Raw genomic sequence first — 56,730 nt, 5'->3', positions numbered from 1 at the left:
TTACAACACTGTGTTGATTCAATTGGTCTAGATGCAGATGACCTAGGTCAAATGAATGCGACTATTCGTTTCAGAGTTGAAACAAGCCAGTTTGACTTCTATGAAGAAACAGGTGAAGACACGTTAACTGTTACAGGTTATAACTTTGCTCCAACAACTGTATTAGCTCGTCTAAGTGATACTGAAGGTAACGCTGTTACAACTATCCCAGCAGGCGGTTCAGCTAATGTAACATTGTCAGGTGCTGACTTCGCTGTATTGTCTGGTTCAGGTGCTCCAGTAACTTCGGCTAAGCCAAGTGCAGATAGCAACGTTGCTCCTGTTGTTACTGCTGATCAAAAGTTTTCTGTTGATGAAAACACTGCCAATGGCACTGTAGTTGGCAAGATTGAAGCGACTGATGCTGACGTTTTCTCTAGTGTGCTTAGTGAAATCGTTGTCGTATCTTCAAATTTAGCTGCACTGTCTGTTGATAGAGATGGAACAATTAAAGTTGCAGATGCAACATTATTGAACTTCGAAGGTGGTACCACGGAGATTGTACTAGAAGTAGTTGCTGCTGATAGTAGCCTTAACTTATCGCAACCAACGACAGTTACCGTTTCAATAAACAACCTTCCAGATACCGCTGCTGAACAGCCTGCTCCTCCAGCTCCTGCTAGTAGTGGTTCATCAGGTGGCTCTTTCGGTTGGTTATTAGGTGCCTTCCTACCATTAGCATGGTTACGTCGTAGAATGAAGTAATAGCTAATAGAAATAAAAAACCAGCATCGATTTAATCGTCGATGCTGATTTTTTTATACATAATTTTTATCGTTTTTAAGGTATCGAATAACCTCAATTCTTCGATGTTAAGTAGCAGTAACTGTTAGTGTTTAGTTGGATTTACAAACGCATTAATCTGCTGCTGATCAAACCGATAAGTAGTATTGCAGTAATCACAATTCATACTGATTTGACCTTGCTCTTCAATAATTTCATCAATCGCTTGTTGACCAATTTGCGCAATTGCAGTTAAACACTTATCCGCAGAACACGAGCATTGATAAGTTACCGCTTGCGGCTCAAACAAGCGCACTTGTTCTTGATGATACAAACGATATAACAACTCTTCTGCTGGTAGGTTAAAAATTTCTTCTGCTTTAATGGTTTGCGTTAACTGGCAAAGGTGTTCATAGTCTTGCTGCTGTTTCTCTTTGTTTTCGCCATCGGGTAACAGCTGAACCAAACTACCAGCAATCTTGTCGTTTTCGCGATCGACAAACAACCACATAGTGGTAGGAATTTGCTCCGAGACTTCAAAATAGTGTGCTAAACACTCTGCTAAGGTATCGGCCTCTAATGCAACAACGCCTTGATAAGGTTCACCCTTAGACGGTCTAATCGTAATCACCATGGTGCCTTTGCCAATTAGGGCCGCTAAGCCTTCGGCTTCGGTCACTTGATTAAGCTTGGCAATACCGCGCATCACTTGCTTATCATCACCGTTAATCGCCATATAACTCACTGGACCATCACCTTGAATTTGCACAGTGATCTCACCTTCAAACTTCAAGGTTGCAGTCAATAAACAAGTCGCCGCCATCAATTCACCCAATAAGGTTTTGACCCCCTGTGGATAATCGTGGTTGGCTATAATTTGTTGATAACTTTGCTCGAGTTGAACAAGTTCTCCCCTTACGTGGAGATCATCGAATAAATATCGATTCAATTGGTCAAAATTTGACATTAATCTTACACTCTTTCTTTAAATTGTCGGATTTGACGACGCTGCTTTTTATCCGGTTTAGTCTCAGATGCTGGACTCAATAAAATACCTTGTTTGCGCGCGAGAGCATTGTCTTCTCTGACCTTAATACTCGCTTCAGTTTCCTGATACAAGGTTTGTGCAAACGTCGCATCACGGCGCTTATCTGCCAAAGCAACAATCAGCACCTCTTTTTCTTCATAGCCCTGACGAACGCGGATTTTATCGCCGATGCTAACAAGCTTGCCCGATTTAGAGCGCTGCCCGTTGTAAAACACTTTACCGCCATCAATCATTTGCTTGGCCAACGCCCGTGTTTTATAAAATCTTGCTGCCCACAGCCATTTATCTAACCTGACGCCAGAGTTTTTATCATTCTCAGACGAAGATTTTACGACTGGCGATTTTTTATTTGCCATAATGTTATTCTTTGCTGTCTTCTCAATTATTTCTGCGCATTTTGCCTTTACGCAAAAGCCTTTAACTCAAGCATATAGACTAAGGGAAATCACACTTTGCTAATGTATGGCTATCTCCAGCGTTATCAAGAGACTCGTTCAACTTTTTACCAAGGCGCTGCGATGCGTACAATTTAGCAGCAGCCAGCTAAATGATAATGAGTTTAATTACAGATTGTTGACAAAATGTAACAAAAATATGTTAGCGTTATCTTGTTGAACGAGCTTCGCTCAAGTATTATCGACAAGTCATATTTTACGCGAAAACAAACTTATTATTAACCATGCAAGTGCCAAATAACTTGGCTTCTTTACAAGAAGCCCTCGACAAGCTGCCACAGAAAAAAATTACTCAGGTCATTATTGTCTTGCTAATTGGCTATATAGCGTATGTGTTAGCGCAAATTACTTGGCTGTTAGCGCCACAACCACAAATAAAATCATCACTGCCGGTCACTGTTCATTCAACGGCATCTTCATCGAAAACGATTAACCTCAGTGGCATCAAAGCGCTTAATCTATTCGGTCAATATCAAGCAGTTGCAGATAACAAACCGAAAACAGTACAAGTGCAAGACGCGCCAGAAACGAGACTAAATTTAAAACTATCTGGCGTTGTTGCCACGCAAAATGAAAACACTGCCGCAGCAATTATCGAAAATTCTGGCCGCCAAGAAACGTATGGTATTGGCGATCAAATTACCGGTACTCGCGCTAGCATTGACCAAATTTTACCTGATCGCGTACTTATCAAGCAATCCGGTCGTCTTGAAACCTTAATGCTAGACGGCTTTGAGTTTAGTAAAACCGTTACTCAGCCCCAACCAATTGCGGTAAAAACTCAAGATAACGCTCAGCTACAAACTAATACCAGTGCCACACCAACGGCAAAAGCAGTTGTCGATCAACGCAAAAATCGTGAACTTAGCCAGCAGATTTCCGGTCTGAGAAAAGACATTGCACAAAATCCTAAAAAAGTACTCGATTATTTTACGCCAACGCAAGCGGTTAAAAATGGCAAGTTAATCGGCTACAGACTTTCGCCCAGTGGCAATAATTCGCTTTTTAAAGCGGCGGGTTTGAAACGAGGCGATATCGCTATTGAAATAAACGGCTTTGATTTAACGCAGTTGTCAGAAGCCAGCCAAGCGTTAAAAGCTTTGCGTCAGGAACAAGAAGTGTCTCTGCTCATACAACGTGGCGACGAATTAAAAGAAATACTATTCAGCATTGATAACGGTTAACGATCAAGCATGACAATGGGGAATTTATCCATGCGCCAACTATTCAGCGCAACTCGCATTAAACCACTATTGGTATCAAGTGCCATTGCACTCTCATTAGCAGCCGGTTTAACAGCGCCGACAACTGTGCAAGCAACACAGATTTCAGCGAACTTTAAAAACACGGAAATAACCGAGTTTATCAATACTGTTGGTAAAAACTTACAAAAAACCATGATTGTTGATCCTAACGTCCGCGGTAAGGTCAATGTTCGCAGCTACGACTTGTTAACAGAAGAACAATACTATCAGTTCTTTCTAAACGTACTTGAAGTTTACGGTTTTGCCGCGGTTCAAATGGATAATAACGTGATTAAAATTATCCGTGAGAAAAATGCCAAAACCTCAGCAATTCCAGTCGTTGGCGATAACGATACTCACAGCGGTGACGAAATGGTCACCCGCATTGTCGAAGTAAAAAACGTCACCGTTCGCGAACTTGTCCCTTTGCTTCGTCAATTGTCTGACCAAGCTGGCAGCGGCAATGTAACTAACTACGACCCAGCCAACGTCATTATGTTAACAGGCTCGGCTGCCGTGGTTAATCGCTTGGTTAAAATCATTGAACGAGTTGACCGCGCTGGGGACCAAGACGTTCAAATCATTCGTTTGCAGTATGCTTCTGCTGGTGAAATGGTGCGCATTATTGAAGCGATGAACAAATCAACCGGTAAAGCCGGTACGCCAACTTTCTTAATTCCTAAAATCGTCGCTGATGACCGCACTAACAGTGTTATCGTCAGCGGTGAGTTACAAGCACGTGAGCGCATTGCCAAATTAGTTAAACGACTTGATAGCGAGCTAGAAAGTAATGGCAATACCCGTGTTTACTACCTCAAGTACGCGAAAGCTGAAGATCTTGTCGATGTTTTAAAAGGCGTTAGTGAATCAATTGAAGCGGAAGAAAAAGCTGGTCAAGCCAATAACCGCCGCAGTCAACAACGCAATATCAGCATCGACGCCCACGAAGATACCAACTCAATTGTGATTACTGCTCAGCCAGATATGCTGCGCTCATTAGAAGCGGTTATTCGCCAGCTTGACGTACGCCGCGCACAGGTGTTAGTTGAAGCGATTATCGTTGAAGTATTTGAAGGTGATGGCGCGAGTCTTGGTGTCCAGTGGTATCACGAAGAAGCAGGCTTAACGCAATTCACCAATGGTTCGGCAACCATTAGCCAAGTTGGCGCCGCAGCGCTCGCTGCGCGTAGTACTCCGGGCCAACGCGGAAGCACCGTGGTTTCTGAAAATGGCCAAACCACGGTAAACCCAGATCAACCAGATGTAGACGGCGATTTCACCCTACTAGCACAGGTATTAGGCCAAGTGAGTGGTATGACAATTGGTGTTGCTCGCGACAACTGGGGCGCAATCATTCAAGCGGTCAGCAATGATACTAACTCTAATATTCTTGCGACACCGAGTATCACCACATTAGACAACGAAGAAGCTTCATTCCTCGTCGGTCAAGAAATCCCAATTTTAACTGGTTCAACTGCTGGTGCGAATAATACTAACCCGTTCCAAACCGTTGATCGTCAGGAAGTAGGTATCAAGCTAAAAGTCACACCACAGGTTAACGAAGGCACCGGTGTTCAATTAACCATTGAGCAAGAAGTGTCATCGGTCAGTGGCGCAACCGGTGTCGATATTTCAATTAACAAGCGCGAAATCACCACAACCGTATTAGCAGATGACGGCGCAACCGTTATTCTTGGTGGTTTAATCGATGAAGACGTTCAAGAAAGTAAGCAGAAAGTACCGCTATTGGGTGATATTCCAGTGCTTGGTCACTTGTTTAGCTCAACCAGTAATACTGTTCGCAAGCGCAACCTAATGGTGTTCTTACGTCCGACCATTATCCGTGACGGCGAAACAATGAACCGTGAAACAGAAAAGAAATACAACTATATTCGCGCCAAAGAGATTTTACGTAAAGAACAAGGTTTATCACTGGTGAGTGATGAGCACTTACCGATCTTGCCTGAATGGAACGATCAACTAGCGTTGCCGCCATCATTTGAAGAATATCAAAAGCAGCAAGCAGAAAAATCAGAGCAAGACAAGTCGAGCCAACACAAGTCACACAAAGAATAGGCCGACTTTAGGAAGTAATTATGAGTGATCAAGACGTTGCTGAAATGCTCGATAGTTTGAACAGCCGTGAACAGGGAAACAGCCTTGAGCATGAAAACAGCCCTGAGCATAGAGACGACTCTGAACAAATTTCAGCACAAGCACTTAACCAAGAGCAGGCCGACAATACTTTGTTTCGCTTGCCATTTGGTTTCGCCAAACGCCATAACATCCTGGTTCAAGACCAAGGTGATAGCCAAAAAGTCTATTGTACCTCTGCCCTTAACTTAGATGCCCTACTCGAAGTCAGACGAGTGTTAAAAACCAGCTTCGAACTAGAGTCTGTGCCAAGCGATAAGTTTGAACTGTTACTGACAGAAACCTATCAGCGCGACTCTTCTGAAGCGAAACAAGTGATGGAAGACATTGGTAATGAAGTCGACCTTTATTCACTCGCTGACGAAATGGTCGAAACTGAAGATCTGTTAGAAAACGAAGATGATGCGCCGATTATTAAGCTGATCAACGCCATGCTTAGTGAAGCGATCAAAGAAAACGCGTCAGATATTCACATCGAAACCTTTGAGCAAAGCCTCAAAATTCGCTTCCGTATTGACGGCGTATTGCGCGAGGTATTAACACCTAATCGCAAGCTAGCCTCGCTGTTGGTATCCCGTATCAAGGTTATGGCCAAGCTCGACATCGCTGAAAAACGCATTCCACAAGATGGTCGAATTTCATTGCGCATCGCTGGTCGAGCGGTCGACGTTCGGGTATCAACCATGCCGACTGGCCACGGTGAACGAGTCGTACTGCGTCTACTCGACAAAAACTCTGCTCGCTTAGACTTACAAGATCTAGGCATGACAGATGCTAACCGCGAACGCTTTGCTCAGTTAATTGACAAGCCTCATGGCATTATTCTCGTCACGGGCCCGACAGGTTCCGGTAAAAGTACCACGCTTTACGCAGGTTTAAGTCAAATCGACCACAAACAGCGAAACGTTTTAACCGTAGAAGATCCGATTGAATACGCCATTGAAGGTATTGGTCAAACACAAGTAAATACCAAAGTTGATATGACCTTTGCCCGTGGGTTAAAAGCAATCTTGCGTCAAGATCCAGACGTTGTCATGGTTGGTGAGATTCGCGACTTAGAAACCGCACAAATAGGTGTACAAGCCAGTTTAACTGGTCACTTAGTATTATCTACCCTGCATACCAATACCGCCTCAGGTGCCATTACACGTATGGAAGATATGGGTGTTGAGCCTTTCTTGTTATCGTCGAGCTTGCTCGGCGTACTTGCTCAGCGACTGGTCAGAACTCTTTGCCCGAACTGTCGCGAAAGCCACTTACCAGACGAAGAAGAGCGCCATCTACTCGACCTGCCAGACGACAATCAGCAAGTAATTTATCGCGCGGTCGGCTGTAGCGAGTGTAATTTCAAGGGTTACAAGGGCCGTACCGGTATTCACGAGTTATTATTTGTTGATGACAAAGTTCGCGAGCTAATTCACAACGGCAAAGGCGAACAAGCGATTGAAAAACACATTCGCAAGTCAACGCCGAGTATTCGACGAGACGGTTTTGACAAAGTACTTGCTGGCGCTACTACGCTAGAAGAAGTGTTGCGCGTCACCCGCGAGGATTAACCGTGGCAGCATTTGATTATCAAGCGGTCAATAGCCGTGGTAAAACAGTAAAAGGCGTTATTGAAGGTGACACTGCGCGCCATGTTAGAGGCTTACTGCGCGAGCAGGGCTTAACACCGCTAGAAGTCAGCGAAAGTTTAAAAAAGGCGAAAACTACCAACCCTAAAAGCCGTTTCAGCCGCAGTAAAATTTCTGCAGCTGAACTGGCGTTAATCACCCGTCAACTGGCAACTTTGGTCGAATCTGGTTTACCACTCGAAGAATCATTGATGGCAGTAGCACAGCAATGTGAAAAAAACCGCCTCAAAAGTATTATCATGGCGGTGCGCTCAAAGGTTACTGAAGGTTACGGCCTCGCTGAAAGTATGGCGGAATTTCCACAAGTCTTTAATAACTTGTTCCGCGCTATGGTTGCCGCCGGTGAAAAGTCAGGCCATCTAGAAAAGGTGCTCAACCGACTCGCCGATTACACTGAGCAGCGTCAGCAAATGCGCTCGCAGCTGATTCAAGCCTTGGTTTACCCCATTATCATGACCATTGTTGCGATTAGCGTTATTGGTATTTTATTGGCGTTTGTCGTGCCAGAAATCGTCGGCCAATTCGAGCACATGGGTGCCAACTTACCCGGTACGACACAATTTTTAATTGCGACTAGTGATTTTGTTAACAACTACGGTCTATTCATTGTATTGGCAATATTAATTGCCATGGTGGCATTTAACCGCTTATTACAAAAACCGAGTTTTAAATTAAAACATCATCAACGCATGATTGGTTTGCCAGCGATTGGCAAAGTCAGCCGCGGTTTAAATACGGCTCGTTTTGCCCGCACCTTGAGCATTTTAACCGCGAGTGCAGTACCATTGTTAGAGAGCATGCGCATTGCCGGTGAAGTACTAGACAATCTTTACATCAAGCAAAAGGTTCAGGAGTCGGCCGACAAAGTTCGTGAAGGTACCAGTTTAAAGGTCGCACTTGAGCAAACGAAATTATTTCCACCTATGATGTTACATATGATCGCCAGTGGTGAAAAGTCAGGTGAACTTGAACAAATGCTCGGCCGCGCCGCCGACAACCAAGACCGCGAGTTCGAAGCATTAGTCAGTATTTCTTTAAAAGCATTCGAACCAGCGTTAATGGTGACTATGGCGGGCGTGGTTTTATTTATTGTAATGGCTATCTTACAGCCAATTCTCCAGCTTAATAACTTAATAGGAAGTTAACTTTATGAACAAGCGTATCAACTCTGCCAAGCAACAAGGTTTTACCTTGTTAGAAGTGATGGTGGTTATTGTTATTCTAGGTATTTTGGCTGCTATGGTCGTACCTAACTTAATTGGCAACCAAGAACAAGCGCAAATCAAGCGTGCGGTAATCGATATTACGTCACTAGAAAACTCTCTTGACCGCTACAAAATTGATAACTTTCGCTACCCGTCAACCGAACAAGGTTTAGAGGCCTTGGTCAGCCAAACGGATATTGAACCACTACCGCGTCGTTTTCCAAATGGCGGTTATTTAAAGCGTTTACAAAAAGACCCTTGGGGTAACGATTACCAATTGCTCAATCCTGGCGAGCAAAGCGATATGGATATTTTCTCGATGGGTCCTGACGGTGAAGCCGGTACTGATGACGATATTGGCAACTGGAACCTAACCGACTATCAGTAGCGATAGCTTTGATTAGCTATAACAGAGTGATTTATGATTCGCAAGTTTACCTCTAATCGCAAAATAACTAGCAAGGGCTTTACCTTAATTGAAGTCATGCTAGTAATTGTAGTTATTGGTATTATGGTTTCGGTTATCGGTGTTAACTTCACCAATGACAGTCCTGACAAAAAACTTACAAGCGAAAGTGCCCGCTTTGCGGGCATTTTTGATATTGCCACTGAATACGGCATGCTCAACAATGTTGAACTCGGTGTTGTTATTGAAAAGTCCGGCTACCAAATCGTCGGCTACGATGGCACTCGCTGGGCGGAAATCCCAAACCAACCGGCGTTTACCTACCACCAATTTCCCGAAGGTATCGAAGCCGAATTAGTATTCGACGACCTACCACTAGAGGCTTCATTATTTGATAGCCAAGCCTTCATTGAACAGCAACAAGAACTGCAAGAGCAAAGAGAAGAAGAAAACGAGCGCACCAGCAATAACCGTAAAGAAAAAGTGACTGAGCCACTGCCACAAATATATCTATTGTCAGGGGGAGATATCACCCCTTTCAGTTTAATTTTGAGTTTCAGTGACGAGTTTGCCTACGACCTCGATATCAGTGTCACTATTACTGGTTTATATTCACCGCCTTTAACAGTTGGGGAGCCTACTTTTGAACCCTAACATCATAAAAAGCACCAGAAAAAGTACAAGCTCAAGTCAGCTTCAACAACGAGCTAAGCGGGCAAAGTCACGCTCTTTTGGCTTTACCCTTATTGAAGTCATGCTCGCAATGGCTGTACTGGCGATTGCCGGTGTCGCATTAGTCAGCGCAACCAGTAGCAATGTTAGGCACATTGGTCAACTAGAAGAGCGTATGGTTGCCAATTGGGTGGCCAGTAATCAACTGGTCGAAGTCAACCTAGATGAAACTTGGCCACCGAGAAACAATAAAAAAGGCAAAATGGAACTCGCCAGCAAAGAGTGGTTTTGGCAACAAAAAGTGGTTAGAACAACTGACAGCAACATGAGAGCCGTTACCATTGAAGTTCGCCTTAACGAAGATGACGAGTTGCCAATAACCAGCCTGCAAACCTATATTGCACGAGATAAAGGTTAACCAGCAATGACTCGTCGCAAGCTGACAACAGCACCAATTCATCAGCCGCAACAGCTCGGTTTTACCTTGTTAGAGGTGTTACTCGCCGTTTCTATATTCGCGTTAGTGAGTATTGCTGGCGTCACCGTTTTACAAACCGCGATAAAAAGCGACGAAGGCACCCAAAGCAAGACTGAGCGCATTCATCAATTGCAACGAGCATTTATTATGATTGAGCGCGACTTTAATCAAGTTGCCCGCCGCCACGTTAGACTCGACGGCGATCAATCCAGTCAAAATTTTGTTCACAGCGACGACAGCAATAATTTTCGCTCACAGAGCCAAGCTTTAGCTTTTGTTCGCCAAGGCTGGACTAATCCCGGCTTGCTAATACCGCGCAGTGACTTGCAATCGGTCGCTTACCGATTAAACGACCAATACTTAGAGCGCTTGCATTTTAACTTTGTCGATCCTGTGCTCGGTGAAGAACCAAAGGTTAGAAAGCTGATTGGGAAAGTCAATGATATTCGCTTTGAATATCACGATGGCAAAAAGTGGCAGCAACAAGCGCCGAAAGGTCGCTTGCCATATGCTATAGCCATTGAGCTAGATACCGAAGATATGGGTAAAATTCGCCGCCAGTTTTTAACACCAGGCGATGATGGTGTCACGCTAAATAACCTCGCCACTAGCAGTGGAACTTCTGGTTCTGGTTCTGGTTCTGGTTCTGGTTCTGGTTCTGGTTCTGGTTCTGGTTCTGGTAGTCAGCCTAACCCGAGGGGCAACTAATGTTCAAAGTCAGCCGACAACACGGTGTTGCCCTTATCAGCGTCATGCTCATTGTTGCCTTAGCGGCGATTATCGCGACTCAAATGACGACTCGCCTACAGGTAGAATTGCAGCGCAACGCCAATATCGAGTTTAATCAACAAGCTTATTGGTATGCGATTGGTGCAGAGGCATTCACCAAACGCTTGCTCACAGAAAGCGTTAAGCGGGATCCCAATATCACCCATTTAGAGCAGATTTGGGCTCAAGGCGAAACGACATACCCAGTTGAATTTGGTCAAATCACTGGCGAAATAACAGACTTACAGGCGTGTTTTAATCTCAATTCACTGCGCCCTGACCAATCGACGACACCCGGTGTAGCGCCACCAACATCTGGTGGTTCCAACAAGCCACAAGCGCAACACACACTTGAGCGATTAATTATTAGCTTAGGAGTAGAAGGCGTCAGTAATTTTGAGGCGGAATATATGGTTGATGCCTTAACCGATTGGCTCGACCAAGACACTTCGATTGCAAGTGCTGGCGGCGCTGAAGATAACGATTATGCCGGTCGAGAATTCCCTTACTTAGCGGCTAACCACTTTCTCGCTAGTGTTAATGAACTGCGCGTGATTGAGCATTTTACGGTGCCGGTGATCAACGCGCTACGACCTTACGTTTGCACTTTGCCATATAACCAAAATAGCATTAACATCAATACACTGACGTCCGAACAGAGCAAGCTGCTCGCTGCTGCTTTTGATGGTATGAGTGAAAGTGATGCCCAAGAGCTGATCAATGATAGACCCGATCAAGGCTACTCAGATGGCGCAACCTTTTTTACTGCTCCGGTTTTTGCAAAAAAAGCACCAACGAATACTGAGCGCGGCCAAATAGCTTTCGACAGTAACTTTTTTAACTTAAAAACAACGACTCGTTTTAACACGAGTTTCTTTACAATGAATTCAATGATGATGGTGACGGATAATAAACGCGTAGACGTAATTAGCCGACGCATAGGACGAGAGTAATGGCAGAAACTTTATTTATTCGTTTAGCCAGTAAACAAGAACAAGCTATCTCCTGGTTAGTTTGGTCAACTAGTGAACTAGAAATTATCGCCAGTGGCGAACTCGCTAATGCTAGTGCGCTAACTGAATTAACTGAAAAGGCGAACCAGCGCAAAGTAGTGGTGTTAGTTCCCGCTAATGACGTCAGTTTAAAGCAACTGCAAGTACCGGGTAAGTCACAACGGGCTCGCCAAATGGCAGCGCCGTACATGCTTGAAGATGACCTAGCGCAAGACGTTGAACAACTGTTTTTTGCCTATGCAACTAGTCAAAACGACACTCAAGACGCCAATTGCCTATTGGCGGCAGTGGAGCGAGAGCAACTAGAACAATGGCTAGCTTGGTTGGCAGCAGCCGATATTAGCGCGAAAAAAATGCTACCTGATGCGCTGGCACTTCCTTACGAGACTGAGAGCTGGACCAGTGTTAAATTAGGCCAGCAATATTTGTTCAGACAAGGCTTTTGGCAAGTGATGACGGTCGACCAAACTCTTTGGCCTGTGGTTGCAGAGTTAGCACTGGCGAGCGAACGCGAAAAGCTAGCAAGTAAAGACCAAGACAACAGTGCTGATAACCATACTATAAAGATCAATAGCTACGCAGAACTAGAGGCGATTGATGGTTTTGAAATTGTTCAACAACCAGAAGAGTTGCCGTTGGCGCTGCTTGCTCAGCATGCAGAACAAACCAGCTTTAACTTACTACAAGGGCCTTATCAAGTTAAAACCAAGCGCTCACCTATGGTCAAATCTTGGCTACTAGCCGCAGGTGTTGCAGGCTTAGCGCTATTGCTAAACCTTGGTTATAAAGGCGCTAAATTGTATCAGCTCAACCAAGAACAAGCTGCGATCGAACAGCAAATTATTGATCGTTACAAACAAGTATTCCCTCAAACCAAAAAAGTGCGCCTTGGCACTATTCGTTCGCAATTAAAACAGAAACTGGCGGGTGTTAGCAGTGCCAACAACGATGCACATTTTCTAACGCTATTAGCGCGTTTAGAGCCTGCTTTTGCTCGTGTGCCTCAGTTAAAGCCAGAGTCGCTGAAATACGACAACAAGCGCCAAGAGTTGCGTATTCAAGCCATTGCCAGTAATTATCAGCAATTTGAGCAATTTAAAAATCAGTTAGAACGATTGCAATTTAAGGTCAGTCAAGGTTCTCAAAACAATCAAGGTGACCAAGTCACTGGTTCGTTCAGTATTAAGGCGGGATAATGCAGATGTTAGAAAAATGGCAGCAATTGAACGAGCGCGAGCAAAAATTAGTATTGGCGATGTCAGTAGTTATTGGTATTTTCTTGTTTTACAGCCTAGTGTGGCAGCCGCTCAACAACAATATCGCTAAAACGAGCGATAAAATTGAACGTCAGCAGCAATTACTGAGCTGGGTTGAGTCAGAAACAACCCGTTATCAACAAGCGCGTCAAAGCGGTCAACTCACTAACAAGGGTGGCAGTTTATCAAGCGTGGTCAATCGCAGTGCCAACCAACAAGGTATTATTATCGATCGCATGCAACCACAGGGTAGCGACCTACAAGTTTGGATTGAGCAAGTACCATTTGACCAACTCATGGCTTGGCTTGATCAACTGATGAATAACAACGGCGTAAAGGTTAAAGCGATCGACGTCACCAACACAGATACTGCCGGCGTCGTTAATGTTCGTCGTTTACAATTGGGAAGAGGTTAATGAAAAAGTGGTTTGCCGGTGCGGCAATTTTTCTGGTCGTATATTTGATTTTTGCTATCGCTTCAATGCCCGCGAGCTTTGTTTTAAATTTCGTAAAGCTGCCCAACAACATTGCTTTGCAGGGTGTCTCGGGTAGTGTCTGGCAAGCACGTGTTAAACAATTACAACACCAGTATGGCGTAGTCAACGACATCAACGCCAGCTTGAGTTTTACCTCTTTGCTAAGCGCCAACCCTCGCATTGAATTATCTTTTGGTGGCGCTTTGGTCGATGGCCCTGAAGGCTATGCAACCATCGATGGCTTCCTCGACAACGCAACCCTGACAAATACTCAAGTAATTATCAGTGCGGCTGAAATTGCACCACATCTCGACTTAATTGTGCCAGTTGATGCACGCGGTTACCTAGAAGTGAACATCAACCAATACACAGTCGGTCAGCCTTTTTGCCAAACGCTCAACGGTTCATTAACTTGGCCAAATGCAGAAGTGTACGCGGTTGACCAGCAAATCAAATTTGGCGATTTATCGGCGAAACTTGCATGTAGCCAAGGTGCCATAGAAATGAAAATTGATGAAGGCAACAACCTCGGCCTAAGCTATTCAGCTTACCTACAACAAGGGGGACGAATTTCGGGCAATGGTTATATCAAACCCGGCGCTAATTTCCCTGCGCCGTTAAACGATGCCTTGCCGTTTTTAGGTCAACCAGACAATCAGGGCCGTTACCGCCTCCGTTTTTAAGCACGTCTTCTTTCAAACAAACCGTGTTGAGCAGTTATCAAATTAAAACTAAACAACTGCTCAATACTGCACCACATTTACACACTAAACCAAAGAGCTACACCGGGTTGGCTAATATCTCTTTAAGTAAGACACTGTAATCGGTAATCGCTGGATAGTCGTCAATCACTTGTACCGGCTTTTTACTGTCCGGATTTGCCACTGCTAACAAGTGTTCGAAGCCATATTTTTTCGCTGAAGCCAACACTGGCATACTATCATCAACAAACAGTGTATTGGCCAGTTCAAAACCGTGGTGTGCTTGCAACTTTTGCCATAAAGCTTGTGATTCTTTGGTCACGCCAAACTGATGAGTTGAGTACAAGGTATCGAAATATTTATCGAGTTCAGTACGTTCTATCTTTAGCGACAAACTATCGGGGTGAGCATTAGTCACCAAAACCACTTCTCGACCAGACGATTTCAGAGCAACTAAAAAATCATGGGCATCAGCGCGCAGTTTAATCAAGTGTTGTACTTCGCGCTTTAACTCGGTAATTGGCAACTGGGTCTGCTCAGCCCAATAATCCAAGCAATACCAAGAGATGGTTCCGGCGACTTGATGGTAATGCTCGGTAAATTTTTGTTTCGCTTGTTCAACAGATATTCCAGACGCTTCACTGTAGCGCTTGGGCAAATGCTCAAGCCAAAAGTGATTGTCAAAGTGTAAATCCAAAATGGTACCGTCCATATCTAATAGCACCGTTGAAATATTTGCCCAATTAAGCATAGATTTATTCTCTAAAAACAATTTATTATAGGCATTATACCAGACGACTGTCTCACTCAGTCACTAACTGGCAACTTTCTCAAAGCAACAGGATAATCATGGCCGAAAGTAAGACGACATTGCCAACCATTAACGCGCGCCAGCAAGTGGCAAAAAGTCGACTGCTGAGTATCGAACAGCTTGACTTAACATTTAGCAACGGCGAACAACGTCAGTACGAACGCATGCAAGGTTCAGGACGTGGTGCGGTAATGATTATTCCAATGTTAGACAATGATACTATGTGCCTAGTTCGCGAGTACTGCGCTGGTACCCACAGTTACGAACTGGGTTTTCCCAAAGGCCTAGTTGACCCGGGAGAAAATCCTGAACAAGCAGCGAATCGAGAACTCAAAGAAGAAATCGGTTTTGGCGCTAACCAATTGCGACATTTACATCAGGTAATGATGGCACCAACCTTCTTTTCAGCCAAAATGGATATCTACATTGCCAAGGATCTCTTTCCAGAAAAACTCGAAGGTGACGAACCGGAGCCACTCGAAGTAGTGCATTGGTCATTGAAAGATTACCAGAGTTTATTGGCACAACCAGACTTTAACGAAGCGCGCAGTATCGCCGCACTCATGTTGTTAATTGACCAAATGCGGAGTGCCAATGAATAGCGATAAACTATTAGACATTGCCATTAACACGGCACAACAGGCCGGTAAAGAAGTGATGAGTTACTACCGCGGTGGTAACTTTACCGCAGAGATGAAAGCGGATGACAGCCCGGTAACCAGTGCTGATTTGGCTTCGAATGATATCATCATGGACAGGCTAAAGAGCCTAACGCCAGATATCCCGATTATTTCTGAAGAAGTTGGTGTTTTACCTCTGAGCCAGCGCAATAATTGGCAACGATACTGGTTACTCGATCCCATTGACGGTACCGGCGAGTTTATCATTGGCAGCGGCGATTTTGCCGTTAATATCGCGCTCGTTGAAAATGGTTGGCCGACTATTGGCGTCATTCACGCGCCAGATCACCGCTTAACTTATTACGCACAAACCGGACTAGGCGCTTTTAAAGATAACCAACAAGCAAGCCGCAAAATCAGTGTTGCCCCCTATCGTGAAGAACGCGCGGTTAAAGTTGCTGTCAGCCGACGTCAAGAGCTCGAATTGATGGGGCAGTATTTAAACAAAGATTTTGACTTCGAATACATAGCTTTAGGTAGCTGCTCGTTAAAAAATTGTTTGATTGCCGAAGGTGGCGCTGATTGCTATTTGCGTATAGGCCCAACCGGCGAATGGGACACCGGTGCGAGCCACTGCATTATCGAACAAGCCGGTGGCCGTATCTTTGACGCCGAGTTTAATCCGCTTAGTTACAACAACCGAGCGACACTAATGAACCCTGATTTTATTACCTTAGGTGACCAAGCTTTTCCGTGGCGAAAAATAATTCGACCGCACAAGGCAACTCGAACGCTCTAATAAACGTATATACCCAAGCTACCTCAAGATGCTTGTTCAGTTGGAATTAAAAGCGATTTAGACAAGGCATTGATTGTAAAGAATGGTTGTTCCCTTGTTAAAATCAATAACGCTGCATAAATCGTCTTTTAAACCAACCCCCTTTTTTCTGTAGAGAGGGCGCTTCACAGGAACTTACTCTCTGCGTTGCAGCTAATTGAAAGGTTCCTGCATGGATGCAGGACATTAGAGCAACGCAGGAGCAGTTGCCGAGAGTAACCATTCCTGCTAGCTACGCCTTGATATTAAGTCCCTGTGACAGCGCTGAACCTCGTATCTTGAGGTAGTATGGGTATAATGCTATTTAACCTCAAATAACGACTCTCAAAATTTACAGGCGGGAACCATGAGTAATAAATTGAAATTAATTTCCTTGTGTACAGCATTATTTGCCTTACCGACAATGGCGAACTGGCAACTTGATAATCAAGCATCTAATCTCAGTTTTATCACCACTAAGGCCGAGCACATTGCAGAAGTACACAAGTTTAACAAGTTATCAGGACAGCTCGACAAGAACGGCACCGTTAGCTTTGAGATTGACTTAGCCAGTGTCGATACCTTAATCGGAATACGTGACGAGCGCATGCAAAAGTACTTGTTTGACACAGTAACTTTTCCAAAGCTAATGTTTTCTGCACAGGTTGATTATGCGCAGCTCAAAGCGATGAAAGTAGGCGAAAGTCAGCAGATGACAGTTGCAGGTAAGCTAAGCTTGCACGGCCAAGAGCAAGCTGTTAGTAGCGAGCTGATGGTAACAAAGCTCAATGGCGATAATTTGTTAGTCAACAGTGTTAAGCCAATCATTGTCCAAGCCAACCAGTACGACTTAGTCAAAGGTGTTGATAAGCTTAGAGAACTAGCAGGACTTGCCAGTATTAGCTATGCTGTGCCGGTAACGTTTAACTTGCAATTCAATGCCCACTAAAACTGACGAATTAGGTATCATATACCCAAGTGACCTCAAGATGCTTGGGTATCAGTAATTACTAATACCCTGCGTCGTGCTGGTATTGGTCGGCAGGAATAATATTGACACTCTCGTGCAGCTCAGAATATACCAAGATCGCACTACCCTGCTTTAATTGCTGTTTTACTTGAGCTATTTTTGTTGCCAACGGCACGTCTTCACTACCGTATTCAGTACCTTCTTGTAGAACAAAACTTTCTATAATTGCCGACAAGGTGTCCGGCTCTAGCGATTGGTATGGAATAATCATCTTGGCTTTTACTAGCTCTGACTGAAATTAAAATATTGACGCAAATAGCCAGTTACTCTTGGCTCTAACCAGTAGTTAGGCTTAAACGGATTACTGCCGGCAATAAAGCCAACATGACCACCGCGCTTGCTTACTTCAAATTCGACATGCTCTGGTACATCAGCGAACTTTACAATATCGCTGTGACTTAAAAACGGGTCATCTTGCGCGTGAATGACCAAACAAGGTTGTTTGATCTCTGAAAGTACAGGACCACCACTGGCTTTTTGATAATAATCAGCAGCACCATTAAAATCGTGCAGAGGAGCTGTCACTAAGTCGTCGAATTGCCACATGTGGTCAATTTCTGCAACTTGGTTAGGAGTCAAGTGATCAATTAAGCCCTGCTCAATTTTAATGGTTGTGCTCGCTTTTAGCATATTCAACAAGTAACTCTGATAAATTTTAGAACTACCTGAATTAATGAACCTACTGCAACTTGCTAGGTCCAGTGGTGCACAGACAACCGCAGCTGCTCGGTAAGGGTTATTGGGATACTGAGCCAAATAGCGAACTGCAACATTACCACCGAGAGAAAAACCAACCAGTGCCATAGGTTTATTGGGGAATTGGCTTTGCAGGTATTCAGTGAAAAAGTGAATGTCGCCTGTTTCGCCAGAGTGATAAGCTCTAGCCAAGCGATTAGGGCGGCCACTACAGCCGCGAAAATGCATCAACACAGCAACGAAACCCGCTTTTTTAAGCGCCAGCAACATGCCTTTAGCATAATGGCTGTCCTTAGAACCCTCTAAGCCATGTAAAACAACGGCTAGTGGTCTAGGATCATCATTGTTGATTTGCTCGGTCCAGCTTATGTCGACAAAATCGCCATCGGGTAATTCAAGTACTTCAGTAAAAGTTTCAACCACTAAGCGTTTGCGTAAAAACTTAGCCGCCATTGTTTGTAAGTGATGATTGCGTAGCCACCAAGCCGGTTGAAAATCGCTCTCTCTAACCATAAAAAAACCAACAATAAAAATTGCTGGTTATTTTACGGATAACGCCTGTGAAATCAAACGAGCTAATGCTCTTCAATGTACTTAAACCAATTGATCAACTAGCAAGCCTCGGCGCTGGTCTTCTTCTCGTCTGGTAATAACTGCAGCTTGCAGTAACACTTCATTTTGCCTTTGTTGACTGGTAGCTGCGGCAAAGTCAGTATCTTGAATACGAGAACGACTACTGGCGATATCAACCGCACTGTTTTGTGCGACACTAGCCTGCGCAGCTAAAGCATTTGACTCAGCCCCTAAGCTAGTAGCAGCTTGATTAACTTGTTCAAAAGCTTGTTCAAGGTTCGCTTGAGTAGCAGCAGGATCAGACGCAGACAAGCCGCTAACAAAGCCACTTTGTCCGAAAGCTTGTTCGGCTAAAGCGTTAACTTGCTCAGTAATTTGATCAAGTTCACCTTGAATAGCACTGTTATCTGACAACGGGTTTGACGCTTGAATAGCGAGTTCATTTGCGCGCTGCAGGCTTTCGCTAATTGACCCAAGCTGGCCGGACTGAACATTATTAATATTGCGCTGATCGAGCGCGTTAACAGCTTCTTGATTAAATTGATTTTGCTGGGCAGTTAAGCGATTACTGATTTGTAAGCCAGCTGGATCGTCGGCGGCACGATTAATTCGTGAGCCTGAGGCTAGTTGTTCTTGACGCTGATCCCGCTCCTGACTTAAGCGCGATATCAAGCTACTTGAGAGACTACTTGTATTTGAAATATTCATGCTTATCCTGCTAACAATCACCAGTAAGGCAAATTATAGCAAAATAAGCATGACACTGTGTATATTTTACACAATTATTTAGTTCGGTATTACTTTTCTTGTTGATCAGCTTCTTGGATGTGCTTCATAAAGTAGTAGACATAAAAGCTACAAATAGCCAATACAATTGCTAAGCCACCAAAAGAAAATAAGACAACAGGATCTTTGATAAATAAATTGAACAGTTCCATGATGGGCTCCTTAATGAGTATATATTCAACAGGAACTATGATAAATAAGGAGCCCGAATTGATTTGTGATTTAGATCAATTAATCGCCCGTTCAGCCGCTTTTTTCGCTTTTAAGTCGCGCTGCTGCATGATCCTACGGTACTTCTCATCAGCTTTTTCTCTAACTTCTTGAATTTGTTTGGCTGACAAATTGCGCTCGTCTAAGTCTCGACTGGTAATGGCATCTTTAAAGCCACTCTTAGCGGCAATCCAGTTCCAGAAATACGATTTTTCACTGCTTTTTTCAACGCCCTTACCTTCGTAATACATTAGCGCCAAATTGAACTGAGCAAGCGCATAATTCTGCTCTGCGGCTTTTTCATACCACTTAGCAGCTTTAACGTAATCGCGAGTAATACCTTCGCCGTTGGCATACATAACAGCTAAATTAAATTGAGCACTGGCCAAGCCTTCATCCGCTGCAGCTGCAGTTAATTGATAAGCCTTGCGCAAATCTTTTTTGGCAATTTTACCTTCGGCGTACATCAACGCGAGCTCAAATTGGGCATCGGGATAGTTTTGCTTAGCCGCTTTGGTCAATAACTCATAGCCAGCTTTAGCGTCTTTTCTAACACCCCAACCATTGATGTGTACTAGCGCCATTTGATATTGTGCTGGCGCGTAGCCTTCTTCAACCAAAGGAGTAAACTCTGCAATCGCTTCTTTAAAAGCACCGCGATTGAGCTGATAAATCCCCGTATCAAGGTCAGCGGCTTGCAATGCGCCAGTTGAGCTTGCCGCCAGTAAGGCGAACGCAAATAATGATTTTTTCATAATGCATCCTATTGTCTGATCTTTGTTGTTATCAATAACTAGCCTATTTTTAAGTGTAGCAAGTTATTTTTATTAATAAATACTGGCTTAATAATGTACTTAGGCAGCACCAGTGATTTGTTCAATCTGCTCAAGTAAATCCAACCACTGCATTTCACTGTCTTCGATATCAGCTTTTAATTTGGCTTGCTGCTTGAGGTAATCGGTCAACCTTGCCTTATTTTCTGCCTGATAAAGGTCGCTATCACTGAGCGCTTGTTCAATGTCAGCAAGTTGTTGTTGCCATTTATCAAGTGTCGCTTCCAGCTTGTCCGCTTGTTTTTTTAATGGTGCTGCCTTTTTGCGAAGCTCAGCCTGCTCTCTGCGCTGTTGCTTTCGATCAACTACGGGTTCAGCGCTCTTGCTGACATTATCAACCTGCTGAGCTTCTTGCTTGGCAGATTTTTGCTCAGTTAGTAGCCACTGTTGGTAGTCGTCAATATCACCGCTAAATTCGTCAGCTTTACCTTCAGCAACTAGGTAAAATTCATCGACACAAGATTCTAATAAATACCTATCATGGGCAATCAAAATAATCGCACCAGCAAAGTCTTGTAGCGCCAGTACTAATGCCTGACGCATTTCTAAATCTAAGTGGTTAGTCGGTTCATCGAGCAATAACAACTGTGGTTTGGTCAAGACAATTAGCGCCAATACCAAGCGTGCTTTTTCACCACCAGACATATTCTTAGCCGGAGATAACGCTTGGTCGCCACTAAAGCCAAAACTACCTAAGTGACTACGTGCCTGTAACTCGGTCATCTCTTTGTGCGTCGCCAGAATATGGTCAACGCCGCTGCTCTCTGGATGCAACTGTTCTAATTGATGTTGAGAGAAATAACCAATATTAAGCTCTTGAGCACAATAACGCTGGCCATGCTTAAGTGCGAGTTCGCCCGCCAGTGATTTGATCAAAGTCGATTTACCAGCACCATTACGGCCAAGTAAGCCAATTCGACTACCCGGTACCAGCGTAATGCCAACTTGCTCTAAAATCGTTACGCTCGGATAGCCACAATTAGCTTCTGTTAACGACAACAACGGGTATGGCAAGTGATCCGGTTTTGGAAAACTAAAGCTAAACTGGCTGTCGACATGTGCTGGCGCTAGCTCAGGTAATTTTTGCAGGCGTTTTAAGCGACTTTGCGCTTGCTTAGCCTTAGTCGCCTTGGCGCGAAAGCGGTCGACAAACGCGGTTAAGTGAGCAATTTCTTTTTGTTGTTTTTGATATTGCGCATCTTGCTGCGCCAACTGCTCCGCTCGCTGACGTTCAAAGCTCGAGTAATTACCGGAATAAAGTTTAGCCCGTTGGTGCTCGATATGTAGAATTTGACCAACGACATCGTCGAGAAAGTCACGATCGTGTGAAATTAAGACCAAGGTCCCAGTAAAGCGTTTTAACCAGCGTTGGAGCCATATAACAGCATCGAGATCTAAATGGTTAGTGGGTTCATCGAGCAACAATAAATCAGCTCGACTGATCAATGCTTGCGCCAAGTTCAAACGCATGCGCCAACCGCCGGAAAACGATTTTACTGGCTCTGACAACTGGTTTTGTAAAAAGCCTAAGCCATGCAACAATTCGCCAGCGCGAGCGGGCAAGCTATAGCCTTGAATCGCATCAATTTGATTAAGAATTAACGCTTCACTGTTGCCGTCTTGTTTTGCTCTGGCAACTTCAAGCTGTGCTTCTAATGCTCGGTACTCACTGTCACCATCGATAACGTAATCGAGCGCAGTTTTATCTAAAGCTGGTGTTTCCTGTTTTACCGTTGCAATTTGCCAGTTGCTTGGCACACTAATATCACCGGCATCAGGGCTCAACTGACCGAGTAATGCAGCAAAAAGTGATGATTTACCACAGCCATTCGCACCTACCAAACCAACTTTGTGACCAGCGTGAACGGTAAAGTTAGCCGATTTAATCAGGTTTTTTGCGCCTCGGTCGAGGCTTAACCCAGTTACTGCTATCAAGAGGGTGTCCTAGTAAAGATTATCTATTAACGGGTATTGTCGCTTTTATCTACCCTGTGATTCAAGGTAAAATAGCGCGATATTGACGTTGCTTTCGTATTAATAGCAACTAGCGTAAATGAAAGAGAGATCAAGCGTGAAAAAAAGATTTATTGCCGGTGCCGTTTGCCCAAAGTGTAAAGCACAAGACACCATGGCACTAACCAAAGAGCACAATGTGGAAAAAGTCACTTGCGTTAGCTGTGGTGAACAAATGACTCAACCTGAAGAACAAGTCGCGAAAAACACTCGTGCTAACGAACAAGTCATTGGTGTTTTCACGCCAGAATAAGCGCTATAGTCTTACGACAAACTATCGTGGCTTGGTTAATGCAACAGATTAATGCGACAATTCAATGTGAATCGCTTAATAATGTGGTGGCGGCGGCTCGTCTTGAGGTCTAAGGCCAGTCTCCGGATTTACCGATTTAATGCGAGTGGCCAATAGGCGAATTTGCTGTTTAAATTCGCTGATCTCTTGCTGATGAATTGCTAACTCACTATTGAGCTGTTCAATAACATCATCTTGAAATGCATTGCGCGACTCTAGTGCTTCGATACGATCGAGCAACTGCTGATAATCGACCGTTAATTGATTTGCCATAATTCTGCGTACCCAGAAGAACTTTCAGTAATAATCTGGCTATTATCCCGAAAAGCCGCACTGTAAACAACCGCACCAGCAGGTCGAGTATCTTGCCTTGGTGTTACTCGCCAACTTTTTATCCGCTCGCCAGTACCAATTTGCCACAGACTGACTTTACGGCTCGGCGCACCAGTTAACAATAAACTGCCGTCGGGTGAAAATTGCACTGTGCTGAACACTTCTTGGCGATTGGTATATTTCAACGCAGTAATTTGCTTGCCTGTTTTTAAATCCCAAACATAAGCCGCTTTTTTACTGTCGGCAGAAAAGGCATAACGGCCACTAGCGTCTAATGCCACCATAGTCACTCGGCTTGGATGGTTAAAACGGTAGATCACTTGACCTGTTTCAGTATCCCAAACATAAGCGACAAAATCATTTGATCCAGAAATAGCAATGCGACCATTGGGCAACATATCAACCGCATTAATCCGTTCTTGATGACCTAAGAATTCTAGGCGGCGGCCGGTATTTAAATTAACGTGGACAACGGTGCCATTGCCCTTGCCAATTAGCACAGAGCGAGCTTCGTTAGCCAAGGCAATATCGCGAATACTCGACTCTCGCACTTGCCAGTAGCCAAGTGCTTGACCGGTTTCAACACTCCATACTGAAAAGTTCTCGCGGCTGGCAGTAACAACATGGCTGTTGTCATCTGAAATATCTGCCGCCAACACTAAATTATCACTGCTGTCTTGTTGTTGAAACCAGTTGTACTTTAACGCGTTATTTTCCAAATCCCACAGTGAAATACCGTGGTGAATTGACGAAACCACACTTAACGTAGCGTCGTTGCTAATGTTAGCGGCGTAAGCACCTTCAACCGCGTGTTGCCAGCGCTGAACGGGTTTGTCGGCGTTTGGACTACAAGCGGCTAGCAAAGATAAAAAGACAAAATAACTCGCTAGTTGAAAGCAAATGTTACGATTGCGCACGATAATAAGGCTTTTTTCTGTCAACAATACCCGTTAGTATAAGGCTCTTTTTAGTGCTGTGAATACAAGTTTTTACATTTCAGCCAATTAGGCTGTTGCTATGGAGTTAACCATGAAATTATTTAAACCAACCCTAGTCGCTGTTGCTTTAGTGTCAGTATTGGGCTGTCAACAAGAGACTAAGCAGGCTGAGGTTGTTGAAGTTAAATTAGAAACAGAACAACAAAAACAAGCTTATAGCTTAGGTGCGTCTATCGGTATGTATATGGAACGCAATCTAGCCGAGCAAGAAAAACTGGGCTTAAACCTGGACCGCGAATTAATTGTCACCGGTTTTCTTGAGAGCTTAGAAGGCAAATCAAAAATTGAACAAGAAGAAATTCAAACCCTATTGATGGCATTAGATCAAGAAACTAAAGTTAAGCAACAAGAACTTGCTGAAAAAGCCGCACAAGACAGCTTAGCTGAAGGTCAAAAATTTCTTGAAGAAAATGCCAAAAAAGAAGGCGTAATGGTCACTGACTCAGGTATTCAGTACCAAATTTTAACGCCAGCAGAAGGTGAAAAACCAGCCGCGACTGATACTGTTAAAGTACACTACAAAGGTACTTTCTTAAATGGCGAAACCTTTGACAGCTCATACGACCGCGGTCAGCCAGCAGTATTCCCATTAAATCGCGTAATTCGCGGCTGGACCGAAGGCGTTCAATTAATGTCTGTTGGCTCTAAATACAAGTTCACAATTCCTTCAGATTTGGCCTACGGCCCTATGGGGAACCCGCCGCGCATTCCAGGTAACTCAGTATTAGAGTTTGAAATTGAATTATTAGAAATTCAAAAGCCTGAGCCAGTCGCTGAAGTTGGTGAACACCCAGCAAGCTAAGCCATAAGCTTCTCATGTTAAATAAAAAAACCTGCTAACTAGCAGGTTTTTTTTACTTTATTCATAGTTTATTGGCAATCAGAGAACAGCTACCTCAATGTGAGGTTAAATATTGCTCGACAAAAACAGCTTCCTGGCAAGGTTTTCCAAACAAATAACCTTGGATATAGTCACAGCCAACATCGTGTAACAGTGCAAACTGTCCTTGGGTTTCCACCCCCTCGGCAATGACTTTTACGCCAAGAGCATCAGCCATTGCGACTGTGGCCTTTATCAATGCCAAATCGGTCGAATCAGCAGATAAATTGCTGACAAAACTGCGATCAATCTTCAAAACATTAAAAGGATACTTACGCAGGTAACTCAACGACGAATAGCCAGTACCAAAGTCGTCCATCGCCAACTTAACCCCCATCTGGCCGATAGTCAGTAGATCTTGCTCAATTGATTTATGGCCAGTCATTAAAACGCCTTCTGTAATTTCAAGCTCTAAATGACGCGCATCAATGCCGTTTTGTTTAATCATTTGCGCTAAAAAGTTAACTAAACCATTATCGCGAAATTGACGTGGTGACACGTTTACCGAAATATCGAGGTCTGGCTGTAGTTTTTGCCATTTAGCCAAGGTTGCTAGTGACTGTTCGATAACATAGCGCCCGATTGGCACGATCAAACCTGTTTGTTCAGCTACTGGAATAAACTCGGCAGGAGAAACATTGCCTAAGCTTGGATTGTGCCAACGCAATAGTGCTTCAGCACCAACCAAGCGCTTATTTTTAACCGAAAATTGCGGTTGGAAGTAAACCTCAAATTCGTCCTTCTCTAAAGCGTTGCGAATCTGTTCTTCAATTAACAAACGCCGAGCCACGTCTTGGTTCATTTCTTTAGTGTAATAGGCATAGGTGTTACGACCAATCGATTTGGCGTGATACATAGCAGTATCGGCATTTCGCAGTAAATTGGAGCTGGTACTGGCATCATCCGGATAAAGTGCAATACCAATACTCGAGGTCAACAACAGTTCGCGATTTTCAATCACGAAAGGTCGCCTAAATTCATTGATCAAATTGTCGGCAACAGGCTGAACGTGCTCAGCACTGGTTAAGCCCTTCAACAAAATGATAAATTCGTCACCGCCGAGGCGACCAACAGTATCAGACTTGCGAATGACTTTAGTTAAACGAGCAGCGGCTTCGACAAGCAGCTTGTCGCCAAATTCATGACCGAGTGTGTCGTTGACCTTTTTAAAATCGTCTAGGTCGAGAAACAGTACCGCCACTTTGTCCTTATTTCGCTTGGCGTCTTTAAGCAATTGATTGAGGCGATCAAGTGCTAAAAAGCGGTTCGGCAACTGAGTTAAGTTGTCGTAATGGGCTTGTTGAATAATTCGGCGTTCAGCTTGTTTGCGTTCGGTAATATCAGTCGAAATACCGCAAATTGCATAGTTTTTACCATCGGCATCTTTAAGTGGAAACTTCACTGAAATATAAGTGTGCTCAACGCCGTTCACCAATACAGTTTCTTCGTTCTCAAGTGGCGCGTCGGCAGAAAGAGCCCTCAAGTCTGCATCACGACAAACGTCTGCGGCCGCACGAGGCATAACATCGTAATCGGTTTTATCAAGTAAATCCGCTTCGGTTAAACCAAACGCTTGCTCGAATGCCTTATTGACAGAGATGTAACGACCATCCAAGTGCTTGTAATAGATCAGAGACGAGGTGTTATTAAGCATGTCGCGCTGACGTTTCTCTGTTTCAAGCAACTTTCGCTCGGCTTTTTTGCGTTCAGTAACATCGTGAATAATTGAGTACAACAAGGTGCTGTTAGCCAAGGTTATTGGCCCGGAATAAACCTCAACGTCTCGGCATTCACCGCTTGCCAATTGATGCACAAAATTAAAATAGAGTCTGTCTTCTCGCTCAGCACTGGCCAATTCTTTTTTAACCTGCTCCGGTGACAATTGATTGATCTCAGCGATATTCATTGTCTGCAACTGAGCTTGAGAATAGCCATAAAAACGGGCAGCGGCTTCGTTAGCGTCAACAATACTGCCAGTTTTGGGGTCTAGAATTAACTTGATTGCCTGATTGTTCTCGAACACTTGCTGATGTAATTCGTTACTACTCGATTTAGCAATAAAGTGATGCGGTTCAACCGTACGAACAACTAACAGAACTTCTGAAGGCGCATTTAGCAAATAGCATTTAGTTTGATAGTAATAAGGCTTGTTATCGCCTTGGTGAGAGAAATCAAAGCTCAAATAACTATTGCGTTGATTCAACTTTGGCAGCTGTTCAGCAAAAATTTTTGCCAACGCTTTCGGTAAAACCTCAGTGAGTGTTTTGTCTAAAATAGCTAACTCTTTAAAGAGTTGGTATTGATTGTTGACTAATTTTACATTGTCATAGCCTTGATACACTTGCGTTATCACGCCATCGTTGAGCAGCAAACACAAGGTGTTAGATTGCTTGAGTAAAAAATCGAGTAATTCAGCAGCTGAAAGCTTAGCTGACAACGAAGTATTCATATAGAAATTAAGTGAATCACGTTAACAAAGACAATAACTTACTTTAACACAGCATTGATTGTCATCAACAATAAACATGTGCAATTAGTATTCAATAACGCATAACCGTATGAGCACAACGCCCGGTCATGCAAAACTGGTCTACCAGGCGGTATCTAGTAGCCAGGCTAAACGTGCGCTTGCTTGTAACACTCGCTGTTCGACAACAGGGATAAATTGCTGACGATAAGCGTCATCTAAAACAACTGACTCTTGGTGTAATTGACAATTACCACGACCGTCGAGTTGACAATACTTGGTTGTTGCTCGGCGTGCGATTTGCAGTGATTCAGTCGCCCACTGCCACGGGGTGCTATTGAGCCAAGTGCTTTTATCACTTGCCTTGTAGCGCTCGGCCAATTCAGCCAAATAAAGTTTTTGTTGTTTTGCTGGCTTGGCAAATAAGCAAATATCCCAAAACCAATGCAAATTTTTACACGATTGTTGCGATTCTACTGTGATTTTATTGCCGCCCCAGTCACTGGCAAAGCCCGCGTGTAAAGGTTGATGAATATCACCAAGCCAATGACCTAGAAACATCAACGCCTGTTGTTGCTGCCACAAATCAGTAGCCGCTTTAAGCGTTTGATGATGAATCTCTATCGCCTTAGCGACACAGTTTTTAGGGCAGTGTTCAGGCTTAATTTCAAGGCTATTGCGCGGTCCATTGACATAGTGCCAAGGTTTGAAGTCGTCATAACTTGCGTCTTGCTTAATGGCGTCAGCCCAAGTACAGGTATCTGCAAACGTTATTTTATGATCGCTGGCAACCTGATTGTATTCGTTAATGCGGACAACTTCTGACGCCGGTAACTTAGCCAGTAAATTATCAATGCGCTGTTGGCTTGTCGGAGTTAACGCTTGATACGCAAGCTGACAAACTAACTGATGACCTTGCTGACCAAAAGCGTAGCTGTTTTGCGGCAAGCTAACCAATAACAAACCAACAACAAGCGCACTAAAAAAACGAAAATTAAACATATGTAATTACCCGAGCTTCACGAGTGGTTGACAAAAAAGGTGATTATAGCAAAACAACTCACTAACCAATATGACACTGGCTAATATTGTAAAACTGGTGACTAAGGGCCAGGAAAAGCGAGCATTTCCCCCAACCCCAAAGTATACAACCACCAGCCGTACAAGGCGTGTTCAACACTGGTAAACATGACTGATTTGGTGCGCTGGTATGTATTGGCAAAAATGACGCCACCAACGAAGGTTAGCGCAAACACTAAGGTGTCTAGATAAACTAAATGAGCGTAACAAAAAATTATTGCGTTAAAAAATAACAAGAAACGTTTATCGCTAAACAATGGTTGGTAGCGATGGAAGAAAAACAGCCGATACAACAACTCTTGTGGATAAACCGAAAAAATAATGTAAAAAGCGCTAATTGCGAGCCATAGTGTTGGATTGCCAAGCACTGCGTAAAACAGTTTCTCCGGCATTAATGTCGTCATTAATGCGGTTGAAATCGCAATAAATAGGCTAAATCTCAGCAATACTCGATTTGGTAACTCTCGCCAATTAGCACTGAGCAGTCGAGCTTTTATCAGCAAACCTTGACCTTTCATGACATAGAGAACATAAAAAGCGGCAGCGGCTACCGCCAGCACTTGCCAAATAATCGCTATCGGCAACAACAGCGTGATAGGCATCAATAAGAACAGAAAAAATAGCTCTGCAACTAGCGCTTTATTCCACATATGCTGAACCGACATTAACTCCCCTATTTTCGCTTTTTCGGTACCCAAGCCCAATTCATCGTGCAATCGATTGGCTCTTGTCCAGAATCATCAATCAGTTGAACAAAAACTTCAATATCGCCTTTTTCCTCACTGGTCACTTGAGCAATTTGTTCAGTAGTCAAATGGGCAAGTGCTTTTAAGTTACCTTGCATACGGCGATTAAAATTCATTTTCATCGATTTCAACAAAGGCAAATGGCTATCGGGAACGTGCATACCAAAGGCAATTCCGCTCGCCGACTCTGCCAGTAGACCTGCAGCAATCGCATGAATGCCACCAATGTGATTTTGAACCTTCTTGCGATTGTGCAAAAACAATTCAACACCTTCACTCTTCACCGATACTAATTTGACCTTAGCAATACCGGCAAATTTCACTTGAGAACAGAATAATTTGGTCAATAAGTAACTGCGCCACTTCAATGGCATTTTGTTGATGCGACCGACATAGCGACTGAAACGATTACCCTTGCTAGTACGTTTGGTCTTAGCCCCGTTAGTCATAGTTGACTCCATATTTTTGTAGATAATATTAATCATTGTCACCAAAACTGGTCAGACCTGCAAGCAAAACTCTTTTTGCGATGAAAAAATTTCGGACAAAATTTAACCAAACGGCCATCTAACTGTAACTTGGCTTTCATATTTCGCCCATAAGCTGACTGACAATATCAGTGAAAATTGCACGGTGGTCACGATGACAGTGCTAACAAATGTCTCAAAAGTTGACTTGTCTATTCTGCTTTGGTGCACAAAGTCTCACTATTACCAACGATTTATCAGCTTTGTTCGAGCGGTATCAAAAACAGGCGACGGCTATATGCAAGTACTGTTGCCAGTTGCCATCACTGTTATTTCAGGTTTTGAACAAATTGCTTTTTTAGTGCTGGTAGCCAAAGCTTACCTGATTGAACGCCCCTTGTATTTTGTCTTGAAAAACACCCTAAAACGCCGCAGACCACCAGAAGTAGAACCGTCGGTAAAATCAATCGTGACGCCGTCTGATCAATTTAGCTTCCCGTCAGGTCACACCATGGCGGCTTTTTTATTGGCGAGTTTAGCGACAATAGAATTTGGTGCTATTGCCAGTATTTTGTATTTGTGGGCGAGTATGGTTGGCGCTTCTAGAGTGATACTTAGCGTCCATTTTCCCACCGATATTTTAGCCGGTGCGGCGATTGGTACCGGTTTGGCGATAATACTGGTTTAGTCTTTTTTTGCTGGATACAAGTGGTTGGATACAAGACAATGAAAATACTCTTTGGTGTTCAAGGGACCGGCAATGGTCATATTTCAAGAGCGCGAATTCTCGCTCAATACCTCGCACAACAAGAGCTCGATGTACAATTTTTATTTTCAGGCCGGCCACGTGAGCAGCTGTTCGATATGGACGTTTTTGGCGATTACTGGTACCGGCAAGGGCTAACCTTTGTCACTGAAAATGGCAGTGTTAATCATCTTAAAACAGCAAAAGTAAATAACATATTCACATTTGTTCGCGATATTCGCCGCTTGCCATTAGACGACTTTGATCTCGTGATCACTGATTTTGAACCAGTGACAGCATGGGCAGCAAAACTAGCTCACAAGCGGCTGTTAGGCGTGGGTCATCAATACGCCTTTGGCGATGGCACACCACTCACTGGTGACACCTGGCTCACTCGTACCATTATGAAATACTTTGCGCCCGCCAATTACAATGTTGGCTTACATTGGCACCCGTATGCCAGTAACGTTTTACCGCCAATTATTGATACCGAGTTAGCACTTGCACAGCGCAAACAACATATTCTGGTTTACCTACCCTTTGAAAATCAGCAACGGATAACCGAATTACTACAACAAATCCCAAACATTGAGTTCATTCAATATTCACCCGAATTAGTCGATAGCAATGTCAATAACGTTAAGCAGCGCAAAACTTGCTACCAAGGCTTCAAACGAGATTTAGCTGGCGCTAGCGGCGTTATTTGTAACAGCGGATTTGAACTCATAAGTGAGTGCTTACATTTAGGCCTACCTATTCTGACCAAGCCATTACAAGGACAGATGGAACAGCACTCGAATGCCTTGGCATTAGAACAACTCTATTTTGCCAATGTTATAGATCAATTAACCGTAGAAAAAGTGAGTCAGTGGCTGAGCGACAAACCCAAGATTGAAAGCAAGCCAATGCCAAATGTTGCCAAAGCACTTGCCGATTGGATAGCCAGCGGTGACTGGCATGAGCACAAGAAGTTGTCTGAGCGCTTGTGGCAACAAGCGCCGGGATTATTGAAACAACCAGTGAGAAACTAACGGTGTGCTGTTATTAACACTTAAAAAGTTTTGGTTAGATCTTAAAGAAGTGCTCGCGATAGACTTTTAATTCGTCGATTGATTCGCGAATATCGTCCATAGCTAAATGCGCCCCTTGTTTGACGACTTTTTCTAATACTTCTGGACGCCACCTTCTAGCCAGCTCTTTAATCGTGCTGACATCAAGATTGCGGTAGTGAAAGTAGTCTTCAAATTCAGCCATGTATTTATTAATAAAGCGGCGATCTTGGCCAATACTGTTGCCACACATCGGTGATTTACCAGCGGGTACGTATTGTTTAACAAACGCCAAGGTTTGTTGCATTGCCTGTTCAACTGAAACGTCACTGTCGCGACAGCGCTGAGTCAAACCTGATTTTCCGTGGTGCTCGATACACCATTCATTCATGTTGTCAAGAACATCATCAGGTTGATGTATTGCCAAGCTTGGTCCCTCTGCCAAGACATTGAGTTCACTGTCGGTCACTATCGAAGCAATCTCCAGAATAACGTCGGTTTTTGGCTCTAAACCAGTCATTTCCAAATCAAGCCAGATCAAGTTGGTATCTGAGTAAGACATATATTTACCTTAGTGAAAATCAATAAAATGGGTATAATACATACACGCTATAAGTTAATTATACCCGTGTGTATAACGAAACCAAGAACATATTAGGTCCCTGTGGCAAAAACAAAAAAACTGACCAAAGGTCAACTCAGACGCATCAAAGCAAACCAAAGCAAAAAGCTCAATCAAAAAGCCTCAAAAGACAAGGTCAGCTTTACTGATGAACAACTCGGCGAGCCGCAATCAGGCGTCATTATCAGTCGCTTTGGTCAACACGCCGATGTCGAAGCAGATGACGGCCGGATTTTTCGCTGTAATATGCGCAGAACCATCGACTCTTTAGTCTGTGGTGACAAAGTCTCGTGGCGTGCAGAAAAAGAAACGACATCAGAAGACAACGCCAGTAAAGTATCAGGGGTGATTGAAGCAGTTCACCAGCGCAGTTCTATTCTCGCTAGGCCAGATGTCTACGACGGTGTCAAACCCGTCGCCGCCAATATAAGTCAAATTTTTATTGTTTCGTCAGTCTTGCCGGCATTTAATCCAGATATTATCGACCGCTATATTGTCGCTGCTGAACAAACCGGGATAACGCCAATTATTGTCTTAAACAAAACCGATTTGTTAAACGCTGAAAATGAAGCCGATATTGAAGCGAGCTTAACCATTTATCGCGAGATTGGTTATCGTGTTATCTACGCCAGCAGCGAGCAAAAGACAGGGCTAGATCAACTAAGCCAACAACTCGAACAACAGGTCAGTATTTTTGTCGGCCAATCAGGTGTTGGCAAATCAACACTGGTCAACAGCTTGATGCCCGAACTCGCGCTAGTCACACAAGCCGTTTCGGAAAACTCAGGGCTTGGTCAACACACCACAACGGTTGCTAGGCTCTATCATTTTCCAGCGGGCGGCGACTTAATTGACTCGCCTGGTATTCGCGAATTTGGTCTGTGGCATATGACGCCAGAACAAGTCAGCCAAGGCTTTGTCGAGTTTGCTGACTACTTGGGCACCTGCAAATTTAGAGATTGTAAACACCAAAGCGACCCCGGCTGTGCTTTAGTTGCCGCTTGCCAAGCGGGGGCCGTTCGCCCCGAGCGCTTAGCCAGCTTTCAACGCATTTTAGTGAGCCTTACTGAGGCTCAACAAACTAGCCGCTTTCAACCTTAAGGATTTACCCGTGTTATTAGATAAAATAAAAATCACTTTACAGTATTTAATGCCCAAGCATGCGATCTCGCGCCTTGTTGGAAAATTTGCGGCAGCAGAAGCTGGCTGGCTAACCACCAAAGCAATCGAAGCATTTATCAAGGCGTACAATATCAATATGGCGGAAGCCAAACTGAAAAATGCGACTGATTTTAGTACCTTTAACGACTTTTTTACCCGTGAATTGGAAGACGGTGCTAGACCCATCGACGATAATTCGCAAACCCTTTGTTACCCGGTTGATGGTGCGATCAGTCAACAAGGTGATATTGTTGACGGCCAACTTATCCAAGCGAAAGGTTTTAACTACAGCCTGACCAGTTTACTTGGCGGCGATCCAAAAACATCGGCGCCGTTTGAAGGGGGTAAGTTCTCTTGTATTTACTTAGCGCCAACCGACTACCACAGAATTCACATGCCAATGGCAGCAACCTTGCGCGAAATGATTTACGTGCCGGGCGAGCTATTTTCAGTCAATCCGTTAACTGCTCGCAGTGTCCCAGACTTGTTTGCCCGCAACGAACGCGTTGTCGCCGTTTTCGACAGTGAACACGGCCCGTTTACTATGACCTTAGTTGGTGCAACCATTGTTGCCAGCATCGAAACAACGTGGGCCGGCACCGTTACTCCGCCAGCGGGCAAAGATGTCTTTCGCTGGCAATACCCCGCTGAGGGGCCAACCGCGATCAAGTTCAACAAGGGTGATGAAATGGGTCGCTTTAAACTTGGCTCAACCGTGATTACCACGTTCGCTCCGGGTATGGTGGAGTTTAACCCGAGCGCCGGGCCAGAAACTGTGACTCGCCTAGGTCAACACTATGCCGACATTGTTACTGAAGAAAGCGTTACAAAAGAAAGTGTCGCTGAAAAAAGCACGGCCGAAAACGCGGCAGAAGAATAAGCGATAAATGAGCAAGCGCAGATGAAAATTGTCGCGCACAGAGGTGCCAGTGGCCAGTATCCAGAAAATACGCTACTGGCATTTCAAAAAGCTCTCGAGCAAGGCTGTGATGCCATCGAGTTTGATGTCCAGCTGCACTGGCCACACCAAGACCAAACAAGCTCGACAGCTCAAGCTGGTTATGCAGAATTACTGGTTATTCACGACCCATCCGTTCAAATTGAAAACAGCCATCCAATAGCATTGAGCGAACTCAGTGTCGAACAGCTCGCCGACTACAACAACTCAGCTAACAACCCAATACCCACTCTGGCACAAGCACTTTCTCTAATTGACTCTCAGTGCACAATTAATATTGAAGTTAAACTCCCCGATAACTCGCTTGCACACGACAGTGCATTTAGAAACAGGTTAACAACAACATTAGTCAGTTGTTTGCAACAGCTCAGCACACGAGACCATGACCCGAACAACCGTCTACTTGAATCGCTTATAATCTCTAGCTTTGATCACCAGATTTTATTGGAAGTTAACCAACTAGCCGTCGATAAAGGATTGGGGAAACTTAAAATGGCCGCCCTGATCGAACAAAGCAGTGTCGATATCAAATCGCTGGTCACGAAACTGGCATCACTTAACTTAGTTGCTATTAATCCTTCTTTGTCGTGTTTGTCAAAATCACTAGTAGCGGCAATAAAAGCCCAACAGCTCGAAGTTTGGGTTTATACCGTCAATCAGACTCTAGACGTCAACCACTGCCAAGCACTCAACGTTGACGCGATTTTTACTGACTACCCCCAACAATCGAAAGCTCTACTTAGTTAACCAATAAATATCATGGCCTTAACTACTCTCAGAGCTATGATTAACGGCAGAAAAGTTAATAATTTGTATAAAAATAGATAATATTTATTTACACAATAGTTTGATTGCCAGCAAACAAAGCTTGCCGTATTTAGCTTGTCGATGATACGATTGTGTTCGTAATATAACCATTTTGTTAACTGCCAACGATAACAATAATAAATAGTCAGCGCGGTAAACAGACAAAGGGGGCCATTTATGGCAAAGGGCAAAAAACAGACAAAACCAACGGAAGCAGAGCTAACCCTGCTCAATGTTTTGTGGCAGTTGGGGCCATCGACCGTCAGAGAAATTCATCAAGCGGTCAGTAAAACCCAAACAACTGGTTACACTACGGTACTAAAAATACTGCAAATCATGCATGATAAAGCGTTAGTCATTCGCGACGAAAGCCATCGTGCTCACGTCTATGCAGCAGCTAATAGCCAAGTTCAAACACAATCATCACTACTAAAAGACCTTATGATAAAAGCCTTTGGCGGCTCTAAATCTAAATTAGTCATGCGCGCACTTGACGATTCAACCAGCCAACAAGAAATTGACGATATTAGACAGTTACTTGATAAACTTGAGCAGCAAGTTTAGTATCAAATAATTGATATAATATAACTCACTCCTTTAGCGAAAATGGAGTACGGCAATATGGCAGCATTGATTCAAGACAGTTATCTTCTTAACTCGATTGCTATCACCTTGCTACACTTCTTGTGGCAGGGCCTACTTGTCGCTGCCACACTGAAAATTCTACTGACCGTTATTCCTAAAACGCACGCCACTCTGCGCTACGGGCTCGCTTGTTTCGCCATGGCCAGCAATGCTATTTTAGTACTTGTTACCTACAGCATTATCTATCAAAAATCTGCTGTTGAGTCCTTTGCCATCGGCCAAAATCAAACTAATATCAGCTCAATCAATAGCAGTTTGGCGACTGGCTTTTGGTCAAATCAAGTGGTTGATTATCTACCGTACCTCACTATCGCTTGGCTAATAACTGTTATGGTATTGGCGAGTAAATTATTAATTGAGTTAGTTTCGGTAAACAGACTGCCTTACAGACAATCAATTACACCACCGCAAGCCATCGAACAAAAGTTTGCACAGCTATGCCAACGAGTTGGCGTCAGCGCCAAAACCAAATTGTTAGTATCACTGCAAAGCCATGTACCTATGGCTATCGGTTGGCTAAAACCTGTGGTACTTATTCCCGCAACGATGATTTCGGGTTTAACCAGCCAGCAATTACAAATGTTATTGTTACATGAACTCGCTCATATCAAGCGTCACGATTACCTCGTTAACATTGTGCAATCGATTGTTGAAGTATTTCTGTTTTTCCACCCTGCAGTTACTTGGGTCGGTAAACAAATTCGCAATGAACGTGAATATTGTAGTGATGACATTGCTGTTCATCACTGCGGCAGTGCCATTGGCTACGCTCATGCATTAACCGACACTGCATCACTGTGCTTACACAAACACAAAGCAACGGTACCTAACTTGGCGATTGCCGCTTCTGGTGGTGATTTAACGTCAAGGGTGTTGCGTCTGGTGCATCAAAATCATCACTGCGTCAGTAGCAATCAACAACCAAAGTTTATTGCCGCAGCAGTGGTTTTACTGAGCATTAGTTTGCTCAGTGTTAATCTGCTGACATCAAAACAGCTCGAAAAAATAAACCAATTAGATCTCAATGCTAGTAGCCTGTCATTTATTTATTCAACGCTTGCTCGCAACAATGAGACAGAGCATGTAGCTCATGCAAATACCTCTGATGATCACACCTATAATTTAAAAGCCGATATAGACACGGAAAATCGCGTCTCTCTCGCTCAACGATTAGTAAATCCAGCGCTCCACACTGAGCGTTCAAATCAGTCCTTGCCTGAGCTTACTGAGCAAACAATTGATCCTATTTTTGCCGAAACTTATATCAGTTTTGCCAATGAACCGACCAACCGCTATGCAGGCACTCAAAATATTAATTCAGAGCAAAACGAAACAGCAGAACTGACTAGCCTGAATACAAATGATAGCGAGCTCACCGAGAAACCCCTGACACATACAGCCAGAGTTAGCCGTGCCCAATTAGTCGATAACAACGCCGCTTCAAAACAGCCGAGTAAAATAGAACAGGTACTGAGTCAATCAAGTACTAGCACGTCTTTAGCGGCAAGCTTAATGGCTCAACAGACAGATGTTGACCAACAGCTGTCTAATGCTGAACAGCTCAACAGAAACCAACAAGGTCTTAACTCTCCATTACCACATGCAGGTCGCTATCAACACTTAATCGCCCAGAGTGTCAATAATAACGCTTATAAGTACGAAGTATCAGAACTACAACCTCAGGTACCCGCTAAATTAATTTCTTCCTCGGCCCCCAAATATCCAAGTACGGCTAAGCGCAATGGCGTTGAATTGGACGTTTTAGTAAGCTTTACTATAGACAAAACCGGCCGAGTTAAAGACCTACAATTTGAGCAAAAACATCGCGCTTATTACTTCAAAAAAGAAATTAGATCAGCCATGCAAAAATGGCGCTTTCAACCTGCACAGTTAAACGGCGTAGCGGTTGAAAGCGAAATGACTAAACTGTTTTCATTTTCTCTAGCAAGTTAAGCCTTTTTAACTTTGCTGACTGTGCCTTTTCAGCTTTCTCTTTTCCTTAACCGCTTGCCATTTTTCACGCTGCTCTGGTGTTAACACTTGAGCGATAGCGTGGCGACTTTTAACCTTAGCCAATGCCATTTGATCGAAGCTGGCGCGATATTGCTCACGCAAACTAATATAGGCTTGCTCGTCAAATTCTGGTGCTTGCATGAGTACTTGCACCTGCTTATGAAAACTCGCAAGCGTTGCTTTGTTTGTCTGACGCTCTTGCTTAGCCGTTAGCATCAGCGTTTTAATTTGTTGTTTTTGATCCTGTGATAAATCTAAGTGGCGCGCCATTTTTTTCAATATGCTCTTGTGATGTTTGCGCTTGCCAACTTTGTGCTTCTTAACCACTTGCTCACTAGCCGTCGCCTGGTGTTCTGGCGAGACAGCAAAACTGGCTGGTGCGGCAGTCAACAGTGCTAAACTAGTGACGGCAACAGCCAATGGTTTTAAAAATGTTTTAGACTTATGTGTAGATGTTGTGTTCATTGGTTCGACCTCATTTATCGTTGATTCGATTAACTACTCAGCAGTATAGGCAGTGCAATGCAAAGAAACGCAAAGTGAATGTAAAGATTGCGTAAAGATAGCGAATGAGGGCAATTACTTAGATATGATATAAAGAGATAACAGACTCACCAATCCTATTTCAAACACTAGACAATCGCCATGGCTAATAAACACTTACTTATTATCGACGACGATCACGAGCTCACCGATTTACTCGCTGAATACCTTACTGGTGAAGGCTACCAAGTGAGTTGCTGTCACGATGGTGAGAGCGGCTTAGCACAGGCGACCAGCCAGCAGATTGATTTAATCTTACTCGACGTGATGATGCCCAAACTCAACGGCTTTGAAGTGTTAAAAGCGCTCGGCGACCAATACCAAGTACCCGTATTAATGTTAACCGCCAAAGGAGATAACGCTGACAAGATTCTCGGGTTAGAACTGGGTGCCGATGACTACCTCGCCAAACCCTTTCAAATGCGGGAGTTGTTGGCAAGAATTCACGCTATCTTGCGGCGCGTTGACATTATTCAACAACAGCAAAAGTCAATGTCGCAGCAACAGCAGCAAACCGTTAACTCAGTGACATTAGATCATCAGCAGCGCCAAGCGTACTGCCACCAACAAGCAGTCGAGCTAACCGGCACTGAATATCAAATGTTGCATTATTTAGTGGAGCACCACGGGCAAATCGTCAGTAAACAAGACTTATCAGAGCGCGTGTTAGGACGCAAGCTGACAGCTTTTGACCGCAGTATCGACATGCATGTCAGTAACATTCGTCGCAAACTAGCACAGTACAGCCCAACCGATAAATTTAAGACGGTGCGCGGTGCAGGTTATATTTTTCTATCGGGCCAACACTAATGACTAGAGAGCTTGTAAATAAAGCAAAAAGGCAGTTCTCGTCAATCAGTTTTAAGCTATTTATCTGGTTTTGGCTGGTAACCATTTTATCTGTGGTCACTACTCGGTTTATCTCACACCAACTGGATGAACAAATCAGACTCAAGCCAGCAAGCGCCAAAGAGCTCAAACTGGCTAAGCGCATTGCTCAGCGCATTGATACAAACCTCGACCAAGGTCAAGTTGTTAACCAAGCACAACTGATAAAACGTATCGGTGATAATAGCCGACGCAAAATCATTCTCAAAGACATGTCGACATCTGAGCTCTTATTTAAAGGGCGTCACTATCACGATGAACTTGCCGACTATCTTACCAACAACGATTTCAACAACCCAAGTGCGATATTTCAAGACGGACTTAGAGTCACAGGCCCTATTCAATTGACCTTGCCGCAAGGCAACTACCAGCTTTTCATCGGCCATTTTTATCGCAAGCGTCACTTTTTGTCTGGCCTGCCACCATGGGCGCGTATCGCGATCCCGGCGAGTATTAGTTTTTTGTTGTGTTGGTTATTGGCAAAGTCACTTACTCGACCCATAGTCTCGATGCAAAATGCGGCTCGCAAACTTGGTGCGGGAGATTTGAAAGTAAGATTAGACAAAGATTGCCAGCGCGGCGATGAACTCGGTCAACTGGCGTGTAGCTTCAACGATATGGCAGACAAGCTCAATGCCAATCTCGGTGCCCATCAACGCTTACTTGGTGATGTCTCTCACGAGCTAAGATCGCCGTTAACCCGTTTGCAAATCGCCATCAATTTATTACAACGCCAAAATCAGCAAAACGAACAATCAAATCACTTAGCCCGATGTGAAACTGAAATTGAACGCCTTGATGCCATGCTCGACGATATTCTAGCGCTCTCGCGCATGGAACACGCGAGTCAGGGGTTAGAGAAAACATCATTCAATTTAGTTGAGTTGATTGAACAGGTAAAACAAGACAACCTATACCAAGCTGAGACTAAATCAATAACCCTTAGCTATCAGGGCTCAAGCCACGGCGAGCTATTGTCGATCAACGCCGACCGAAAACTCATCTACAGTGCCTTGGATAACATCGTTGCCAACGCTGTCAAATACAGCCCACAAGACAGCCAAGTGACCTTACTGACTGAAGTAACAAAAGACAAACTGATTATCAAAGTGATAGATCAAGGCGAAGGTGTGCCGCATGAGCAACTGGCGCACTTATTTGAGCCTTTCTTTCGGGTTAGCGCGGCACGAGATCGGCAAACGGGTGGGACTGGACTTGGTCTAGCAATTGCCAAGCAAGCAATCGTCAAACACCAAGGCCAAATCACCGCTAAAAATAATTGTGACAAAGGCTTAACAGTTCAAATAGAATTACCCTATTCGCTTATTTATCAAGACTAAAATATTGTTTACTCAAGAAAGCCAACTGCAAAGCCGCTACCAAGGCGAAATTCGCGATTTTTGGCAAGGTGGTTTATTTGAACACTTTGTTGGTGCTGAACAGATAAAAATTCAATACGCCGCCTTTGTTAACTCAAGTCATGAAAGAAACTTAGTTATCGTACCAGGCCGCATTGAGGGTTATTTAAAGTATCAAGAACTCTGTTTTGATTGGTATCAAGCCGGCTTCAACATCTTTATCATCGATCACCGCGGTCAAGGTTTGTCTGATCGCTTGTTAGAAAACCAGCACAAAGGCCACGTCGAAAACTTTGATCACTATAGTGACGACTTGCATCATTTCATCGACAAAGTATTACCAGAAAAGTTTCAAGCTGATCAGCCATATATTTTAGCTCACTCAATGGGTGGCGCAATTAGCACGCGTTACCTGCAAAGATTTGAGAGCAGTGTCAAAGCCGCTGTGTTCAGCGCACCAATGATTGCTATTAGCAGTGGCGCAGCACCAGCGGGTTTGGCAAAAGCAGCGGTAAAGTTGAGCTACCAAGTAGGCAAATTATTCGGCTTTGGCAGTACGCGAGAAGCGAACTACTTTATTGGTCAAGGCAACTACCACAGCGACGCATTTGCCGGTAACAATCTCTGCCAATCAAAGTTGCGCTATCAGATTTTTCGCGACTTGTATCAAGCTGAGTCCAAGCTACAACTAGGCGGCGTAACCAGCCATTGGTTAATGCAAGCACTGCAAGCAGAGCGCGATATTTTTGCCGACTTAAAGCAACTGACAACACCCATTTTAGTGATACAAGCCGGTGGCGATACTATTGTTGATAACCGTGCACAAACGCGTTTTTGCCAACAACTTCACCAGTTAAAGCCAGAGCTATTTAGTCATTCGACGCCAATCGTCGTCGACGGCGCTCGCCACGAGCTGCTATTTGAACTCGATCAGTACCGCAATCAAGCGCTGAGCGCTGCCTTAGAGTGGTTTAATAAACACGGCTAGCGATGATACCTGCTAGCTAGCCTTAAAGAGCTTGACTGTAAGATAAACTGATAAAGTCTAAACCAGGGTTCGGATCTTGTAAGCCGGCATTTGAGTAGTGGAAGTAGCGCAAACCCAAACTATGTCGATTGCCCTTGCCAAAATATGTCTTGATACCCAATCGATCTTCAAATTGATAATGACTGCCGACGTTTTTACCCGCAAATTTGGTATCGTCTAATAGCGACACACCAATGCCAAACTCAAGGTAAATAGGCGTATGACGATACTCGGCAATCGGATACTCAATAACAGGGGAAATTGCTAATACAAAGTTGGTGTCGTGATTGTTTTCTGCTCCGTACTCCCAAAAATTGATACTCGACTCAAAGTATAAATTGACGTGCTTTGACCAGCTTTTTAACCAATTTGTATGGTATTGATAGGCAAGCTTAATTCCCTCAACATCTCCCTCACCGTGAATATAGTCAACGGCAGCGCGATGCTGCTGAGCTGTTGCACCGAAAGAAAATAACACACTGAACACACCTACTTGCAACAATAACAATAGGCGCGACCAGCGAAACGTAAAAATAGTGTTTTTAGTAATCATTTGATCTAACCTGTGAAATAAATATAACCATTTACACTATAGAACAGGCGTTTAAATAAAAAAAATTATTAATAGATATAAAATACATCATGAATTATGATGTATTAAAAAATCCACAGGAACAGTGCAAGATGCGACCACAAGAACTGAATTTATTGATGATTTTTGATGCGATTATGACTGAAAGCTCTATTACAAGAGCGGCCGATAGACTAGCTCTGACTCAACCTGCGGTGTCAAATGCGCTCAGTAGAATGCGTCAACTTTGGCATGATGAATTATTTGTTAAAGACGGACGAGGTATTCAGCCAACGGTTTACGCGCAAAACTTGTGGACTCAAATAAGAGACCCGTTGCAGCAACTTGATCAAGCGGTTGCGCCAGATCACTTTGATGCAAGTTCAGCGAAAAGGACGTTTAAAATTGCCGCGCCCGATGCCATTATCGATATGACATGGCCAGCTTTGCGACAACTGATTGAAGACAATGCCCCCGGAATCAATATTCACACGATTCCCTATACAATTACCAATACCGAGCAGCTCCTTAACGACGCTGAAGTTGATTTAGTCATTGGCGCTCACACCAGCAATAATCACCTATTTCGCAGTGAATACCTGTACACGCCCTGTTTTGTCTGCATTATGCGCCCAGACCATCCATTGGCCCAACAGGATTTATGCTTAACTAAGTTTGCTCAAGCGGATCACTTATTGGTTTCACTGTCGGGAGATATTACCGGTTATACCGATCAAGTTTTAGCCCAACATGGTTTAAGTCGCCGTATTGCGATGACAGTCAATCACTTTTCGATTGTGCCTGAAATATTAAAAAGTAGTGATTTAATTGCAGTAGTACCGTCAACCACCGTTGAATGTGAAATTTTTAATCGCGAGCTCATCGCGATAACACCACCGTTAGAAATAACGCCCGCGCAAACATCAATTCACTGGCACATGCGCCAAGAACACGACAAAGGCTTAAACTGGCTACGCCATCATATCGCTCGAATCATTCGCGCTTATACCAGTGAGCACAAAACTAGGCTGCATGCTGATTATTGCCGTCACAGTGCTCAATAAGTCATATCAATATAACGAACGATTGGCAGGTGCAGGCTCGTGATGGATAACGACTTCGGCATTGTCGATGACCTGATGAATGTGCTCCTCCACCTGTAAGCCAATATCATGGGCCGTTAACAAAGTTAGATGGTCTGCTAGTTCTAAGTCGACCTGAATAAAACTAACCGCCCCTGATTTTCTCGCTTTTAAATTGCGATAACCAATGACTTCTGGATGTTGCCTAATAGCGTGCTTAACTTGTTCTAGCTCAGTTTCAGCTAAGGTCCTATCCATCAGTTGATCGATACTTTGTTTGGCTATCACGACACTATTAATTAACAAATAGCTGGCCACTAAACAGGTAAAAATACCATCAGCAGTTGGCGTGACATATTCCGCTAACAGCAGTGCGGCTAAGACACTGAGGTTAAGTAAAATATCGCCTTTGTAGTGAAGCGAGTCAGCTTTAATCGCAACCGATTCAGTTTTACTAATAGTAATGTGTTGAACCATCACCAATAATATGGTCATTGCTAGACTGAGCACGGTCACCCAAATCGCAATCGATGCCTGCTGAATAGACTTAGGTGCAGCAATGTGTTCAATCCCATTGACTAGTAGCAGTACCGCTGAGCCAGCGACAAATGCAGCCTGTAATAAACCAGCCAAGCTTTCTGCTTTACCATGGCCATAGTTATGATTTTCATCAGGTGGTGACAGTGCCACTTTGAGCATGAGCACATTGGCGGCAGAGGCAAAGAGATCGACTAAGGAGTCGGTTGCCGATGCCAACATAACGCTGGCATCAGTTGACCACCACGCGTAAAGCTTGATCAGAAGTAAGAGTACCGCAGAAAAAATCGCAAATTTAGCCGCCAAGTTCACCCAAAACTGATACTGGTTAGTCATTTATATATCCAATTTTCGCTACAACTGTTCGACGACAACTATTTTGCAATATATCAGCTTATTTGCCTGAACAACGGTTTAATAATCAAAGTCTATCATCTAAGATATAGTATATACCCAAGCTATCTCAAGTTACTCAATCACAAGGACTTCTAATGAAAAAACTCGCAATCGCTGTCATTGTCATTTTACTCGCGCTGGGCGCGGGCTTATGGTTTTTAGCCAATGGCTCACTCAACCCTTTAGTTAAAGAACAAATTGAAATTCAGGGCAGTAAATATACTGAGCAGACAGTTAAAGTCGGCGAAGTCGATATCAAACTATTTGAAGGCTTTGGCAGTATTCGCGGTTTAACCGTGACCAACCCAGAAGGCTTTAAGCAACCACATGCCATTTCTCTTGGCGATATTACTTTAGATATCAACGTTGAAAGCCTAGCTAACTTGCGCAAGAAAAAACCTGAAGCGATTGTTATTGATCAAATCAAAATTGCCGACCCAAAAGCATTTGTTGAGCTCAACCAGCAAGGCGCTACCAACTTCAATCAAATCATTGATGCAATTAACAAAAATCTACCTAAATCGAGTGGCAGTGAGCCAGCACCTGAGCAAACACCGAGCGGCCAAGCTGAACCTAAAATTAAGGTCACTGAACTTACTGTGTCAGGCGTTGCGCTAGCGTTAGATTTAACTGCCTTAGGTAACAAAGAACATCAAGTGACGTTAGCCGATATTCAGTTAAACAATATTGGCGGTGAACAAGGCTTACCAGCGAGCCAGCTAGGCGGTGAAATTGCCAAACAAGTGATAAAAGCAATTGCTAATGAAGCAAAAGACGAACAAAAACGTCAAATTAAAGAAAAAGCAGTAGAGAAAATCAAAGAAAAAGCGAAAGAAAAGCTCGGCGGTTTACTCGATAAACTAAAAGGCTAAAAGCTCGTACAAAAAGCTAATATAAAGCTAATCTAAACCAACAAAGGCGCTATAATAGCGCCTTTGTTATTACTAGCTTATGTAAGGCGCTCAAACATGCTCAACGTCGTTCTCTTTCAGCCTGAAATTCCGCCCAATACAGGTAACATCATTCGCCTTTGTGCCAATTCTGGTTTTCAATTACACCTGATAGAGCCACTCGGTTTTTCAATTGAAGACAAGCGCTTAAAGCGCGCTGGTTTGGACTACCACGAATTTGCTGCGATTAAAAAGCACGCCAGCTTTGCCGACTTTGTCGCGAGTGAAACGCCTGAGCGCATTTATGCGATTACCACTAAAGCCACTCGCTATCATCATCAAGTAGACTTTAAAGCGGGTGATTACTTACTGTTTGGCTCAGAAACTAGCGGTTTGCCTGAATATGTGCGAGAACAGATTCCCGATCAAGATAAAATCAGAATCCCAATGGTAAAAGAAAGTCGCAGCATGAACTTGTCAAATGCTACGGCTGTCATTATTTTTGAAGCGTGGCGCCAGCTCGGTTTTCCCGACGCCGTCTAAACACGCCTTACTCGTCTTTTTTATCGCGCGCCAACAAGTCCATCGCGGCTTGTTGCGCACTTTTACCGCCGTATAAAACTTGGTAAATTTGCTCGACAATTGGCATTTCAATGCCAACGCGTTCAGCAAGCATATGTACTTCTTTAGTATTGCGATAGCCTTCGACGACTTGACCAATGTCCTGCATTGCCTGTTCAACTGAGGTGCCCTGTCCTAAGGCAAGACCAAAGCGACGATTTCGCGACTGGTTATCGGTACAAGTCAGTACTAAATCACCAAGCCCTGCCATCCCCATAAAGGTATTGGCATCTGCGCCTAATTTAAGCCCTAATCGGGTCATTTCAGCGAGGCCACGAGTAATAAGTGCAGTTCTCGCATTAGCGCCAAAGCCAATACCGTCAGCCATACCAGCGCCAATCGCAATCACGTTTTTTACCGCACCACCGAGTTGAACGCCAACAAAATCATTGTTGGTATAAACCCGAAAGCGCTTTTGGCAATGTAATAAGTTTGACAGTTGCTCAACAAAATCGTCGTCGGTTGACGACAATGAAATAGCCGTTGGTAGTCCAGCAGCCATCTCCTTGGCAAACGTTGGCCCAGAGAGCACAGCTAATGAGGTTTCATCACCCAAAATATCACGAGCAACGTCCTGCAACAAACGACCCGATTGATGATCTAAACCTTTAGTTGCCCAGGCAATTTTGTGCTTTGCCGTCAACATAGGTTTAATCTCGTTAAGCATTTGATTAAACGCATGGCTTGGCACAACTAACAATAAAACATCATTAGCGGCAACCGCTTTAGCAAGGTCTTGCTCTGGAACTAAAGTTTCGGGAAACTGTGCATCTGGAAGGTATTTTTGATTACAGCCTTGGCGCTTCATTTGCTCAACGTGCTCAGCATCTCGCCCCCACAGGGTGGTTTGATGGCCGTTTCTCGCTAAACAAATAGCAAGGGCGGTGCCGTACGACCCCGCCCCCAAGACTGTAATACTCGCCGCTGTTTTAGACATAAAACGTTAGACGTGAATTAGTGAGTTTCAGTGCTCGCTGGTGCAGTGCCAGCTTGTGCTGCTTGCTCAGCTTGACGCTGCTGAACGTAAGAAGCAAATAACGCATCAAAATTAACTGGCGCTAAGTTCAATTGTGGGAATGAACCACGGTTAACTAAGCTTGCCACAGTTTCACGTGCGTATGGGAACAAAGTACCTGGGCAGAATGCGCCAATGGTGTGAGCCAATTGAGCTTCAGGTAGGTTACCAATAGTAAAAATACCCGCTTGCTGTACTTCAGCCAAAAATGCAGTTTGACCTTCAATAGTTGCTGTTACAGTTACCGCTAATACAACTTCATAAGTGTCTTCAGCTAGCTTGTTAGAACGAGTGTCTAAATCAAGTTTGATGTCAGGCTTCCACTCTTTTTGGAAAATAGCTGGCGAGTTTGGCGTTTCAAATGAAACGTCTTTAGTGTAAACGCGTTGAATAGCAAATTGTGGTGTTGCTTGTTCCGCGCCTTGCGCAGCACCGTTTTGAACTTCATCAGACATGAGATTTATTTCCTAGTAAATATAATGGGTTACAACAAGGCATCTAATTTATCAGCGGCTTCAAGTGCGTATAAATCATCGCAACCACCAATGTGCTTATCGTTAATAAAAATTTGTGGCACGGTTGAAGCACCATTGCTGCGCTTAATCATTTTTGGTCTAAGCTCAGGCTTTTGGTCAATTTTAATTTCGTTAAAGCTCTGTCCCTTTTCAGCTAATAACGCTTTAGCACGCATGCAGTAAGGACAGTAACCTTTGGTATAAATATCGATTTTTGCCATGATAAACGCCTACTTCTTAGCTAGCGGTAAGCCAGCATTTAACCATGCGTTCATACCACCTTTGAGTAAATTGACTTGGCTAAAACCAGCTTTGGCAAGCTGCTCAGCCACTTTGACTGCAGTAATACCTGCGGTACATACGACAATAATGGGTTTATCTTTATTTTTTTCAAGGCCGCCAAAGTCATTGTTGTTAACTTTTTCCGTCGACAAGTGCTTGGCAGAAAGAATATGACTGGTGCGAAACTCTTTTTCGGTGCGGATATCAACAACAATACCCTCTTGGCGATTGACCAAAAACGTTAAGTCTTGAGGCGATACCTGTTTTACCGGCGAAAACTGCATTTTTACCGTAGTAAAAATAAGCGCGACAATAATTGCAACCCAAGCGGCACTAAGTAAGGCGTGGTTGCTAAAAAAGCTAATGTATTGGTCCATAGTGTGAAAGCAAACTAACGAGTAACTAAAAATTGGCTACAGTATACCGAAACCAGTTTAATACACAATCTAGCTCAACAGTAGTCAACGAGACATTTATCACGTTGATGGCAAACTCATCTCCTTGCTAGCAAAGGCAAAAACAATCAGGCCAGATGACGAATAACTAAACAGAATATTTCAGTACAGATAACATGATTACATTGCGCTAAAAGTATGTAAAATAGAGGCAGTTTTCGACACCAGTAATAGTCAGGATTTATCAATGTCAGCGAAGAAAAGTACGGTTCTTATTATTTTAGATGGTTGGGGATATCGTGAGGAGCAAGAATCAAACGCGATTTTTCACGCTAACACCCCCGTACTTGATGGCCTCAAGAAAAATTACCCGAATATGCTGATCGACACGTCAGGTATGGCGGTTGGCTTGCCAGATGGACAAATGGGTAATTCAGAAGTAGGTCATGTCAACTTAGGCGCCGGCAGGGTTGTTTATCAAGATTTTACTCGTATTACTAAATCGATTGAAGACGGTGAGTTCAGTCAAAATCCAGCATTGTGCCAAGCAGTCGATAAAGCAGTTAGCGCAGACAAAGCCGTGCATATTTTTGGTTTGTTGTCACCGGGTGGTGTTCACAGTCACGAAGATCACATTTTTGCCATGATAGATCTCGCTCACCAACGCGGTGCCAAAGCGATATACTTGCACGCATTTTTAGACGGTCGCGACACCCCGCCGCGCAGCGCCGAAGCATCAATTATTAAAGCACAAGAAAAATTCGCCGCGATTGGCACTGGCCAATTGGCTTCAATTATTGGCCGCTACTACGCGATGGATAGAGACCAGCGTTGGGAACGCGTAGAAACAGCCTACAACTTAATGGTTGACGGCACCGCACAATATCATTTTTCTGATGGCGTCAGCGCCTTACAAGCAGCGTATGATCGCGATGAAAACGACGAGTTTGTTCAAGCTAGCGCGATTACTAATGCCGCTGGCGAAACAGTTACCGTAGACGATGGCGATGCACTCATTTTTATGAATTTTAGAGCTGACCGCGCACGTCAATTCACCCGTAGCTTTATCCAAGAAAATTTCGACGGTTTTAACAAGCAACGCCAGCCAACAATTAGCGATTTTGTTATGTTAACCGAGTACGCCGCCGACATTAACACCAGTTGCGCATTCCCACCGGAGCCACTTAACAATGTTCTAGGTGAATGGTTGGAAAAACACAATAAAACGCAATTGCGCATTTCAGAAACTGAAAAATATGCCCACGTCACCTTTTTCTTTAGTGGCGGTCGCGAAGATACCTTTAATGGTGAAGAGCGTATTTTGATCCCATCACCTCAAGTCGCCACTTACGACTTACAACCCGAGATGAACGCGCCACTGCTTACTGATAAATTAGTGGCCGCAATTGAAAGTGGTGAACACGATGTCATTATTTGTAACTATCCAAATGGTGATATGGTTGGCCACACTGGTAAATACGACGCAGCGGTAAAAGCCTGTGAAGCGGTTGATCAGTCAATTGGCCGGGTATTAGCTGCCCTTGAAAAAATGGGCGGTGAGTGTTTAATTACCGCAGACCACGGTAATGCCGAGCAAATGGTCAACCCTCAATCGGGCCAAGCCCACACAGCTCACACTTGCGAACCTGTGCCACTGATTTATGTTGGTCGCAATGCAACACCTGCAAAAACGGGAGCATTACAAGATATCGCACCAACAATTTTGCATTTAATGGGCATGGAGCAGCCAGAAGAAATGACTGGCCAGCCATTGATGAAGGTAGACGCCTAAATTTAATTAAGTAAGTTAGCTAAGTCAGCCTTGATGTCGTTAACGCGGTTTATAGTTTTAACATGGTTAGCAGTCGCCAGCTTACTGGCGACTCAAGTCACTGTTGCCGCTGAATCAAAAAAAGAAAAGCAAACTGCCCAAGCGTTATCAACCGTCAAACAGTCGATCGCCGAGCGCAAGGCCAGACTAGCCCGGCTGCAGAAGAATACGCAAGCATTGCAAGATGCATTAAAGCGCGATGATTTGGCAATTGCTAAATTGAGCAAAGCAATTGCACAAACTAAGCGTTCACTTAAAACGACAACCAACGAACTTAGTGAACTCGCCGAGCAAAAACAAACACTGACGCTAAAAAAACAGCAACAAGAGCGCCAACTGGCGAAGCAGATTCGCAGTGCTTACTCAACCGGGCAATACGATTATTTAAAGTTGCTACTCAACCAAGAAGACAGCGCTCAAGTTCAGCGTAATTTAAGCTATTTCCAGTACCTTAATCAGGCGCGCATCAAACAAATTAATCAATTTGAGCAAACCATTAGTCGCTTACTTGAAGTGACTCAAGCACATCAAGAAAAATCTGCTGAGCTTGCCGCTTTGCAAAGCAGTCAACAAAGCCAGCAAAGCTCATTACAAAAGAACAAAGCCAAGCGACAAAGCACTATTGCTAAACTCAACAAACAGATTACCTCAGATCAAGACAAAATAGCCCAGCTTGAACAACAAGAAGCGCAGTTGGTCGCCGCCTTAAAAGAACTTGAACGACTTGCCAAGCAATCAGTTAACTTAGCCGGTTTAAAGCATTTAAAAGGCAAACTTTCTTGGCCAGTTAAAGGTAGAAAAGTGAATCGCTACGGCAGCCGAAAACAAGGCTATTTAACCTGGAAAGGCGCGATGTTTAGTGCACCAGTTGGCCGACAGGTTCACAGTATTCACAATGGCAAAGTGCTGTTTGCCGATTGGCTCAAAGGCTATGGTTTAGTGACCGTGATCGACCACGGCCAAGGTTATATGAGCCTGTATGGTCACAACCAAACGCTGCTGAAAAAAGTTGGCGATCGAGTAGAAACCGGTGAGCCCATTGCACTGGTTGGCCAAAGTGGTGGCCAAGCTCAATCGGGCTTGTATTTCGAGATCCGCCACCAAGGCAAAGCGGTTAACCCGAGACAATGGTGTCGCTAGTATCGCTAGCCAACCCTGAACCATAGTGCTAAGCTAACTTTTTATAACAATACTAATAAACACAACTTTCCCAATGACACTTCGAGCACTGTTTACTTTTGCCTTATTAATTGCTCAGTCTCTATTTTTTGCTAGCGCCACTAAGCTCGCCATTATTATCGATGATATTGGCTACCGCGCGACAGATATCGAGGCATTAACGTTGCCCGGCAATATCTCCTACGCAGTATTGCCCCATACTCCGTTTGGTAAACGACTCGCAATGCAGGCTCACAAAGCTAATAAAGACGTGCTTTTGCATATCCCAATGGAAGCGACCAATGGCAAAAAACTCGGCCCTGGCGCGCTAACTAGCCAAATGAACGAAGCCAATATTCATCGCCAACTGAGCCGAGCATTTGAAGAAATTCCATTTGCCAAAGGGATAAATAATCACATGGGTTCACGACTGACCCAAATGACCAAGCCGATGACCGCAACCATGCGCTTTTTAAAGCAGCGTGACTTATTCTTTATCGACAGCGTGACCACTGGTAACAGCAAGGCGGAGCGCATCGCTAAAGCTCACGGACTCTCGAGTACTAGACGAGATGTCTTTTTAGACAATCAACTGTCACAACAATACATTCAAGGTCAGTTTGAACAGTTGATTGCCAGAGCGAAAACTGACAACAAGCTGGTCGCTATTGCCCATCCTCACCCCGAGACGATAGCAGCGCTGAAAAACTTATTACCTAAGTTAAAATCAGCCAATATTGAGCTGGTCCCAGTATCGGAATTATTTGTCACCGACTCAGCTAACCCAGCTCAACTCGCCGAAGACTAGGCGAGATAAGCCAAATCTAAAATAGTGCAGCGCTAATTGATATAACACTAGTTACCTAAAAAGTAATATTGTATTCCGCTAACAATTCGTGCAAGTGTTTTACTGGGATGGCATAGGTGATACCACTGGGCTTTTCGATAACCGCTTCTTTAGTTTCTTGGACAAACACTTTGTTAATAACACCAACAACTTCCGCCGTTGCGACATCGTATAAAGCACTGCCACTATTCCCCGGGTAGGCGGTGGCATCGAGCTGATAAACCAAATAGGGCTCGCGCAAAGATCTGAGCATGCGCGGATTGAGCTGGGCGGCATCAGACACGGGGGCAATTGTCGGTGTAATACTGGCAATAATACCCCGATGAGTTACCGGATAAAGACCCAGTACCGCCCCAATAGGAAAACCAGTGAACGCGACATAAGTGCCCTCTTGTAGATAGTCGCTACCGGCTAATTTTAAGCTTTTTAAAGGTTGGCCTTTGATGCGCAGTACAGCTAAATCATAGCGCGAAGATTGCGCCACTATTTCTGCATTTCTTACTTCAGCTTGACGACCTGAGCCAATAAAAACAGCCATTTTTTGCCTCAACGCTTGATCTAGCTCATCGGGCAGAACATGTTTATTGGTAACGATATGTCGACCGTCACCAATGACAAACCCTGTACCTCTAATCGTGTTTTGCGGCCTTCCCGTTGGTGTATAAACACCAACACCAACCACTGACGGTTTTACTTTTACAATCGTATCTTTGAGTTCGGCATACAATGGCCATTGAACAAGGTAGCAACAAAGAGCTAACAGATAATAAAAACGCATGCTTTTCTCGAAAATATGACAACGCATAGACTATAACAAATTCGCTAGTAGTTTTTATATGTCATTCGCAAAAACGTAAAACCTTGACCATAATAGTTTGATATAAAAAGGTTTATTCAAGGTGATTAGAGCGTGACCAAGAAAATTGTTCCCATACTCGCCGGCGGCGGCACCCGATTACCGGCGCACGTCGGTATTCTGAGCGCACTAGAAGAATTCGCACTGGATTTCGATCATATAGTTGGTGTCTCAGGTGGCAGTATTGTCAGTAGCTTTTTCGCCGCAGGGTTATCACTATCAGAAATTAAACGAATCGCGCTAACGACAGATTACAATCAGTTCCGTGAGTTTTCTTTGCTGAAACTTATTCGCTGTGGTGGACTTAGTTCTGGCGATGCTTTTGAACAATGGGTTGACCATTACTTAGCGGGCAAAACATTTGCTCAACTCGAAAAAAATCTACACATTGTCGCGACTGATGTTAAAAAGGGTACCCCTGTCATTTTTGACAAAGAACGCACACCAAATTTAAAAGTATCATTAGCCGTCAGGTTTTCAATGTCAATTCCATTGTTCTTTAGTTTTAAACCTTTTAACCAACACCTAATGGTTGATGGCAGTATTTTATCGGAAGATGCCCTTCATCGAGATTGGGCACAAGATGGCACCCCTGTGCTTTGTTTTCGCCTCAGAGGCGAGCACGATTATGATGACATCAAAACGAATGGCATTTTCCCTATTATAAATTATGTGACTTTGCTAATTAGGACATTTATGACCACTATTTCGCGTGAATATATCAATGACGCGTTTTGGCACAATACAATAGTAGTAAATACAGGTAAAAGTTCAGCGGTAGACTTTATGATGTCAGAACAAGAAAAAGAAATATTATTCTTCAAAGGTTATCACACTGCTAAACAAGTGATTCCGATCAAAGTTAGTTAAAATTGTAATTAAAAACCAGTAGCCTACGGCAAATTGTCATATATACTAAAGTAATGTAATAGCGTGCAGATAACCTTTATTGTGCATATTTTTTTAATGATATGAGGTAATTATGAGTTGGAGCAAAAAAATCATGGATACCCCTATCATTGGGGATGCTGCTCGTAAGGTTGCTTCAATTAAAGCCAACAGCGAAGCTCATAGCATTGCCGATCACTTTACACAATATCTCGAACCTGAATTAGCCTTGACCCCTAAGTCAAGAGAAGAAGTCTTTCAAATTAGACACAATGTTTATTGCGATGAGCTCAATTTTTTACCAACACACCAAAGCGGTTTAGAAACAGATTCATTCGACGCACATTCCGAATTAGCACTCATTAAGCACAAGCCATCAAATATCTACACTGGATGTATTCGTGTTGTTAAATCATCTGATTCATCTGAACAAATGCCAATAGAGTACTATTGTGGTGACTCAATGCAACATGACCAATTTCATCCAAGATATTTTAAAAGAGGTGAAATATGCGAATTCTCCAGATTAGCAGTTAAAAACCAATTTAGACGACGTAAAAATGATCGCTTCACCGGATCGGCAACCGGTGTAATCAGTGAGACCACATATTCTGAAACTGAGCTGCGTTGCTTTCCATTTATCGCTATCGGTTTATATATGACAGCGGCGACTATTGCGATAGAATCAGGTATTAATCATGCTTTTGTAATGATGGAGCCAAGACTTGCTCGAAGTATGCAGTTTGTCGGTATTAAATTCGAACAAATCGGTCCGGCGATTGAGTATCACGGTAAAAGAGCGCCATATTATATCAATGCAGATATGTTCTTGAACAACTTGAGCAATGGTTTCCAAAGCTTGTTTTTAGAAATCAACAAAACCATCAATCAACAAATACTTTCATCAGGGAATTAGTCACTTTCAGGAATTTAACATGTTTGACTATAAGAATGCTTTTTCTAGAAATATCGGCTGGCTGACACAAGAGGAACAGTCTTTATTAAGAGAAAAGCGTGTTGCTACGGCTGGAGCAGGTGGTGTTGGTAGTGAACACTTAGTAACATTAGCCAGATTAGGTATTGGTAAATTTCAAATCTCAGATTTCGACGAGTATGAAGTACACAACTTTAATCGACAAGCTGGCGCATTTATGTCCACAGTCAACCAACCCAAAGTTGATGTCATGAGAGAAGTAATTCTCGATATTAATCCTGAAGCTGAAATCAATAGCTTTCCGGAGGGTGTGAACGAAGAGAATGCCGATGAATTTTTAAAAGATGTTGATGTATATGTCGACAGCTTGGATTACTTTGCACTTAACGCCCGTAAGCTAATGTACCGTAAGTGTTATGAAAAGAATATTCCAGTAGTTGTCGCAGCGCCAATAGGCATGGGCGTTGCACTGATTTGCTTTACTCCTGATAGCATGAGCTATGAGGACTACTTTAGATTTAATGATTGTCAGACAGAAAACGAGCAACTCGTTAAATTTTTAGTTGGTCTAAGCCCCTCTCTTATACAACGCAAATACTTGGTTGATCCAAGTACCAGTGACTTTATTGCTCAAACCGCCCCGTCTACCGCTATGGGGGTAAAACTGTGTGGTGGAGCAGCGTCTTCGTATGTTCTAAAAATACTGTTAAACCGCGGTGACATCATTAAAGCCCCTCATGGCATGCACTTTGATGCTTATAGAAACAAGCTTGTTAAAACATGGCGTCCATGGGGAAATCGCAACCCAATACAATGGCTCATGTACCAAATAGCCAAAAAAGTGGTTCTTAAAGGGCAAGGGTAACTGGAGAAAAATATGAATAGTGAGCACGTGATTCCAGACACAATTCTCCAAATACTCGATAGCGCCAGATGGTGTCCGAGTCCGGACAACTTACAAAGTTGGAAATTTAAAATAATAAGTGAAACAAGCTTCGAGATACATTGTAGAGATGAATCTGACTGGATGGTTTACGATCTAAACGGTCACGTCAGTTGGCTGACTATTGGCTTGTTGTTTGAGACTATTGATATTTCGGCAAAACAACACGGATTTAACACCAGGTATGAAAAACGACCAAATGGCGATGACCAACAGCTAACTATTTTTTTAGTTACGTTAACCGCTGACGAAATCACCTCTCAACACCCGTTATTTAACGCCATTAAAACTCGTTCTGTTCAAAGAAAGCTGATGGGTAGTAAGCCATTGAGCGAGAGAGAAAAGCTAGCATTTGAACAATGCCTACCCACAGGTTTTGAACTCACTTGGTTCGAGTCTAGCAGCGAAAAGAAAAAAATTGGTAAGCTTTTGTACGGTAACTCTCATACGCGATATGTGATGAAAGAAGGGTATGATGTTCATTCCAAAATAATTGACTTTCGAAAGGGTTATGAAACATTTAGTCCAACAAAAATTCCTCCTAAATCACTGGGAGTCGATCCAATAACGCAAGCATTGACTAAATGGGCGATGAAATCTTGGTCTCGTTTTCATTTTGTTGAAAAATACTTATTCGGTACAGTTTGGGCAAAATTTAGACTCGATTATTTAACCGCAATAAAGTGCAGTGGACACTTTTTACTAACCAAAACAGAAACCGATAAAAGCTTAGATGATTTTATTGAAACCGGCCGAGTTGTAATGCGGCTTTGGTTGACTGCTGAAACGCTCGGCTTGGGCTGTCAACCGGAATATACTCCTATCATGTTTGCTGAATTTCAACGCGAAGGAATAAACTTTTCAACTGATGCCAGAGCACTACAAAATGCTAGTACCATGGATGAGCAATTTAAAGGCTTAGTCGGTGAAGAAAAAGTCAGGACGTGTGCATTTCTCGCAAGAATAGGACGCAGCAGTGCCCCAACCTCTCGCTCTGTAAGAAAAGAACTATCTGACTTACTAATTGGCTAACGTCAATAAGTCACACATTTTAAAACAATAAAAAAAACCTCGCATATGCGAGGTTTTTTATTAGTAAGTATGACCCGTCCTAAATAAGGTTGACACTTTTCAATCAATGAATTGGAGAGCATCATGAAATCAACCACTAAACGAACTCAAAAGGATTACTCACTCGCTTTTAAATTGTCGGTTGTCGAGCAAGTTGA

Annotated in this window: 62 protein-coding genes (1 of these 62 only partly in view); 38 read left to right on the top strand and 24 right to left on the bottom strand. The window is 43.6% G+C overall.

The window, feature by feature from the left end; translation table 11 throughout:
• Positions 1-744 carry the end of a S8 family serine peptidase gene (locus J7384_RS16165; protein WP_209115570.1) on the top strand. The gene continues 2,670 nt to the left of window position 1, outside the view, so only the last 744 of its 3,414 coding nucleotides appear in the window; its start codon lies beyond the left edge, outside the window; the stop codon is at positions 742-744.
• 124 nt (positions 745-868) lie between these two features.
• Here J7384_RS16165 and hslO read toward each other — a convergent pair whose 3' ends face one another.
• The gene (gene hslO, locus J7384_RS16160; RefSeq protein WP_209115569.1) at positions 869-1,729 is read right to left on the bottom strand and encodes an Hsp33 family molecular chaperone HslO; all 861 of its coding nucleotides are present in this window, start codon (positions 1,727-1,729) and stop codon (positions 869-871) included.
• Positions 1,730-1,734: 5 nt separating this feature from the next.
• Positions 1,735-2,166 carry a ribosome-associated heat shock protein Hsp15 gene (gene hslR, locus J7384_RS16155; RefSeq protein ID WP_209115568.1) on the bottom strand — a complete coding sequence of 144 codons (432 nt, stop codon included), beginning with the start codon at positions 2,164-2,166 and terminating at the stop codon, positions 1,735-1,737.
• A 341-nt stretch (positions 2,167-2,507) separates the two neighbouring features.
• On the opposite strand from hslR, the gene gspC reads away from it, so the two are divergent.
• Genes gspC through J7384_RS16095 form a run of 12 tightly spaced genes read left to right on the top strand, consistent with a single transcriptional unit; the run spans position 2,508 to position 14,254 of the window.
• Positions 2,508-3,449, top strand: a complete 942-nt coding sequence (gene gspC, locus J7384_RS16150) for a type II secretion system protein GspC (RefSeq protein ID WP_209115567.1) — start codon at positions 2,508-2,510, stop codon at positions 3,447-3,449.
• A gap of 30 nt (positions 3,450-3,479) precedes the next feature.
• Positions 3,480-5,585 carry a type II secretion system secretin GspD gene (gene gspD / locus J7384_RS16145; protein ID WP_209115566.1) on the top strand — a complete coding sequence of 702 codons (2,106 nt, stop codon included), beginning with the start codon at positions 3,480-3,482 and terminating at the stop codon, positions 5,583-5,585.
• A gap of 20 nt (positions 5,586-5,605) precedes the next feature.
• A complete protein-coding gene (gene gspE / locus J7384_RS16140; RefSeq protein ID WP_247741832.1) occupies positions 5,606-7,219 on the top strand; it encodes a type II secretion system ATPase GspE in 1,614 nt (537 codons plus the stop codon).
• Between the two features lie 2 nt (positions 7,220-7,221).
• Positions 7,222-8,442 (top strand): type II secretion system inner membrane protein GspF, encoded by a 1,221-nt coding sequence (gene gspF / locus J7384_RS16135; RefSeq protein WP_209115565.1) that lies wholly within the window; start codon positions 7,222-7,224, stop codon positions 8,440-8,442.
• Between the two features lie 4 nt (positions 8,443-8,446).
• On the top strand, positions 8,447-8,890 hold the full coding sequence (gene gspG / locus J7384_RS16130) for a type II secretion system major pseudopilin GspG (protein WP_209115564.1): 444 nt from the start codon (positions 8,447-8,449) through the stop codon (positions 8,888-8,890).
• Positions 8,891-8,923: 33 nt separating this feature from the next.
• A complete protein-coding gene (gene gspH, locus J7384_RS16125; protein ID WP_209115563.1) occupies positions 8,924-9,562 on the top strand; it encodes a type II secretion system minor pseudopilin GspH in 639 nt (212 codons plus the stop codon).
• The gene (gene gspI, locus J7384_RS16120; protein WP_209115562.1) at positions 9,552-9,998 is read left to right on the top strand and encodes a type II secretion system minor pseudopilin GspI; all 447 of its coding nucleotides are present in this window, start codon (positions 9,552-9,554) and stop codon (positions 9,996-9,998) included. The genes gspH and gspI overlap by 11 nt, the downstream gene beginning before the upstream one ends.
• A 6-nt stretch (positions 9,999-10,004) precedes the next feature.
• Complete coding sequence (gspJ, locus tag J7384_RS16115) at positions 10,005-10,766, top strand: type II secretion system minor pseudopilin GspJ (RefSeq protein WP_209115561.1); 762 nt, start codon at positions 10,005-10,007, stop codon at positions 10,764-10,766.
• Positions 10,766-11,779 carry a type II secretion system minor pseudopilin GspK gene (gene gspK, locus J7384_RS16110; RefSeq protein WP_209115560.1) on the top strand — a complete coding sequence of 338 codons (1,014 nt, stop codon included), beginning with the start codon at positions 10,766-10,768 and terminating at the stop codon, positions 11,777-11,779. Before gspJ ends, gspK begins: the two co-directional genes overlap by 1 nt.
• Positions 11,779-13,035, top strand: coding sequence for a type II secretion system protein GspL (gspL, locus tag J7384_RS16105; RefSeq protein WP_209115559.1), 1,257 nt, complete (start codon positions 11,779-11,781; stop codon positions 13,033-13,035). Before gspK ends, gspL begins: the two co-directional genes overlap by 1 nt.
• Positions 13,035-13,511, top strand: coding sequence for a type II secretion system protein M (locus J7384_RS16100; RefSeq protein ID WP_209115558.1), 477 nt, complete (start codon positions 13,035-13,037; stop codon positions 13,509-13,511). The genes gspL and J7384_RS16100 overlap by 1 nt, the downstream gene beginning before the upstream one ends.
• Positions 13,511-14,254 (top strand): type II secretion system protein N, encoded by a 744-nt coding sequence (locus J7384_RS16095; protein WP_209115557.1) that lies wholly within the window; start codon positions 13,511-13,513, stop codon positions 14,252-14,254. The genes J7384_RS16100 and J7384_RS16095 overlap by 1 nt, the downstream gene beginning before the upstream one ends.
• A 97-nt stretch (positions 14,255-14,351) precedes the next feature.
• On the opposite strand, the gene yrfG is transcribed toward J7384_RS16095, so the two are convergent.
• Complete coding sequence (gene yrfG / locus J7384_RS16090) at positions 14,352-15,023, bottom strand: GMP/IMP nucleotidase (RefSeq protein WP_209115556.1); 672 nt, start codon at positions 15,021-15,023, stop codon at positions 14,352-14,354.
• A gap of 98 nt (positions 15,024-15,121) precedes the next feature.
• Between yrfG and nudE the strand changes: the two genes are divergently transcribed.
• The 3 genes from nudE (at position 15,122) to J7384_RS16075 (ending at position 17,469) form a co-directional block, all read left to right on the top strand.
• Positions 15,122-15,685, top strand: coding sequence for an ADP compounds hydrolase NudE (gene nudE / locus J7384_RS16085; protein ID WP_209115555.1), 564 nt, complete (start codon positions 15,122-15,124; stop codon positions 15,683-15,685).
• Entirely contained in the window at positions 15,678-16,502 is an 825-nt protein-coding gene (gene cysQ, locus J7384_RS16080) for a 3'(2'),5'-bisphosphate nucleotidase CysQ (RefSeq protein WP_209115554.1), read from the top strand. Before nudE ends, cysQ begins: the two co-directional genes overlap by 8 nt.
• A gap of 385 nt (positions 16,503-16,887) precedes the next feature.
• On the top strand, positions 16,888-17,469 hold the full coding sequence (locus tag J7384_RS16075; RefSeq protein WP_209115553.1) for a YceI family protein: 582 nt from the start codon (positions 16,888-16,890) through the stop codon (positions 17,467-17,469).
• 61 nt (positions 17,470-17,530) lie between these two features.
• On the opposite strand, the gene J7384_RS16070 is transcribed toward J7384_RS16075, so the two are convergent.
• From J7384_RS16070 to J7384_RS16045, 6 genes are all read right to left on the bottom strand, one after another.
• Positions 17,531-17,761: a YheU family protein gene (locus tag J7384_RS16070; protein WP_209115552.1), complete on the bottom strand. Its 231-nt coding sequence runs from the start codon at positions 17,759-17,761 to the stop codon at positions 17,531-17,533.
• Between the two features lie 11 nt (positions 17,762-17,772).
• A complete protein-coding gene (locus J7384_RS16065; protein WP_209115551.1) occupies positions 17,773-18,759 on the bottom strand; it encodes a hydrolase in 987 nt (328 codons plus the stop codon).
• An 81-nt stretch (positions 18,760-18,840) separates the two neighbouring features.
• Complete coding sequence (locus tag J7384_RS16060; RefSeq protein ID WP_209115550.1) at positions 18,841-19,527, bottom strand: flagellin; 687 nt, start codon at positions 19,525-19,527, stop codon at positions 18,841-18,843.
• A gap of 89 nt (positions 19,528-19,616) precedes the next feature.
• Complete coding sequence (locus tag J7384_RS16055) at positions 19,617-19,757, bottom strand: hypothetical protein (protein ID WP_209115549.1); 141 nt, start codon at positions 19,755-19,757, stop codon at positions 19,617-19,619.
• Between the two features lie 75 nt (positions 19,758-19,832).
• Entirely contained in the window at positions 19,833-20,570 is a 738-nt protein-coding gene (locus J7384_RS16050) for a tetratricopeptide repeat protein (RefSeq protein ID WP_209115548.1), read from the bottom strand.
• Between the two features lie 99 nt (positions 20,571-20,669).
• The gene (locus tag J7384_RS16045; protein ID WP_209115547.1) at positions 20,670-22,583 is read right to left on the bottom strand and encodes an ATP-binding cassette domain-containing protein; all 1,914 of its coding nucleotides are present in this window, start codon (positions 22,581-22,583) and stop codon (positions 20,670-20,672) included.
• 136 nt (positions 22,584-22,719) lie between these two features.
• Here J7384_RS16045 and J7384_RS16040 point away from each other — a divergent pair, with 136 nt between their 5' ends.
• Positions 22,720-22,914 (top strand): YheV family putative zinc ribbon protein, encoded by a 195-nt coding sequence (locus J7384_RS16040; protein WP_348523884.1) that lies wholly within the window; start codon positions 22,720-22,722, stop codon positions 22,912-22,914.
• 75 nt (positions 22,915-22,989) lie between these two features.
• Here J7384_RS16040 and J7384_RS16035 read toward each other — a convergent pair whose 3' ends face one another.
• Together J7384_RS16035 and J7384_RS16030 are read right to left on the bottom strand one after the other, a co-directional pair.
• Positions 22,990-23,226, bottom strand: a complete 237-nt coding sequence (locus J7384_RS16035; protein ID WP_209115545.1) for a SlyX family protein — start codon at positions 23,224-23,226, stop codon at positions 22,990-22,992.
• The gene (locus J7384_RS16030) at positions 23,211-24,227 is read right to left on the bottom strand and encodes a hypothetical protein (protein WP_209115544.1); all 1,017 of its coding nucleotides are present in this window, start codon (positions 24,225-24,227) and stop codon (positions 23,211-23,213) included. The genes J7384_RS16035 and J7384_RS16030 overlap by 16 nt, the downstream gene beginning before the upstream one ends.
• A gap of 88 nt (positions 24,228-24,315) precedes the next feature.
• Here J7384_RS16030 and fkpA point away from each other — a divergent pair, with 88 nt between their 5' ends.
• Complete coding sequence (gene fkpA, locus J7384_RS16025) at positions 24,316-25,086, top strand: FKBP-type peptidyl-prolyl cis-trans isomerase (protein ID WP_209115543.1); 771 nt, start codon at positions 24,316-24,318, stop codon at positions 25,084-25,086.
• A 94-nt stretch (positions 25,087-25,180) separates the two neighbouring features.
• Here fkpA and J7384_RS16020 read toward each other — a convergent pair whose 3' ends face one another.
• From J7384_RS16020 to J7384_RS16005, 4 genes are all read right to left on the bottom strand, one after another.
• Entirely contained in the window at positions 25,181-27,601 is a 2,421-nt protein-coding gene (locus J7384_RS16020) for a bifunctional diguanylate cyclase/phosphodiesterase (protein WP_209115542.1), read from the bottom strand.
• A gap of 153 nt (positions 27,602-27,754) precedes the next feature.
• Positions 27,755-28,633, bottom strand: coding sequence for a S1/P1 nuclease (locus J7384_RS16015; RefSeq protein WP_209115541.1), 879 nt, complete (start codon positions 28,631-28,633; stop codon positions 27,755-27,757).
• A gap of 101 nt (positions 28,634-28,734) precedes the next feature.
• Positions 28,735-29,427 (bottom strand): CPBP family intramembrane glutamic endopeptidase, encoded by a 693-nt coding sequence (locus tag J7384_RS16010; protein WP_209115540.1) that lies wholly within the window; start codon positions 29,425-29,427, stop codon positions 28,735-28,737.
• Positions 29,385-29,906, bottom strand: coding sequence for a DUF4442 domain-containing protein (locus J7384_RS16005; RefSeq protein WP_209115539.1), 522 nt, complete (start codon positions 29,904-29,906; stop codon positions 29,385-29,387). The genes J7384_RS16010 and J7384_RS16005 overlap by 43 nt, the downstream gene beginning before the upstream one ends.
• 193 nt (positions 29,907-30,099) lie before the next feature.
• On the opposite strand from J7384_RS16005, the gene J7384_RS16000 reads away from it, so the two are divergent.
• Entirely contained in the window at positions 30,100-30,612 is a 513-nt protein-coding gene (locus J7384_RS16000; RefSeq protein WP_209115538.1) for a phosphatase PAP2 family protein, read from the top strand.
• Between the two features lie 38 nt (positions 30,613-30,650).
• Positions 30,651-31,700, top strand: a complete 1,050-nt coding sequence (locus J7384_RS15995) for an MJ1255/VC2487 family glycosyltransferase (protein ID WP_209115537.1) — start codon at positions 30,651-30,653, stop codon at positions 31,698-31,700.
• A gap of 34 nt (positions 31,701-31,734) precedes the next feature.
• On the opposite strand, the gene orn is transcribed toward J7384_RS15995, so the two are convergent.
• On the bottom strand, positions 31,735-32,280 hold the full coding sequence (gene orn, locus J7384_RS15990) for an oligoribonuclease (protein WP_209115536.1): 546 nt from the start codon (positions 32,278-32,280) through the stop codon (positions 31,735-31,737).
• 102 nt (positions 32,281-32,382) lie between these two features.
• On the opposite strand from orn, the gene rsgA reads away from it, so the two are divergent.
• The 5 genes from rsgA to J7384_RS15965 all read left to right on the top strand — a co-directional run bounded on the left by rsgA (position 32,383) and on the right by J7384_RS15965 (position 37,864).
• On the top strand, positions 32,383-33,441 hold the full coding sequence (rsgA, locus tag J7384_RS15985) for a small ribosomal subunit biogenesis GTPase RsgA (protein ID WP_209115535.1): 1,059 nt from the start codon (positions 32,383-32,385) through the stop codon (positions 33,439-33,441).
• A 10-nt stretch (positions 33,442-33,451) separates the two neighbouring features.
• Positions 33,452-34,381, top strand: coding sequence for an archaetidylserine decarboxylase (gene asd / locus J7384_RS15980; RefSeq protein ID WP_348523883.1), 930 nt, complete (start codon positions 33,452-33,454; stop codon positions 34,379-34,381).
• A gap of 21 nt (positions 34,382-34,402) precedes the next feature.
• Positions 34,403-35,206 carry a glycerophosphodiester phosphodiesterase gene (locus J7384_RS15975; protein ID WP_209115579.1) on the top strand — a complete coding sequence of 268 codons (804 nt, stop codon included), beginning with the start codon at positions 34,403-34,405 and terminating at the stop codon, positions 35,204-35,206.
• Positions 35,207-35,443: 237 nt separating this feature from the next.
• On the top strand, positions 35,444-35,830 hold the full coding sequence (locus tag J7384_RS15970) for a BlaI/MecI/CopY family transcriptional regulator (protein WP_209115534.1): 387 nt from the start codon (positions 35,444-35,446) through the stop codon (positions 35,828-35,830).
• A 57-nt stretch (positions 35,831-35,887) separates the two neighbouring features.
• Positions 35,888-37,864, top strand: coding sequence for a M56 family metallopeptidase (locus J7384_RS15965; RefSeq protein ID WP_209115533.1), 1,977 nt, complete (start codon positions 35,888-35,890; stop codon positions 37,862-37,864).
• Positions 37,865-37,870: 6 nt separating this feature from the next.
• On the opposite strand, the gene J7384_RS15960 is transcribed toward J7384_RS15965, so the two are convergent.
• Positions 37,871-38,389, bottom strand: coding sequence for a Spy/CpxP family protein refolding chaperone (locus J7384_RS15960; RefSeq protein WP_209115532.1), 519 nt, complete (start codon positions 38,387-38,389; stop codon positions 37,871-37,873).
• Positions 38,390-38,569: 180 nt separating this feature from the next.
• On the opposite strand from J7384_RS15960, the gene J7384_RS15955 reads away from it, so the two are divergent.
• The 3 genes from J7384_RS15955 to J7384_RS15945 are packed head-to-tail and all read left to right on the top strand — an operon-like array spanning position 38,570 to position 41,701.
• Positions 38,570-39,277 (top strand): response regulator, encoded by a 708-nt coding sequence (locus tag J7384_RS15955; RefSeq protein ID WP_209115531.1) that lies wholly within the window; start codon positions 38,570-38,572, stop codon positions 39,275-39,277.
• Positions 39,277-40,695 carry an ATP-binding protein gene (locus J7384_RS15950; protein WP_209115530.1) on the top strand — a complete coding sequence of 473 codons (1,419 nt, stop codon included), beginning with the start codon at positions 39,277-39,279 and terminating at the stop codon, positions 40,693-40,695. Before J7384_RS15955 ends, J7384_RS15950 begins: the two co-directional genes overlap by 1 nt.
• Before the next feature lie 4 nt (positions 40,696-40,699).
• Complete coding sequence (locus J7384_RS15945; RefSeq protein ID WP_209115529.1) at positions 40,700-41,701, top strand: alpha/beta fold hydrolase; 1,002 nt, start codon at positions 40,700-40,702, stop codon at positions 41,699-41,701.
• 22 nt (positions 41,702-41,723) lie between these two features.
• Here the strand turns inward: J7384_RS15945 and J7384_RS15940 are convergent, their stop codons facing one another.
• Positions 41,724-42,293 (bottom strand): acyloxyacyl hydrolase, encoded by a 570-nt coding sequence (locus J7384_RS15940; RefSeq protein ID WP_209115528.1) that lies wholly within the window; start codon positions 42,291-42,293, stop codon positions 41,724-41,726.
• 131 nt (positions 42,294-42,424) lie between these two features.
• Here J7384_RS15940 and J7384_RS15935 point away from each other — a divergent pair, with 131 nt between their 5' ends.
• The gene (locus J7384_RS15935) at positions 42,425-43,375 is read left to right on the top strand and encodes a LysR family transcriptional regulator (RefSeq protein ID WP_209115527.1); all 951 of its coding nucleotides are present in this window, start codon (positions 42,425-42,427) and stop codon (positions 43,373-43,375) included.
• A gap of 6 nt (positions 43,376-43,381) precedes the next feature.
• Here the strand turns inward: J7384_RS15935 and J7384_RS15930 are convergent, their stop codons facing one another.
• Positions 43,382-44,266: a cation diffusion facilitator family transporter gene (locus tag J7384_RS15930; RefSeq protein WP_209115526.1), complete on the bottom strand. Its 885-nt coding sequence runs from the start codon at positions 44,264-44,266 to the stop codon at positions 43,382-43,384.
• 155 nt (positions 44,267-44,421) lie between these two features.
• On the opposite strand from J7384_RS15930, the gene J7384_RS15925 reads away from it, so the two are divergent.
• Both J7384_RS15925 and trmL read left to right on the top strand, forming a co-directional pair.
• Entirely contained in the window at positions 44,422-45,198 is a 777-nt protein-coding gene (locus J7384_RS15925) for a hypothetical protein (RefSeq protein ID WP_209115525.1), read from the top strand.
• A gap of 96 nt (positions 45,199-45,294) precedes the next feature.
• Positions 45,295-45,759 (top strand): tRNA (uridine(34)/cytosine(34)/5-carboxymethylaminomethyluridine(34)-2'-O)-methyltransferase TrmL, encoded by a 465-nt coding sequence (gene trmL, locus J7384_RS15920; protein ID WP_209115524.1) that lies wholly within the window; start codon positions 45,295-45,297, stop codon positions 45,757-45,759.
• Between the two features lie 7 nt (positions 45,760-45,766).
• On the opposite strand, the gene gpsA is transcribed toward trmL, so the two are convergent.
• The 4 genes from gpsA to J7384_RS15900 are packed head-to-tail and all read right to left on the bottom strand — an operon-like array spanning position 45,767 to position 48,026.
• Positions 45,767-46,774: an NAD(P)H-dependent glycerol-3-phosphate dehydrogenase gene (gene gpsA / locus J7384_RS15915; RefSeq protein WP_209115523.1), complete on the bottom strand. Its 1,008-nt coding sequence runs from the start codon at positions 46,772-46,774 to the stop codon at positions 45,767-45,769.
• A 17-nt stretch (positions 46,775-46,791) separates the two neighbouring features.
• Positions 46,792-47,307 carry a protein-export chaperone SecB gene (gene secB, locus J7384_RS15910; protein ID WP_209115522.1) on the bottom strand — a complete coding sequence of 172 codons (516 nt, stop codon included), beginning with the start codon at positions 47,305-47,307 and terminating at the stop codon, positions 46,792-46,794.
• Positions 47,308-47,336: 29 nt separating this feature from the next.
• Positions 47,337-47,588: a glutaredoxin 3 gene (grxC, locus tag J7384_RS15905; RefSeq protein WP_209115521.1), complete on the bottom strand. Its 252-nt coding sequence runs from the start codon at positions 47,586-47,588 to the stop codon at positions 47,337-47,339.
• Between the two features lie 9 nt (positions 47,589-47,597).
• Positions 47,598-48,026 (bottom strand): rhodanese-like domain-containing protein, encoded by a 429-nt coding sequence (locus J7384_RS15900; protein ID WP_209115520.1) that lies wholly within the window; start codon positions 48,024-48,026, stop codon positions 47,598-47,600.
• A gap of 265 nt (positions 48,027-48,291) precedes the next feature.
• Between J7384_RS15900 and gpmM the strand changes: the two genes are divergently transcribed.
• The 3 genes from gpmM to J7384_RS15885 all read left to right on the top strand — a co-directional run bounded on the left by gpmM (position 48,292) and on the right by J7384_RS15885 (position 51,841).
• Positions 48,292-49,836, top strand: coding sequence for a 2,3-bisphosphoglycerate-independent phosphoglycerate mutase (gpmM, locus tag J7384_RS15895; protein ID WP_209115519.1), 1,545 nt, complete (start codon positions 48,292-48,294; stop codon positions 49,834-49,836).
• A 33-nt stretch (positions 49,837-49,869) separates the two neighbouring features.
• Complete coding sequence (locus J7384_RS15890) at positions 49,870-51,015, top strand: peptidoglycan DD-metalloendopeptidase family protein (protein WP_209115518.1); 1,146 nt, start codon at positions 49,870-49,872, stop codon at positions 51,013-51,015.
• 73 nt (positions 51,016-51,088) lie between these two features.
• Positions 51,089-51,841 carry a divergent polysaccharide deacetylase family protein gene (locus J7384_RS15885; RefSeq protein ID WP_209115517.1) on the top strand — a complete coding sequence of 251 codons (753 nt, stop codon included), beginning with the start codon at positions 51,089-51,091 and terminating at the stop codon, positions 51,839-51,841.
• 55 nt (positions 51,842-51,896) lie between these two features.
• Here the strand turns inward: J7384_RS15885 and J7384_RS15880 are convergent, their stop codons facing one another.
• On the bottom strand, positions 51,897-52,658 hold the full coding sequence (locus J7384_RS15880; protein ID WP_209115516.1) for a serine protease: 762 nt from the start codon (positions 52,656-52,658) through the stop codon (positions 51,897-51,899).
• A 132-nt stretch (positions 52,659-52,790) separates the two neighbouring features.
• Between J7384_RS15880 and J7384_RS15875 the strand changes: the two genes are divergently transcribed.
• The 4 genes from J7384_RS15875 (at position 52,791) to J7384_RS15860 (ending at position 56,533) form a co-directional block, all read left to right on the top strand.
• Positions 52,791-53,606, top strand: coding sequence for a patatin-like phospholipase family protein (locus J7384_RS15875; protein ID WP_209115515.1), 816 nt, complete (start codon positions 52,791-52,793; stop codon positions 53,604-53,606).
• 133 nt (positions 53,607-53,739) lie between these two features.
• Positions 53,740-54,540: a PEP-CTERM/exosortase system-associated acyltransferase gene (locus J7384_RS15870; RefSeq protein WP_247741831.1), complete on the top strand. Its 801-nt coding sequence runs from the start codon at positions 53,740-53,742 to the stop codon at positions 54,538-54,540.
• A 19-nt stretch (positions 54,541-54,559) separates the two neighbouring features.
• A complete protein-coding gene (locus J7384_RS15865; protein ID WP_209115513.1) occupies positions 54,560-55,423 on the top strand; it encodes a ThiF family adenylyltransferase in 864 nt (287 codons plus the stop codon).
• 12 nt (positions 55,424-55,435) lie between these two features.
• Entirely contained in the window at positions 55,436-56,533 is a 1,098-nt protein-coding gene (locus tag J7384_RS15860) for a hypothetical protein (RefSeq protein WP_209115512.1), read from the top strand.
• Positions 56,534-56,730 lie beyond the last annotated feature (197 nt).

Source organism: Endozoicomonas sp. G2_1 (assembly GCF_017744155.1).
GTDB lineage: Bacteria > Pseudomonadota > Gammaproteobacteria > Enterobacterales > Alteromonadaceae > JAGHQT01.
Note: the sequence above shows the minus strand (reverse complement) of the source record. Positions and strands in the feature narration are given on the sequence as shown.

What these genes read in the sequence shown, in the direction of transcription:
- hslO (WP_209115569.1), bottom strand. Translation starts at nt 1,729, where the DNA reads ATGTCAAATTTTGACCAATTGAATCGATATTTATTCGATGATCTCCAC.
- hslR (WP_209115568.1), bottom strand. Translation starts at nt 2,166, where the DNA reads ATGGCAAATAAAAAATCGCCAGTCGTAAAATCTTCGTCTGAGAATGAT.
- gspD (WP_209115566.1), top strand. Translation starts at nt 3,480, where the DNA reads ATGCGCCAACTATTCAGCGCAACTCGCATTAAACCACTATTGGTATCA.
- gspE (WP_247741832.1), top strand. Translation starts at nt 5,606, where the DNA reads ATGAGTGATCAAGACGTTGCTGAAATGCTCGATAGTTTGAACAGCCGT.
- gspG (WP_209115564.1), top strand. Translation starts at nt 8,447, where the DNA reads ATGAACAAGCGTATCAACTCTGCCAAGCAACAAGGTTTTACCTTGTTA.
- gspH (WP_209115563.1), top strand. Translation starts at nt 8,924, where the DNA reads ATGATTCGCAAGTTTACCTCTAATCGCAAAATAACTAGCAAGGGCTTT.
- gspJ (WP_209115561.1), top strand. Translation starts at nt 10,005, where the DNA reads ATGACTCGTCGCAAGCTGACAACAGCACCAATTCATCAGCCGCAACAG.
- gspK (WP_209115560.1), top strand. Translation starts at nt 10,766, where the DNA reads ATGTTCAAAGTCAGCCGACAACACGGTGTTGCCCTTATCAGCGTCATG.
- gspL (WP_209115559.1), top strand. Translation starts at nt 11,779, where the DNA reads ATGGCAGAAACTTTATTTATTCGTTTAGCCAGTAAACAAGAACAAGCT.
- J7384_RS16100 (WP_209115558.1), top strand. Translation starts at nt 13,035, where the DNA reads ATGCAGATGTTAGAAAAATGGCAGCAATTGAACGAGCGCGAGCAAAAA.
- J7384_RS16095 (WP_209115557.1), top strand. Translation starts at nt 13,511, where the DNA reads ATGAAAAAGTGGTTTGCCGGTGCGGCAATTTTTCTGGTCGTATATTTG.
- yrfG (WP_209115556.1), bottom strand. Translation starts at nt 15,023, where the DNA reads ATGCTTAATTGGGCAAATATTTCAACGGTGCTATTAGATATGGACGGT.
- nudE (WP_209115555.1), top strand. Translation starts at nt 15,122, where the DNA reads ATGGCCGAAAGTAAGACGACATTGCCAACCATTAACGCGCGCCAGCAA.
- cysQ (WP_209115554.1), top strand. Translation starts at nt 15,678, where the DNA reads ATGAATAGCGATAAACTATTAGACATTGCCATTAACACGGCACAACAG.
- J7384_RS16075 (WP_209115553.1), top strand. Translation starts at nt 16,888, where the DNA reads ATGAGTAATAAATTGAAATTAATTTCCTTGTGTACAGCATTATTTGCC.
- J7384_RS16070 (WP_209115552.1), bottom strand. Translation starts at nt 17,761, where the DNA reads ATGATTATTCCATACCAATCGCTAGAGCCGGACACCTTGTCGGCAATT.
- J7384_RS16065 (WP_209115551.1), bottom strand. Translation starts at nt 18,759, where the DNA reads ATGGTTAGAGAGAGCGATTTTCAACCGGCTTGGTGGCTACGCAATCAT.
- J7384_RS16060 (WP_209115550.1), bottom strand. Translation starts at nt 19,527, where the DNA reads ATGAATATTTCAAATACAAGTAGTCTCTCAAGTAGCTTGATATCGCGC.
- J7384_RS16055 (WP_209115549.1), bottom strand. Translation starts at nt 19,757, where the DNA reads ATGGAACTGTTCAATTTATTTATCAAAGATCCTGTTGTCTTATTTTCT.
- J7384_RS16050 (WP_209115548.1), bottom strand. Translation starts at nt 20,570, where the DNA reads ATGAAAAAATCATTATTTGCGTTCGCCTTACTGGCGGCAAGCTCAACT.
- J7384_RS16035 (WP_209115545.1), bottom strand. Translation starts at nt 23,226, where the DNA reads ATGGCAAATCAATTAACGGTCGATTATCAGCAGTTGCTCGATCGTATC.
- fkpA (WP_209115543.1), top strand. Translation starts at nt 24,316, where the DNA reads ATGAAATTATTTAAACCAACCCTAGTCGCTGTTGCTTTAGTGTCAGTA.
- J7384_RS16015 (WP_209115541.1), bottom strand. Translation starts at nt 28,633, where the DNA reads ATGTTTAATTTTCGTTTTTTTAGTGCGCTTGTTGTTGGTTTGTTATTG.
- J7384_RS16005 (WP_209115539.1), bottom strand. Translation starts at nt 29,906, where the DNA reads ATGACTAACGGGGCTAAGACCAAACGTACTAGCAAGGGTAATCGTTTC.
- J7384_RS16000 (WP_209115538.1), top strand. Translation starts at nt 30,100, where the DNA reads ATGACAGTGCTAACAAATGTCTCAAAAGTTGACTTGTCTATTCTGCTT.
- J7384_RS15995 (WP_209115537.1), top strand. Translation starts at nt 30,651, where the DNA reads ATGAAAATACTCTTTGGTGTTCAAGGGACCGGCAATGGTCATATTTCA.
- orn (WP_209115536.1), bottom strand. Translation starts at nt 32,280, where the DNA reads ATGTCTTACTCAGATACCAACTTGATCTGGCTTGATTTGGAAATGACT.
- J7384_RS15975 (WP_209115579.1), top strand. Translation starts at nt 34,403, where the DNA reads ATGAAAATTGTCGCGCACAGAGGTGCCAGTGGCCAGTATCCAGAAAAT.
- J7384_RS15970 (WP_209115534.1), top strand. Translation starts at nt 35,444, where the DNA reads ATGGCAAAGGGCAAAAAACAGACAAAACCAACGGAAGCAGAGCTAACC.
- J7384_RS15965 (WP_209115533.1), top strand. Translation starts at nt 35,888, where the DNA reads ATGGCAGCATTGATTCAAGACAGTTATCTTCTTAACTCGATTGCTATC.
- J7384_RS15960 (WP_209115532.1), bottom strand. Translation starts at nt 38,389, where the DNA reads ATGAACACAACATCTACACATAAGTCTAAAACATTTTTAAAACCATTG.
- J7384_RS15955 (WP_209115531.1), top strand. Translation starts at nt 38,570, where the DNA reads ATGGCTAATAAACACTTACTTATTATCGACGACGATCACGAGCTCACC.
- J7384_RS15950 (WP_209115530.1), top strand. Translation starts at nt 39,277, where the DNA reads ATGACTAGAGAGCTTGTAAATAAAGCAAAAAGGCAGTTCTCGTCAATC.
- J7384_RS15940 (WP_209115528.1), bottom strand. Translation starts at nt 42,293, where the DNA reads ATGATTACTAAAAACACTATTTTTACGTTTCGCTGGTCGCGCCTATTG.
- J7384_RS15935 (WP_209115527.1), top strand. Translation starts at nt 42,425, where the DNA reads ATGCGACCACAAGAACTGAATTTATTGATGATTTTTGATGCGATTATG.
- J7384_RS15930 (WP_209115526.1), bottom strand. Translation starts at nt 44,266, where the DNA reads ATGACTAACCAGTATCAGTTTTGGGTGAACTTGGCGGCTAAATTTGCG.
- J7384_RS15925 (WP_209115525.1), top strand. Translation starts at nt 44,422, where the DNA reads ATGAAAAAACTCGCAATCGCTGTCATTGTCATTTTACTCGCGCTGGGC.
- trmL (WP_209115524.1), top strand. Translation starts at nt 45,295, where the DNA reads ATGCTCAACGTCGTTCTCTTTCAGCCTGAAATTCCGCCCAATACAGGT.
- gpsA (WP_209115523.1), bottom strand. Translation starts at nt 46,774, where the DNA reads ATGTCTAAAACAGCGGCGAGTATTACAGTCTTGGGGGCGGGGTCGTAC.
- secB (WP_209115522.1), bottom strand. Translation starts at nt 47,307, where the DNA reads ATGTCTGATGAAGTTCAAAACGGTGCTGCGCAAGGCGCGGAACAAGCA.
- grxC (WP_209115521.1), bottom strand. Translation starts at nt 47,588, where the DNA reads ATGGCAAAAATCGATATTTATACCAAAGGTTACTGTCCTTACTGCATG.
- J7384_RS15900 (WP_209115520.1), bottom strand. Translation starts at nt 48,026, where the DNA reads ATGGACCAATACATTAGCTTTTTTAGCAACCACGCCTTACTTAGTGCC.
- gpmM (WP_209115519.1), top strand. Translation starts at nt 48,292, where the DNA reads ATGTCAGCGAAGAAAAGTACGGTTCTTATTATTTTAGATGGTTGGGGA.
- J7384_RS15890 (WP_209115518.1), top strand. Translation starts at nt 49,870, where the DNA reads ATGTCGTTAACGCGGTTTATAGTTTTAACATGGTTAGCAGTCGCCAGC.
- J7384_RS15885 (WP_209115517.1), top strand. Translation starts at nt 51,089, where the DNA reads ATGACACTTCGAGCACTGTTTACTTTTGCCTTATTAATTGCTCAGTCT.
- J7384_RS15880 (WP_209115516.1), bottom strand. Translation starts at nt 52,658, where the DNA reads ATGCGTTTTTATTATCTGTTAGCTCTTTGTTGCTACCTTGTTCAATGG.
- J7384_RS15870 (WP_247741831.1), top strand. Translation starts at nt 53,740, where the DNA reads ATGGATACCCCTATCATTGGGGATGCTGCTCGTAAGGTTGCTTCAATT.
- J7384_RS15865 (WP_209115513.1), top strand. Translation starts at nt 54,560, where the DNA reads ATGTTTGACTATAAGAATGCTTTTTCTAGAAATATCGGCTGGCTGACA.
- J7384_RS15860 (WP_209115512.1), top strand. Translation starts at nt 55,436, where the DNA reads ATGAATAGTGAGCACGTGATTCCAGACACAATTCTCCAAATACTCGAT.